The organism is Polynucleobacter sp. AP-Reno-20A-A9 (assembly GCF_018882085.1).
Lineage (GTDB): Bacteria > Pseudomonadota > Gammaproteobacteria > Burkholderiales > Burkholderiaceae > Polynucleobacter.
Genome location: NZ_JACVPB010000005.1, coordinates 57672 through 114092 on the forward strand (window position 1 = coordinate 57672; position 56421 = coordinate 114092).

Below are 56421 nucleotides of genomic sequence, written 5' to 3' on the forward strand. Positions count from 1 at the left end.
CGATTGTTGCCTGGAGTATGAATGGCGAAATGTTGCGCCCGGAAAATGGCTTCCCATTACGCCTAGTTGTTCCTGGAGTACAGGGTGTCAGCTGGGTGAAGTGGTTGCGTCGCTTAGAGGTTGGCGATATGCCTTGGAATGCTAAGGATGAGGCAGTTCACTATATTGAGCTCATGCCAGATGGCATGCATCGTCAGTACGCATCCATCCAAGAATGCAAATCGGTTATTACTACACCCTCTGGCGGCCAGCAATTGTTGGATAAAGGTTTCTACAACGTCAGCGGTATGGCTTGGTCTGGTCGAGGCAAGATTAAGCGCGTGGATGTTTCTTTTGATGGCGGCAATAACTGGCGTATGGCGCGCTTAGAGACGCCAGTTCTTACAAAATCAATTACTCGTTTCAATATTGATTGGGTGTGGGATGGTTCGCCCGCAATCTTGCAATCAAGGGCAGTGGACGATACCGGTTACATTCAGCCCTCTATCAAGGTGTTGCGTGATGTCAGGGGTAATCGCTCGATTTATCACAACAATGCAATTCAGTCTTGGAAATTGGATTCAAATGGTGAGGTGAGCAATGTTCAAGTCGGTTAATTTTATTGCTCGCTTGAGTGTATTAAGTCTCGCTGTATTGACTGCTCAGGTTTCATTTGCACAAAGTACTCAGGGCTCTACTAAGTTTCCTGGCATCGGCCGCAACGCCACACCGGCAGAGGTAATGGCTTGGGATATTGATGTGCGTCCAGACTTTAAAGGCTTGCCAAAAGGATCTGGCTCGGTTCAGCAGGGTCAGGTAATTTGGGAAGCTAAGTGCGCAAGTTGTCATGGCGTCTTCGGTGAGTCTAATGAGATCTTTACTCCGATCGCAGGTGGAACCACTGTAGATGATGTGAAGGCCGGCAGAGTTGCCTCGTTGGCCGATCGTAAGCAGCCTCAACGCACTACCTTGATGAAGGTGCCAACGGTTTCTACTTTGTGGGACTACATCTATCGTGCAATGCCTTGGAATGCCCCAAGATCCTTAACGCCGGATGATACTTATGCATTAGTTGCATTTATTTTGAGCTTAGGAGAAATTGTTCCGGATGATTTTGTGCTGAGCAATGCCAATATTGCGGATGTGCAGAAGAGGATGCCGAATCGCAATGGTATGACGCGAAATCATGGTTTCTGGAGTGTTAATGGCAAGCCAGATGTTAATGGCTCATCTTGTATGACTAATTGCGTAAAGTTTGTGCAAGTTGGATCTACTCTTCCGGACTTCGCCAGAAATGCCCATGGCAATATTGCAGAGCAAAATCGTCTCTATGGCCCATATCGTGGATCAGATTCAACCAAGCCGCCGCTTGATAAGTTGCCCGGCACTTCAGGGGAAGGGCTGGCGCATGCCGCCGATACCCATGCAGCAAGCACAAAGGGCCCAGCAGCGCTGTTTAAGAATGAAAACTGCTCTGCATGCCATGCACCTAATGCCAAATTGGTTGGTCCATCGATTGCAGATATTGCAGCGAAATATAAAGGGCAAAGTGGGGCTCAAGATAAGCTCATGGCTAAGGTCAAAAATGGGGGCTCAGGAGTGTGGGGGGCAATCCCAATGCCGCCGCAGTCACAGTTATCCGATGAGGACAGGGCAACTCTAGTACGCTGGGTGCTTACTGGACAATAGGTTTACAGAGGGTTTTTTGAAATACCGCTATATTTGATGCTAAGAGTGGATTATTAAAGGAGTTTTTATGAATCAGCAGCGACGCAGTTTATTGAAATATTCAGCCGTTTTCGGCTTAATGGCTTCTGCGGGTCTTATTAGCGTAGCCCAAGCCCAAGAGTGGAATAAAGCCGCTTTTGAGGGTAAGAGTCTAGATGACGTGTTCAAAATCTTGGGTGCAGGTAGTCCAGATAAGTCTGGCGCCGTTACTTTGAACGCTCCAGATATCGCAGAAAATGGTGCGGTGGTTCCAGTTGGAATTGTCACAACCCTTAAGGCGGAGCAAATGGCAATCTTGGTTGAGAAAAACCCAAGCGCTTTAGCAGCACAGTTCTATATTCCTTCTGGTACCGAGCCTTTTGTTACTACTCGTATCAAGATGGGTCAAACCTCCAATGTATATGCTTTGGTAAAAGCTGATGGCAAGTGGAGTATGGCTGTTAAGGAAGTAAAAGTGACTTTAGGTGGATGCGGCGGTTAATCAACCCCAATCCAAATAAAAACCATTAATTAATTACTAGATTACAAGAGGAATACATGTCTGATCCAATGCGCGTAAGAGCGGCCGAAAACGGCGGAATTGTGGATGTAAAAATTTTGATGAAGCACGATATGGAATCTGGTCAGCGTAAAGATGCTGCTGGCAAAACCATTCCTGCGTGGCACATTACTACTATTAATGTCAAAGCTAATGGCAAAGATGTATTAAATGGTCAGTTTGGTCCAGCAGTTTCCAAGGATCCATTCTTGAACTTCAAATACAAGGGCGCCAAAGGTGACAAGATTGTTGTGAGCTGGGTGGATAGCAAAGGTGACAAGCGCACCGACGAAGCAACTGCTTCTTAATTTGCTGGTTGAATCATTAATCTTTACTATCTCATGGGTTTTGAAAGGGTTGCAAATGCAGCGTAAATTTACTTTAGGGCTAGCCTCAGGAATGATGGCTGCTTTATTAACAGTCTCATCCTCTGTATCGGCGCAAAATAGTGCTACAGACGATATTGCAAAATATCGCGAGATGATTGCTGACGGCAACCCTTCAGAGCTTTATGAGGCGGCTGGTGAGGAATTGTGGAAAAAGCCTGCTGGACCCAAGAGCGCTACTTTAGAAAAGTGCGATTTAGGTTTAGGACCAGGCGTAGTGAAGGGCGCAGCAGCTCAGTTGCCGCGTTACTTCAAAGACACCAATAAGGTTCAAGATCTTGAGTCCCGTTTAATGACTTGTATGCAGAAGCTACAGGGTCGTGATCCGCAAGAGATGATTGATGCCCCGTTTCAAAAAGGCCCCAAGAAAGACATGGAGGCCATTGTTGCTTACGTAGTTACTTTGTCTAAGGGCGACAAAATTAAAGTCAGCACAGCACATCCAAAAGAAAAAGAGATGTATGAGCTTGGTAAGCGCGCATTCTTTTTCCAAGGTGGCCCAATGGATTTCTCATGTGCTTCATGCCATGGCGAAGATGGCAAACGAATCCGCTTGCAAGACTTGCCAAACATCACAACCCAAAAGGGTGCTGCCTTGGGTTGGGGTTACTGGCCGGCATATCGAGTATCGAGCGGACAGTTTTGGACCATGCAGCAACGTTTGAATGATTGCTATCGTCAGCAACGTTTCCCATTCCCGATTTATGCCTCTGATTTAACTATAGCGGTATCAATGTACATGGCTAAGAACGCCAATGGCGGCACAGTTGAAACCCCTGGCTTAAAGCGTTAATGGATAAGAGATAGAGACTATGAACATGAAGAATATTAAATCCCTCTTAGCTATTGGCAGCTTCGCCTTGGTTACAGTAGTGATGCATGGCAATGCAACAGCACAGCAAGCTAATGATCCTAAATTCAATAAGATGATGAAGGATGGCTTTAAGGCCGATGGTATTGCTGGATTAGATCGTATTGCGCAGGATGAAACTCAAAAGTTTTGTTCAGACCCTGTGTTTGCTAATAGCAAGCAGGGTGCGAAAATGCGTGAAAAGATTCAGAAAATGAATATGGACAGTATTAAACAGCCGTCTGATGGCAAGTACATCGGCGATTGGAAGAAGGGTGAGGCGATTGCGCAGAGCGGTCGTGGCGCTACTTGGACTGATAAGGCTGATACCGTCATTGGTGGTGGCTGCTACAACTGTCACCAAATAGATCCTAAAGAAATCTCCTATGGAAATATCGGCCCATCTCTAACAGGCTATGCAAAGATGCGTGGCTATTCTCAAGAGGTAGTGACCTATACATGGAATCGTATTAATAATTCCAAGGCTTACAACGCATGCAGTAATATGCCGCGTTTTGCGCACTTCAAGCTCTTAAATGAGCAGCAGATTCAGGATGTGATGGCATTGCTGCTTGATCCTGCTTCACCAGTAAATCAATAAAGAAGCAAAAAAACAGGCCGATAGGCCTGTTTTCATAAGGGGAGTGTTATGTCTTTAAGTCGTCGCGATTTTTTGCAGGCCTTAGCGATTGCCTCTGCAGGTGGAATGAGCTTGCAGTCCAATTTTGTGAATGCGCAAAGTACTGCGCAAAAATTTTATGACTTACCAAAGTTTGGTAATGTCCACTTTCTGCATTTCACGGATTGTCATGCGCAGCTATTGCCCATTTATTTCCGTGAGCCTAATGTTAACCTCGGCATTGGAGCGCAAGAAGGTAAGACCCCACACTTGGTTGGTGAATACTTCTTGAAAGCAAATGGCATTGCACCAGGCACGCGCGATGCTCACGCCTTTACCTATTTAGACTATGTAGCTGCTGCGCAAAACTACGGCAAGATGGGCGGGTTTGCCCATATGGCTACGTTGATTAAGCAAATGAAAGCAAGTCGTCCTGGCGCTCTATTGCTTGATGGCGGTGATACTTGGCAAGGCTCTGGAACAGCGCTTTGGACCAACGGTCAAGACATGGTAGATGCTGCTCTAGCATTGGGTGTGGATGTGATGACGCCTCATTGGGAAATGACTTTGGGTGAAAAGCGCGTCATGGAAATTGTGAATGGCGATTTCAAGGGCAAAGTTTCCTTCATAGCGCAAAATATTAAGACTGCTGACTTTGGCGACATGGTCTTTAATCCTTATGTCATGAAAGTTCAGAATGGCATTCAGGTGGCCATCATTGGTCAAGCCTTCCCGTATACGCCAATTGCTAATCCCCGTTACTTCACTCCTGATTGGACCTATGGTATTCAGGAAGAGAATATGCAAAAGACCATTGATGAGGTGAGATCAAAAGGTGCAAAGGTAGTGGTACTCCTTTCCCATAACGGCATGGATGTGGATTTGAAGATGGCCTCTCGTGTCCGCGGTCTAGATGCAATTTTGGGCGGGCATACTCATGATGGCGTTCCTATTCCGGTGAAGGTAAAGAATGCTGGTGGAGTAACGCTGGTTACTAATGCTGGATCTAATAGTAAGTTCTTGGGTGTGCTGGATTTTGATGTAAAGGGTGGTAAGCCGGTAGATTTCCGCTACAAGCTATTCCCAATTTTCTCTAATATGATTCCAGCAGATCCAACGATGAATAAGTTGATCGCTAAAGTCAGGGCTCCGTATGAAGCCAAGCTCAATGAGAAGTTAGCAACCACAGAGGGTCTCTTGTATCGCCGTGGTAACTTTAACGGTAGCTTTGATCAACTCATCTTGGATGGATTGATGGCCCAGAAGAATGCGGAGATTGCTTTCTCACCAGGCTTCCGTTGGGGTACCAGTCTATTGCCAGGTCAAGCGATCACACGCGAGAATCTTTTAGATCAAACCGCAATTACTTATCCATACACCACTGTTACCAATATGAGTGGTGAAACAATCAAAACGATTCTTGAGGACGTTGCTGACAACTTGTTTAATCCGGATCCCTATTACCAGCAGGGTGGGGATATGGTGCGTGTAGGTGGAATGCAATACACCATCGATCCAGCGCAATCCGCTGGTAAACGTATTACCGATATGCGTTTGAATGGCAAGTCGATTGATGCAAATAAAACCTACAAGGTCGCTGGTTGGGCTCCGGTCAGCGAAGAGGCAAAAAATGCAGGCGGTGAAGCAATCTGGGATGTCATGGAACGTCACTTGCGCGATGTCAAAGTCGTCAAAGCGGTAAAGCTCAATGAGCCAATCATTAAAGGTGCTTCAAATAACCCTGGCATGGCTCCAATTTAATTAGCTATATATCACTACACGAGATCTAAGTATGAAAAAACTATTTTCTATCATCACCTCTTTAGCTCTGACATTGGGATTTTGCTCAATTGCTTCAGCCCAATCTACTGGCAATACTAAAGTGGTTTATCACATTGATGACGCTGAAACACAAGGCCTAAAAGGGCTGCGTAATATCCGTAATCATTTGGATACTGCTCCCAATACCATCATTATTGTTGTGACCCATGCCAATGGAGTGGATATGCTGATGGAAGGCGCTAAGGATAAGAAAAACAATGTGGAATATGCACCATTAGTTGGGGCTCTAAAGTCTCGTGGTGTGAAGTTTGAGGTGTGTGAAATCACTTTAAAAAATCGTAATCTGAAAAAAGATCAGTTCACCTTGGATGCGGATTTCACCCCATCGGGTGTAGTTCGTGTAGCAGATTTGCAGTACAAAGATGGCTTTGCTTACATCAAGCCTTAAGCAACCCAGCATGAGTTACCCTAAAAGACTAGTGGGGATCCTTTTGGGATCCCTTATTTTTTTTAGTCTAGCTTTTGGTCAAAGCAAGCCCGCTGATACTGTTCGGATAAAACCCATTCAGGTGGCGCCGCACACTTATTTTGTCCAGGGCCTTCCTGAGATGGGAAGTAGCACCAATCAGAACTTCATATCCAACGCTGGTTTTGTTGTGACTCCAGGAGGGGTGGTGGTAGTTGATGCATTGGGTTCACCTATTCTTGCGCAAAAGTTAATTGCTGAAATCAAAAAGATTACCCCGCAAAAAGTGGTTGCTCTTATTGTCAGTCACTATCACGCAGATCATGTTTATGGTTTGCAAGAATTTAAAAAGATAGGTGCAACAATTTATGCACAAGGTGAGGGCAGAAACTACCTTTCCTCTGAAACGGCAAAGCAGCGTCTAATTGCCTCAAGAATCGATTTCGCCCCTTGGGTAAATGCAAATACCAAACTCATTTCTGCCGATGTGTGGATTGATCAGAAATTGAAATTGACGATTGGCGGCATTGATTTCTTTATCAGTAGAGTAGGGCCTGCCCATGCTCCTGAGGATCTGATGGTGTATGTACCTTCGGAGAAAGTGCTTTTTGCGGGAGACCTGGTGTTTAGAGGTCGCATTCCCTTTGTGGGAAATGCAGACAGCAAAGGATGGCTGACGGCTTTGGATGAGATAGAAAAATTGAATCCGAGTCTTGTCATACCGGGTCATGGTGGCTACTCTGTGAAGCCGGTCGAAGACATTGCCTTCACCAGAAATTACTTGAAATATCTGCGTGAATCCATGTCCAAGGCAGCTATCAATATGGATTCTTTCGAGGATGCGTATAAGCAGGCTGATTGGTCGGAATACGAGGGAATGCCGCTATTTAGGGCTGCTAATCGTATGAATGCCTATAACGTCTACCTGTCTATCCAGGCGGAGTAGGGCAATTTCAGCCATTGGGCCTTAAAATAGAGGATTAATGCTAAATCCTTGATTTGTAATGAAAATGATTTTTCTTCGATCTGTTGCTGTGGCTGTATTAAGTGCGCTAATGAGCGCGCCGGTGCTTGCTACTCCGGATTTAGCAAATGGCAAAACCATTGATCAGCAAAAGTGTTACGCCTGCCATGCCAAAAAAACGGGCTTTGGGAATGGCGACATGATTTATACCCGTTCAGATGGCAAGGTGAAATCCCTAGCCGATTTGAAGAAGATGGTGTCACTTTGCAATGCAGAGCTTCGTCTTGATTTATTTCCGGAGGATGAGGCAGATGTAAGTGCTTTTCTAAACAAGCAGTTTTATAAATTTAAACCTTAATTTTTCAAGACACAGTCGCTATGGATGTTGTAGATATCAATTCTTTAAGTAAGTCAGTCCTCTGGGCAACGTTTGCTATTACCTTTTTCTTAGGTGCGGTCATGCAAAAGACCGGATTTTGTAGCATGGGCGCAGTTTCTGATGTCTTCATCATGTCTAGCTGGGATCGCTTAAAGCAATGGTTCTTGGCTATTGGGGTCGCCATCATTGGTTTTACCTTGATGTCTTATTTCGGCTTGATTGATCCTCTTAAGAGTATCTATACCGGTAATAAATTTTTATGGCTCTCCACTGCTGTTGGTAGCGTCTTGTTCGGCTTTGGGATGGTTTTAGCCTCAGGTTGTGGCAGCAAGACATTGATCCGTATCGGTGGCGGCAACTTAAAGTCACTGGTTGTCTTTATGGTGCTGGGTTTAACCGCCTACATGACAATGCGCGGATTCTTAGGTGTAATTCGCATTAACACCTTAGACACTGTTTTCATTGCCTTTAATACTCCTCAAGACTTGCCTAGTCTTTTAAGCGCGCCTCTTGGCATTGCACGTCCCATTCTGCATTTGGCCCTAGGTTTAATGATTGGCTCTGCTTTTATTGCTTACGCATTGGCGAGCAGGTCATTTTGGACTGCTGAAAATATCTTTGCGGGTATTGCTGTGGGAGTGGCGATCTGTGCGGTTTGGTGGGTATCAGGCAATCTAGGCTTTGTTGCTGAAGATCCAAATACTTTGGAAGAGGTATTTTTGGTAACGAACTCTGGTCGAATGGAGAGCTTATCTTTTGTTGCCCCATACGCTTATTCACTTGACTGGCTCATGATGTATAGCGACACCTCTAAAGTCTTAACAGTTGGCATTATGGCTGTCTTAGGAATGATCCTGGGTTCTGCGGCAGTCTCGATTGCAACGAAATCATTTCGTTGGGAATCCTTTCGCAATTCTGAAGACACAGCCAATCATTTAATTGGCGCCGCATTGATGGGCTTCGGTGGCATTACTGCTTTAGGTTGTACAGTAGGGCAGGGTTTGAGCGGTATTTCTACGCTAGCCCTTGGCTCATTGCTGGCTTTACCAGGATTTATTTTTGGGGCTTATTTGGGGCTGCGTTACTTGCAGGTACGTCTTGCCCCCAACCCTTGCAGTTAATTTTATAAATTGATAGATTAAATTATGCAAATTGACTGGTTCTCGTTTACACCCATTCCTTCTTTATTAGGAGGAATGATTCTTGGAGTGGCTGCAGCGCTTTACGTTTTGCTTCATGGACGCATCTTGGGAATCAGCGGCATTATTTCTGGTTTATTGCATCCAAAATTAACCGACACAGCATGGCGCCTGAGTTTGGTTTTGGGTTTGGTATCGGCCCCATTCATGGCGGCGCTGTTTTTTGGAATATTTCCTGTTGTAGAGATTGAGTCTGATTGGATTGCGATTGTGATTGCAGGCCTTCTAGTAGGCTTTGGTGCGCACTACGGATCTGGTTGTACTAGCGGTCATGGTATCTGTGGACTTTCTCGCTTATCACCTCGTTCACTTGTTGCCACACTGTCATTTATGGGCGCAGGTTTTTTGACTGTCTTTGTTCTGCGTCACTTGATCGGAGTCTAAGATGAAAAAACATTTTGGCCTTTTTAGTCAATACGCAATTGGCGTTCTTTTTGGTTGGGGTTTAATCATCTCAGGTATGAGTAATCCCCAGAAGGTATTAGGATTTTTGGATCTAACGGGCCTTTGGGATCCATCCTTAATGTTTGTGATGTTGGGTGCGGTAATGGTCGGACTTGGCGGTTTTTATGTGGTTAGCAAGAGGACCGAGGCTTTTTTTGGCGGAGTCTTGCATATCCCAACGCGGAGAGATATCACGAAGCCCCTCATTGTCGGCAGTCTCATTTTTGGAGCGGGCTGGGGAATTGCTGGCTTTTGCCCTGGTCCTGCCTTGGTTGCCTTGGGTGCCGGGCACCTGAAAGCCTTGGTATTTGTTATTGCCATGCTGGCGGGCATGGAAATCTGCGAGCGTTTCTTCTCAGCCCATAAATAGGCTTCCAGCTAAGTAGGATAGGCCTGATTTAAAATCAACCCTATTACGTCATTATTCAATGCAGAGGGTTTCATGAGTCTTCCCATTTCTTGTCATAACGATCAGTTCGGTACCATTGGTCAAATTGAGCCAAGCCACTTAGCTGAAATTGCAGCACAAGGCTATAAGAGTGTGATTAATAATCGTCCCGATGGTGAGGGCGGTCCAGATCAGCCAACCAATGCCAGCATTCAGGCTGAAGCAGAAAAGCTGGGTCTAAATTACGCATACTTACCGGTTGTACCTAGTGCAATCACTGTTGATCAAGTAAGAGAGATGGCCCATTTATTGAAGACTATGCCTGGACCAGTGCTAGCATTTTGTCGCTCTGGCGCACGATCTACAAATCTATATCAACTTTCATTGCAAGTGAAATAAGAAGTTACTGGCCCTTATGCGCATCACTATCCCTGAAGAAAGAAAGCTTGTACATGAAATGATCATGCCCATTCGTTGGGGTGATATGGATGCGTATGGTCATGTTAACAATACCGTGTACTTTCGGTATATGGAGCAAGCTCGCTGTGAGTGGATCACTTCATTGGGTTACGATGTTGCTCCTGGTCGTGAGTCTATGTTGATGATTAATGGTTTTTGTAATTTTTTTCAGCAACTCACTTATCCAGGTGAGCTAATACTCAAGACTTCGATTGGTGCTGTTGGAAGAACAAGTCTAGATCTATACACCAGCATGGCGTTGACCACTGCGCCTGATATTGAGGCTGCCATCGGCGGCGCCACTATGGTTTGGGTTGATCTCACCACCAATAAATCAGCGCCTTGGCCTGAGCATGTTTTGCAACAGTTGCGCTAGTCCGTCGTGCAACCAACCAATCCCCACATCCTAAGATCTGATCAATTTTTATCCGAGCTGGATAAGTTTGATCTTGTGATTGATGTCAGGTCACCCGCTGAATTTGCCCTTGATCATATTCCGGGTGCAGTCAATTACCCTGTTCTCAATAATGAGGAGCGCGTCACAATCGGCACGCTCTATAAGCAAGAGTCTCCCTTTGCAGCAAAAAAACTGGGTGCGGCATTGGTTTCAAAAAATATTGCTGATCATTTAGAAAATCATTTTCTGGATTTTCCGCGTGAGTGGCGCCCATTAATTTATTGCTGGCGCGGTGGTGAACGTAGCGGGGCATTTACCCACATCCTCAATCGCATTGGTTGGAAAGCCAAGCAGCTCGAAGGTGGGTATCAGGGCTTCAGAAGAACCGTGATTGACGGCCTTGATCACGCAGCAAAACAATTTACATTCCAAGTGATCTGTGGAATGACGGGTAGTGGCAAAACGAGAGTACTGCAAGAGATCGGCGCTCTAGGTGCGCAGATTTTGGATCTAGAAGGCTTAGCTGTGCACCGTGGTTCCGTATTGGGTAATGAGCCCAATATAGAGCAGCCCTCTCAAAAAGGCTTTGAGACTGTGCTCTGGAACGCATTACGTTCACTCGATCCCGCTACACCGGTATTTGTGGAGTCGGAAAGCAAGAAGGTCGGCGGCTTACATGTACCCGATGCTTTGATGGAGAAGATTCGCAATGGAAGCTGCATCGAACTGCGCTCGAGTACACAGACTCGTGTCTCCTGGTTGACCCGTGAATACCATCACTTCTTGACCGATACCGATAATTTCAAAGAGAAGCTGGCTTTGCTCACTGCGCATTATGGGAAAGTACAGATTGCCAAATGGAATGAAGCCATTGATGCGGGCAATTTTCCGGAGCTGGTGGAAGAGCTATTGGTAAAGCATTACGACCCATCGTATCAATCATCGATCGTGAGGAACTTCCCTCAATACAAGATTGAAAATTTTGTACAGCTGGAGAGTGATAGTGACGAGGCCTTTGCAAAAGCAGCAAAGGCCATCATCAGTAAGCTAGGTTCTTAGCTAAACGCCTGAATACCAGTTTGCGCGCGACCTAGAATCAAGGCGTGGATATCGTGAGTACCTTCGTAGGTATTCACTACCTCGAGGTTCAGCATGTGACGCACCACACCATACTCATCAGAGATGCCATTACCTCCGTGCATATCGCGTGCCATACGTGCGATGTCTAAGGACTTACCGCAAGAATTACGTTTCATGATGGAGGTGATTTCTGGAGCAGCAATACCTTCATCTTTCATACGGCCTAAACGCAAACAACCCTGAAGACCCAGAGTAATTTCAGTTTGCATATCGGCTAATTTCTTCTGAATCAGCTGATTAGCAGCCAATGGTTTGCCAAACTGTTTGCGGTCCATGGTGTATTGGCGGGCAGCATACCAGCACCACTCAGCGGCTCCCAGGGCGCCCCAAGCAATGCCGTAGCGAGCAGAGTTTAAGCAAGTGAAAGGACCTTTAAGTCCCTCAACTTCAGGGAATTCATTTTCTGCCGGCACAAATACTTCGTCCATGACGATTTCACCGGTGATGGAGGCGCGCAGACCCATCTTGCCGCTAATTTTTGGAGCGCTGAGACCCTTCATGCCTTTTTCTAAGATGTAACCGCGAATGATGCCTTCATCATTTTTGGCCCACACTACAAAGACATCGGCAATCGGAGAGTTGGAGATCCACATCTTCGAACCTGTTAATGAGAAGCCGCCAGGAACTTTCTTGGCGCGGGTAATCATGCCGCCTGCATCAGAGCCATAGTTTGGTTCAGTTAAACCAAAGCAGCCAATCCATTCGCCGCTGGCTAATTTAGGGAGGTACTTTTGCTTTTGTGCTTCGCTACCAAATTCATTGATCGGCACCATTACTAGAGAGGACTGCACGCTCATCATGGATCGATAGCCAGAATCTACACGTTCAATCTCGCGCGCAATTAATCCATAAGAAACATAATTTAAATTGGCGCCGCCGTACTGCTCAGGAATCGTGATACCCAGGAGACCAAGTTCGCCCATTTCGCGGAAGATAGCTGGGTCAGTTGTTTCATTGCGATAAGCATCGTGAATACGGGGCATAAGGCGCCCTTGAGCATATTCAGCAGCTGCATCACGAATCATGCGCTCTTCTTCGCTTAGCTGGGTATCGAGAAGGAGGGGGTTCGCCCAGTTAAAGCTGGCCTTACTTTTGCTCATTGCTTTGGCATCCTATATTTCATGTTGTCTTAATTTTTTTAGCTGCTTCCTGCGAATCTTTAGGAATACAGATATTCTTATTTCTATTATCCATTTTTCTAGACTTATGGGCTCTCCTAGATCTCACCACCGCTATTACGACCTGATTTTGGCTGCCTTTGTGGCGGTCTTGCTCTGTTCGAACTTTATTGGCGCCGGTAAAGCGGCCGTAGTTGATTTGCCTTACTTCGGGGCAGTCCCATTTGGTGCTGGCATTTTGTTCTTCCCCATTTCCTATTTCTTTGGCGATATTCTGACTGAGGTCTATGGCTATGCCTATGACCGGAGAGCAGTTTGGACTGGCTTTGCAGCCCTTGCATTTGCGGCAATCATGGCGCAGATAGTGATTGCCTTACCTGTGGCGTCTGGCACCTATATGGCCAATTACCAGCAGGGCTTAGAAACCGTCTTTGGAAATTCTTGGCGTATTGCCATGGCTTCCATGTTCTCCTTTTGGTGTGGCAGCCTGGTAAATAGCTACGTTTTAGCGAAGATGAAAATCCTGACCCAAGGACGTTTTCTCTGGATGCGGACGATTGGCTCGACAGCGGTAGGGGAGTTGGTGGACTCCTCTTTTTTCTATATCTTGGCGTTCTACGGTATTTGGCCTACCCATGAAGTCATTCAGGTAGCGCTGGCCCAGTACGTACTCAAGACCTCCTGGGAGGTTCTGGCAACCCCCATGACCTATTGGGCTGTGAACTTCCTCAAGCGCAAGGAAAACGAGGATTTCTACGATATTCATACGAATTTCACCCCATTTAGGGTCAAAGTCTAATTTAAGGCGTTGGCTTCCTGCCAACCAAGACTCCTAAGCCGTTAAAATAACGGTCTTTGCCCCCAATTCGGGGGTAACTATCCAATTGAATTTCAGAAAGCTAGAAAACATCCGTGCTGTCAGCATCTAATATCACCATGCAGTTTGGGGCAAAGCCCCTGTTTGAAAACATTTCCGTGAAGTTTGGCGGCGGTAATCGTTATGGCCTGATTGGCGCAAACGGTTGCGGTAAATCAACCTTCATGAAAATTTTAGGTGGCGAGCTTGAGCCAACTAGCGGCAATGTGAGTTTGGATCCCGGCGTTCGTTTGGGTAAGTTGCGTCAAGATCAGTTTGCTTATGAGGATGTGCGTGTACTCGACGTTGTGATGATGGGTCACGAAGAGATGTGGAAGGCCGCTGCTGAGCGCGATGCAATCTACGCTAACCCAGATGCTACTGATGAAGATTACATGAAGGCTGCTGAGCTTGAAGGTAAGTATGCCGAATACGGTGGCTATACCGCGGAAGCAAAAGCAGGTGAGTTGTTGTTAGGTATCGGTATTCCGATTGACCAACACAATGGACCGATGAGCAACGTCGCTTCAGGTTGGAAGTTGCGCGTGTTACTTGCGCAAGCATTGTTCTCTGATCCAGATGTATTGCTGCTCGATGAGCCAACCAATAACTTGGATATTCACTCTATTCATTGGCTTGAAGATATCCTCAACCAAATTAAGAGCACCATCGTCATTATTTCCCATGACCGTCACTTCCTTAATGAAGTCTGTACGCATATGGCTGATATGGACTATGGCACATTGAAGGTTTATCCAGGCAACTACGACTCGTACATGCTGGCTTCTGTGCAGGCGAGAACACAACAGCTTAGCAATAACGTAAAAGCTAAAGAGAAAATTGCTGAATTAGCGGCTTTCGTGGCCCGCTTCTCTGCAAACGCATCTAAGGCACGTCAAGCGACTTCACGTCAGAGGCAGTTGGAGAAAATTGAAATTGTTGAAGTAAAACCTTCATCACGTCAAAACCCATTTATTCGTTTTGATACTGAGAAGAAACTTCATAACATGGCGGTTGAGTGCAACGCACTTACTAAAGCTTATGACCGCGTTATCTTCAAGAATTTCAAATTAGGTGTTCGTGCTGGCGAAAAGATTGCCATCATTGGTCAAAACGGAGCTGGCAAGACAACACTGCTAAAAACCATCTTGAGCAAGCGCTTTGATGGCATAGCTGCTGATAGTGGTGATGTGAAGTGGGCTGAGAATGCCAACGTTGGCGTAATGCCTCAAGACAATACTGAGATGTTTGCTAAAGACGAGTTGCTCATGGATTGGATGAATTGGTGGCGCAATACTGGCGACGATGATCAAGTCATCCGTGGCACTTTAGGGCGCTTGCTGTTCTCAGGTGATGATATTGGCAAGTCTGTGAAGGTGCTTTCTGGTGGTGAGAAGGGCAGAATGATTTGGGGCAAACTCATGCTTCAAAAATATAACGTCCTGGCAATGGATGAGCCAACTAACCACATGGACATGGAATCGATTGAGAGTTTGCAAATTGCGCTCGAGAAATACGATGGCACTCTGATATTCGTTTCTCATGACCGTGAGTTTGTATCCGCATTGGCTAACCGCATCTTGGAAGTAAAGATGGATGGTACGGTGGTAGATTACTCGGGAACTTATGAAGAGTACCTACGCAGCCAGGAATTGGCTGGCTAACTAAACCTCAGTAAAAAATAAGCCCTTAAATAAGCCCCTAAGCGGGCTTATTTTCTTTAGCTTGTCTCTGAAAGCGGGTCGCAGTACCCTCTGCGCGAATACGTTTCCACACGGAATCCTTTTCTTCTTGAGAAAAGAACACCCAATTACTCACTTCACCTAAGGTGCGACCACAACCTTGGCAGATCTCATCGTACAGCGTGGTGCAAACACCGATGCAAGGCGAGTCAGAGTCTGCGTCCCCAGTGGATAGGGAGTGGGAGCCATCTTGCGCAATAGATTTGGTGTCTTCAGAATTCATGGCTGTACTTTAGACGATTTCAAAGGACTGTGCTCGGCGAGCTCATCCACATAAGCCCCTATACCTTGATGCTCGCGATCTAGGAAGTGTTGTATAGCTTTGGCAAACTGAGGGTCTGCAATAAAATGGGCGGATTGAATGGTGGTAGGCAAGAATCCGCGTGCCATCTTGTGTTCACCTTGTGCGCCACCTTCAAAGGTTTGAATGTTCTTTGAAATGCAGTATTCAATTGCTTGATAGTAGGCAGTTTCAAAGTGCAAGCAGGGCACATGTTCGATGGCACCCCAATATCTTCCATAAGCCTTTGAGTTTTTAGGGTCAACAACCAGTAACGACGCAGCAATTGGATTGCCGCTTCTCTCCGCAATGATGAGATGTAAATTCTCTGGCATACGCTGCGCCCACAACTGAAAAAATGTCTCGCTTAGATAAGGGTTGGAGCGATGTTCTAGGTAAGTATTTGCGTAACAGCGATAAAAGAACTCCCAATCAGCATTGGTTGAGGATATTCCTGGTACATGTCTAAAAGTAATCTGCTCTCGTGCTACCTGTTCTCGTTCCCGTCGAATATTCTTGCGGCGCTTCATGGTGAGTGCGGCTAAATATTGTTCGAAATTCTCAAAGCCTTGGTTATGCCAATGAAACTGTACCGAGTCGCGCAACATGAAGCCTTGCTCCTGCAAGTTTTTTATTTCTGAGGAGTAAGGAAATAAGACGTGGGCTGATGACAGATTATTTTGCATAACCAAAGTCTTCAAACCTGCGATTAATTGCTGCTTTACTATGTTGGCATCTACATTACTGGCGCTCAAAAGCCTTGAGCCCTGGACCGGGGTAAATGGAATGGCGCAGAGAGCTTTTGGAAAATACTGCATACCTTGTTGCTCATAGGCCTGGGCCCAAGACCAATCGAAGACAAATTCTCCGTAGGAGTGTTGCTTTAAATACAAGGGCATCGCGCCTATGAGCTTCTGATCTTCTCTTAGAACCAGGTGAGCCACTTGCCAGCCAGTATTGCCACCGACACAAGTCGTTTCCTCTAGGCTGCTGAGGAACTCATGACGCAGAAAAGGACCTGCATCGGCAGGAAGCAGGGCGTTCCACTCCTCTGGAGGAATATCGCTAAGGCGATCTACTATTTCTAATTGAAATGAATCGGGCTCTGCCACGATCAACGCTGAATGAGCTCTATTTTGTAACCATCAGGATCGGTAACAAATGCAATGATGGTGTCACCGCCAGCTACTGGCCCAGCCTCACGAGTGACATTACCGCCAGCAGTCTTGATGGCAGTACAAGCTGCATAGGCATCCGGAACTTCGATTGCGATATGCCCATAGGCTGTGCCCAGGTCATAGGACCGAACACCATGGTTGTAGGTAAGCTCAATCTCCGATTGGCCATCACCATTCCCTTTACCGAAGCCAACAAAAGCAAGCGAATACTTTTGCTCGGGACGCTCTGTAGTGCGCAGTAAATTCATGCCCAATACTTTGGTATAGAAATCAACGGAGCGTTGAAGGTCGCCAACGCGAAGCATAGTGTGAAGGATCATCATAGTTACATCGCCGCGTAGTTAGGGCCACCACCACCTTCTGGAGTTATCCAGACGATGTTTTGGCTTGGGTCTTTAATGTCACAAGTTTTGCAGTGCACGCAATTTTGTGAGTTGATTTGTAAACGAGGTTTGCCATCGGTCTCCACAAACTCGTATACGCCAGCAGGGCAGTAGCGTTGCTCAGGACCGGCATAGGTTTTGAGGTTGATATCTACCGGTACAGAATCATTCTTCAGTGTTAAATGAATCGGTTGATTCTCGGCGTGGTTGGTATTGGAGATAAATACAGAAGAGAGGCGATCAAACGTAATCTTGCCATCTGGCTTAGGGTAGTCAATGGGTTTATGTTGGGCGGCAGGCTCTAAGCATTCATGATCGGCATGCTTCAAATGCACGGTCCATGGCATATTGCCACCCAAAAGCTTTTGCTCAAGACCAACCATTAAAGTGCCAACATATAGGCCTTTTGACATCCATGGCTTGAAGTTGCGCGCTTGATTGAGTTCAGTATGCAGCCAACTATTTTGAAACGCTGTTGGATAGGCAGACAAAACATCTTCAGAGCGATTTTCATTGATGGCTGCCACTGCAGCTTCAGCAGCAAGCATGCCAGTCTTAATCGCTGCATGACTTCCTTTGATGCGAGATGCATTGAGGAAACCAGCATCGCAACCAATCAGGGCGCCACCAGGAAACACTGTTTTAGGAAGACTATTTAAACCGCCAGCAGTCAGTGCGCGTGCACCATACGAAATACGTTCACCACCTTCAAATGTCTCCCGAATTTTCGGATGTAATTTGTAGCGTTGGAATTCTTCAAAAGGAGAGAGGTAGGGGTTTTTATAAGAAAGCCCAACCACTAAACCAACGGCGACCTTGTTATCGCCTAGGTGATAGAGAAATGAACCGCCATAGGTATCGCTCTCTAAAGGCCAGCCAGCTGTATGAACAACCAGTCCAGGCTTGCTCTTGGAGGGCTCAACTTCCCAAAGCTCTTTTATACCAATGCCATAGCTTTGTGGGTCTGCATCCTTATCTAGCGCAAACTGAGCAATCAGTTGCTTGCCAAGATGCCCGCGCGCGCCTTCGGCAAAGAGGGTGTACTTGCCACGTAATTCCATACCAAGTTGGAACTGATCAGTCGGTTTTCCTTCTTTATCTAGGCCCATTGACCCAGTGATGACACCGCATACTGCGCCTTGCTCGTTGTAGAGAATTTCTGCAGCTGGAAAACCGGGGAAAATTTCAACTCCGAGATTCTCAGCTTGTTGCCCTAACCAACGAGTCACGTTAGCAAGACTGACAATATAGTTGCCTTCATTCTTAAAGCAGTGCGGCAGCATCCAGTTTGGAACTTGGTATGAGTTATCGCTTGTTAAGAATAGAAATTGATCTTGCGTGACTGGAGTATCGAGCGGTGCACCAAGTTCTTTCCAATCAGGAAATAATTCAGTGAGTGCCTTAGGGTCCATCACGGCGCCAGAAAGAATGTGGGCTCCGATTTCAGAGCCTTTTTCTAAAACGCAAACGCTAATTTCTTTTCCTGAGGAGTTGGCTAATTGTTTAGCCTTAATAGCAGCCGACAATCCTGCGGGACCACCCCCAACAATGACGAGGTCATAGTCCATGGAGTCTCTGGGACCAAATTGCTCTACCAACTCTGCAGAATTCATACAATTTCTCCGAAATTTCTTAAAAATGGGGCATTTAAGCCCTGTTAGTTTAGTTCTAACTGACAAAAACAGATTTAGTGCCAAGACCGCCTAGCTTAGAGCGTCTTAAGCGTTATGATTGCTTTTTTACCCTTTTTGGCAATATTAGGACAAAAGTTATGAATAAAACTTACCCATCGGCAGTCGATGCCTTGCGGGATATCTTAAAAGACGGACAAAAATTGGCTGTTGGTGGTTTTGGTCTTTGTGGCATTCCTGAGGCGTTGATTCAGGCAGTAAAGGATCTGGGTGCGCAGAACCTCACTGCAATTGCTAATAATGCTGGAGTAGACGGCTTTGGTTTAGGTCTATTGCTCAACTCACGTCAAGTGAAAAAAATGGTTGCCTCATATGTGGGCGAGAACAAAGAATTTGAGCGTCAATATTTAGCTGGTGAGTTGGAGTTGGAATTTACGCCGCAAGGAACTCTGGCTGAAAAATTGCGTGCCGGTGGTTGTGGTATTCCTGCTTTTTATACTAAAACCGGTGTTGGTACATTGGTTGCTGAAGGTAAAGAAGAAAAAGAATTCGATGGCGAGAAATACATCATGGAGCGTTCTATCGTTTCAGACATCTCTTTAGTAAAAGCTTGGAAGGCAGATAAGTCGGGTAACTTAGTCTATCGCTACACAGCACGTAACTTCAATCCAGTGGTTGCTATGGCTGGCAAGATTACCGTTGCAGAAGTAGAAGAGATTGTTGAGAACGGTCAGCTGCATCCTGATGAAATCCATACTCCTGGCATCTATGTCCATCGCTTGGTGCTACATAAAACACCAGAAAAGCGCATTGAACAGCGCACGATGACTGCAAAAGCGTAATTCCCAGAACAGCAATAGAACAGAATACTTAGGAAGATCGAAATGCCTTGGACTAGAGATGAAATGGCAGCACGTGCTGCTAAAGAATTAAAAGACGGTTACTACGTGAACTTAGGCATTGGAATGCCTACTTTGGTAGCGAACCATGTGCCAAAAGATATGGAAGTATGGCTTCAGTCTGAAAATGGCTTGCTAGGTATTGGACCGTTTCCAACTGAAAAAACGATTGATGCAGACTTAATCAATGCTGGCAAGCAAACGATTACAACTTTGCCTGGTTCATCCATTTTCTCTTCTGCTGATTCATTTGGAATGATTCGTGGTGGAAAAATCAACATCGCAATCTTGGGTGCAATGCAAGTAAGCGAACATGGTGATTTGGCCAACTGGATGATTCCAGGAAAGATGGTCAAGGGTATGGGCGGTGCAATGGATTTAGTTGCTGGCGTAAAGCATGTGGTTGTATTGATGGAGCACGTTGCCAAGAAAAAAGATGGCACTGAAGAACTCAAAATTTTGCCTAAGTGCACATTGCCTTTAACCGGCGTAGGCGTTATTAGCCAGATCATTACCGATCTTTGCGTTCTTGACATCACTCCGAAGGGTTTGAAGTTGACTGAATTGGCTCCAGGCGTTACTAAAGAAGAGGTTATTGCTAAAACAGGAGCCCCTGTTGACACAACAGGTTTCTAATCAGCGTCACCAATTAATGGAATAATGGGTTCACCATGTCGGGCTCCCATCATTTCCATTCGAAGCCATCCAAACCCCAGAAGCAATCTGGGGTCGATCCTTCCTTACATGCTCATAAAAAGGGCGATGCGCAGCATACCCATAGCAAGCAAGTTTCAAATCAAAACCTACTGTTAATTGCCTTAGTACTGACCTTAGGTTTTTCAGGGGTTGAGGGTGCTGCTGCCTATTTCGCTAATTCATTGGCGCTGATTTCTGATGCCGGTCACATGGTGACTGATGCTGCTGCTTTAGGCTTGGCACTCCTGGCTCAAATTATTTCTCGTCGCCCACCATCTCCGAAGCATTCATTTGGTTTTGGGCGTGCTGAAGCGCTAGCGGCATTCGTCAATAGTATTGCGATGCTGGCTTTAGTTTTATGGATCGTCATTGAGGCGGTTAGTCGTTTTGCTAATCCCCATAAGGTGGATGGCTTGACTGTCACGGTTGTGGCTGCAATTGGCCTTCTGATGAACATCGTCGTGGCATTTGTTCTGTCTCGCGATAAAAAAAGCGTTAATACCCGCGCAGCACTTGTCCATGTTATGGGTGATCTATTGGGATCGGTCGCTGCATTGATTGCTGGTGTCGTGATCCAACTAACTGGCTGGATGCCAATCGATGCCATCCTCTCTATTCTGGTATCGCTGCTCATTCTTAAGTCCACCATCTCCATTCTTCATGAGTCCTATCACTTCTTAATGGAGGGTGTGCCTTTACACATTGACTACTTGCAAGTAGGTAGCGATTTAAGAAATATTCAAGGTGTGCTTGCGGTACATGATTTACATGTCTGGGAGATGACCCCTAGCTTTCCAGCATTGATTGGCCATATTGAAATAGCCAACATGCAAGAGTGGCCCCAAATTATGGCCCGTATAAATGCGATGCTTTTGGATGAACATGGCATTGATCATGTGACCTTGCAGCCTGAAGAGGTGGGCGACGATCACGATCATGAACATGATCATCAAAATCATGAAATTCATAATGCCGTACAGGCAGCAAATATATTTCATGATGGGGATATCTTTTATGTAGAGTGCGCTAGCGGTGATTCAACCCATCGTATGGCATATCACGCCTGGGGAAATCCCGGCAATAAAGTATTGCTGTGCGTTCATGGCTTAACAAGACGTGGCAGTGACTTTAAGACGCTCGCGTTGGCAATGTGCAAAGACTATTACGTTGTATGTCCCGATGTAGTGGGTAGAGGTGATTCAGATCGTCTTAGCAATTCAATGCTCTATGCCGTTCCGCAGTATGTTTCAGATATGGCTGCGCTAGTAAAAAAACTTGGCGTTACTCAGGTGGACTGGTTTGGTACCTCAATGGGCGGTCTCATTGGCATGGTCTATGCTGCAATGCCTAACTCTCCGATTCGTAGAATGATTATCAATGATGTGGGCCCTAAGATTGAGCCAGAGGCAATTAAACGTCTAGGCTCATATGTTGGTCAGCCGTTTAGTTTCTCGGATCGCACTGAAGCACTTCACCGCTTAAATGAAATCTGCGCCACTTTTGGTGAGCACACTCCTGAAGAGTGGGAGGTTTATAACGGCCCTATGTTGGTTCAGAAGAATGGTAAGTGGATCATGCATTACGACCCAGATATCTCTGTGCCGTTTGCATCCGTAAATCCGATCATGGCTAAAGCAGGCGAGATGGCGATGTGGCATGCCTTTAAGCACATTCATATTCCAATGCTGATAGTGCGAGGCGGCAACTCTGACTTGCTTTCCGCTGCCACAGTCGCAGAGATGTGCAAAGTCAATCCTTATGCACGCAGTATTGAGATACCCAATGTAGGTCATGCGCCCGCGTTTGTGAAGCCAGAGCAGATTGCTTTAGCAAAAGAATTCTTTAGTTAATTACTTTTTAATTACTCCACATTGCCAATGGCAAATGCCCCAAGCAATTCATTAAAAGAGTCGGTATTCGTAGATGCCTGGTATGGTGAGCCGGCAGAATTCCACGCAGCCGGCGTATTGCAAATATTGCAGTCTCTGAATCTAGATGAGGCAACATTAACTGCTGCAAGCAATATTGCACGCACCCACGGCAAAGAGGCGCTCACCAAACTCATCGGTGAGGAGCCTGCGAAATTACTCATCGGTTATCGCGGCTTACGTCAAGCGCAGGCAAAGCTAGTTCGTGGTGATGGCGGTATAAGTGTGACCGGTCAAGAAGAAATGTTACGCAAAATGCTGTTGGCGTTTGGTGATGACTTACGGGTAGTTCTCATCTATCTCGCCTCCCGCCTGCAGACATTGCGCTGGATTACACAAGAGAAGATCGAGATGCCTGCAGCTTGGGCTCAAGAGATTTTGAACATCGATGCCTCATTGGCTAATCGTTTAGGTATTTGGCAAATGAAGTGGGAGATGGAGGACTTGGCTTTTCGAGCGCTCTCGCCGCAGACTTATCGTGAAATTGCCAAGATGTTGGATGCCAAACGTATTGAGCGCCAATCATTCATTGATCAAATCGTATTGCAACTGCAAGAAGAATTAAAGGCGGCGCAGATTGAGGGTGAAGTGCTTGGCAGGCCAAAGCATATTTACAGCATCTGGAAAAAGATGGAAGGCAAGTCGCTAGACTTTGCCAATCTTTATGATGTCAGAGCATTTCGGGTACTCGTTGCCGACGTGAAATCTTGCTACGCGGTATTGGGAATCGTCCATAACGTCTGGCAGCCTGTGCCTAGAGAGTTTGATGATTACATCGCACGCCCTAAGCCGAACGGATATCAATCCCTCCATACGGTGGTGATGAATGAGGAAGGCATTTCGTTTGAGATTCAAGTGCGTACAGAAGCAATGCATCAGCAAGCTGAATATGGTTTGGCTGCCCATTGGCGTTACAAAGAGGGCGCTTATGTAGGCATGGCCACGCCGCCGAATCCTGCAAAACCAAACAAGCCTAGCATCAATCAGCAGCAGGGCACTCATAGCGCAGAGGTTGCTTATGAAAGGCAAATCGCTTGGGCTCGTCAGCTGATCTCCTGGAAAGAGGATGCTTGGGAGCAGCTTAAGCACCATGAGATTGATGACCATATTTATGTCCTCACGCCTTTGGGGAAAGTGATTTCCCTGGAGAAGGGCTCAACGCCCATTGACTTTGCATATGCGGTACACACCAATCTTGGGCATCGCTGTAGGGGCGCTCGCGTTGATGGCGCAATGGTTCCGCTTGAGACGGCGCTGAAGAATGGTCAAACGATTGAGATCATTGCCGTAAAACACGGTGGGCCATCACGTGATTGGATTAGTCCCGATAAGCACTACGTGCGCTCTCAAAGGGCACGTCAACGAGTGCGCGCTTGGTTTAATGCGCTTGATGATGAAGAGGCCGGGCAATCTGGAAAGGTGGCGGAGGGTAAAGCTGAAGCGACCCCCGAATTAAAGACGCCATCAACCCCACCTGAAATCGTTTTGCGCAATAGCAGTCATAAAGCAGGGCGGAGTGGCGATGTTTTAGTGGTTGGGGTGGATTCATTATTGACTCAGCTGGCGCGTTGCTGTCGACCTGTTCCACCAGATCCTATCGCGGGATTTGTGACGCAAGGTAGGGGTATTTCGATTCATCGCCGCTCATGCAAAACCTTCAGGGGGTTGCTCGAGAGGGCGCCCGAGCGGGTGATCCAAACGGCTTGGACTGCTTCTGCTGCAGATCCAGTGGTCAATCCAGAGCAAAAACGCGTGTTTCCAGCTGATTTAGTGGTGACTGGCCTGGATCGCCCAGAGTTAATGAGGGAACTCTTTGAAATTCTGACGAGGCAGGGAGTGCATGTGATTGATTTGCGTAAATCTGCCAAAAAAGGTCTTGCCCAGATCCTTTTAACGATTGAGGTTAAGGACTCTGAAGTACTGCGAGTTGTGCAAAATAGCTTAGAGGAGGTCAAAGGGGTCACCCAAGTGCGCCGCCGGTGATAAACTCTATGGCTGTATAGGCTCGTAGCTCAGCTGGTTAGAGCACCACCTTGACATGGTGGGGGTCGTTGGTTCGAGTCCAATCGAGCCTACCAACGAATAAGACCCGAAAGGAGTGCCGAAGCATTCAGTCGGACTTCAAAGAGGCGCGGATGCCCTAAAGCTACCGCGCTTTCTTTTTGGGAAAGATGTTAGTAATGAAGTTCAGTAAAGAAGATGGGGTCATCATGCTTGTAGTTACTCTGCCCGATGGATCAAAACGTGAGTTTGAGGCACCAGTTCGTGTAGCGGATGTTGCGCAAAGCATCGGCAGCGGTCTTGCGAAAGCTGCTTTAGGCGGCATCGTAGATGGCAAGATGGTTGATACCAGTTTTGTGATTGATAAAGACAGTCAATTGGCGATCATCACTGACAAGAGCCCAGAAGCGCTCGAGATCGTGCGTCACTCTACAGCGCACTTATTGGCATACGCTGTTAAAGAATTATTTCCTGAGGCGCAAGTCACCATTGGCCCTGTGATTGAGAATGGTTTTTACTATGACTTCTCCTATCATCGCCCATTTACTCCGGATGACTTAGTCGCTCTCGAAAAGAAAATGTCTGAGCTCGCTAAAAAAGATGAGCCAGTAACACGTACCGTAATGCCACGCGATGAGGCTGTTGAGTTTTTCAAGAAGCAAGGCGAAAACTACAAAGCGGAATTAATTGCCAGCATTCCACAGGGCGAGGATGTTTCTTTGTATGCCGAAGGTAAGTTCACTGACCTTTGCCGTGGCCCGCACGTGCCATCTACCGGCAAGCTCAAGGTATTTAAGCTGATGAAGCTTGCTGGTGCTTACTGGCGAGGCGATAGCAAGAATGAGATGCTGCAACGTATATACGGCACTGCATGGTTGCGTAAAGAAGATCAAGATGCTTACTTGCATATGCTCGAAGAATCAGAGAAGCGTGATCACCGCCGTCTCGGTAAGCAACTTGATTTATTCCATTTCCAGGAAGAAGCGCCAGGGTTAATTTTCTGGCATCCAAAAGGTTGGTCTATTTGGCAAGAGGTTGAGCAATACATGCGTCGCGTGTATCAGCAAGAAGGTTACCAAGAGGTTAAAGCGCCACAGATTTTGGATCGCGGTCTTTGGGAAAAATCTGGTCACTGGGAAAACTACAAAGAAAATATGTTCACGACCGAGTCGGAGAATCGTGCTTATGCATTAAAGCCGATGAACTGTCCTGGCCACGTACAAATTTATAACTCTGGCTTACATAGCTATCGTGAATTGCCATTGCGTTTTGGTGAGTTCGGTCAGTGTCACCGTAATGAACCATCCGGTGCGTTACATGGTTTGATGCGTGTGCGGGGTTTCACACAAGATGATGGCCATATCTTCTGTACAGAAGATCAAATTCAATCCGAAGTCGCTGCTTTTGATAAAGCAGTTCGCGCCGTGTATCAGGATTTTGGCTTTACCGAAGTGGCTGTAAAGCTGGCTTTACGTCCCGCTAAGCGTGTAGGCGATGATGCCATTTGGGATAAAGCAGAAGAGGCCCTTCGTGGCGCCCTCAAGGCCTCAGGCCAAGAGTGGGAAGAGCTGCCAGGCGAAGGTGCTTTTTATGGCCCCAAGATCGAATATCACCTCAAGGACTCCATTGGGCGTACTTGGCAGTGCGGCACGATTCAAGTGGATTTCTCAATGCCAGCCCGTTTAGGTGCTGAATATGTTGCCGAAGACAATACTCGCAAGACCCCAGTCATGCTTCATAGAGCAATTGTTGGCTCCTTAGAGCGTTTTATCGGCATTTTGATCGAAAATCATGCTGGAAACATGCCTGTTTGGTTGGCTCCGACCCAGGCCGTAGTGCTCAATATCTCCGGAAATTCAGCTGCATATGCACAAAAAGTACAGCAATTGCTGAAAAAACAAGGGTTTAGAGTCGAATCCGATTTGCGGAACGAGAAAATTACGTATAAAATACGCGAGCACGCATTACAAAAGACTCCATTTTTGCTAGTTGTAGGTGATAAAGAGTCTGAAAGTAATACGGTGGCCGTTCGTGCCCGTGGCGGAGTGGATTTAGGTGTAATGCCTCTTGATGCCTTCGTTGCCCGACTCCAGCAGGATATATCCCAGAAAGTCGGACCCGAGCCTAGCTAGGGTTAGAACGGTTTTTATTGTTTTTTTAAAGGAATCAAGAAGATCGCTACTGAAAAATTGCAGCGCATTAACCGGGAAATTACTGCTCCTGAAGTGCGTTTGATTGGAATTGATGGAGAGCCCATCGGTGTAGTTAAGTTGAGTGAAGCCTTGGCTTTAGCGGAAGAGAAAGAAACCGATTTGGTTGAAATTGCTCCGACGGCTGTGCCACCTGTAGTCCGCATCATGGACTTCGGCAAATTCAAATACCAAGAAGCCAAGCGGATGCATGAAGCTAAGCTGAAGCAAAAAGTCATTCAGGTGAAGGAAGTGAAATTCCGTCCTGGTACTGATGATGGTGACTATGGTGTAAAGCTACGCAATCTAATCCGCTTTTTGGAAGATGGCGATAAGACAAAGATTACGCTGCGGTTTCGGGGTCGTGAAATGGCCCACCAAGAAATCGGAGTCAGAGTGTTGGAGCGTTTGAAGTTGGACCTCGTTGAGTACGGTCAAGTTGAACAGTTTCCAAAGATGGAAGGCCGCCAGATGGTGATGGTTTTGGCCCCCATTCGTAAGGCTAAGTAACTAGGTTCTACCTGGTTCTTGTGTAGTGAGGTGTCGTAAGACGCCGGTAGTTTGAAGTGCTTCTGGGTACAGGAAGAGTAACCGTCGGTTACCACCTATGTTGCACAAGTAATTGAAGGGGTGCTTTATGCCCAAGATGAAGAGCAAGAGTAGCGCTAAAAAGCGCTTCACGGTTCGCGCAGGCGGAACGATTAAACGAGGACAGGCTTTCAAACGCCACATCCTTACCAAGAAGACCACAAAGAATAAGCGTCACTTACGTGGTACTACCGAAGTTGCGAAAGCTGACGTTAAGTCAATTCGCTCCATGCTTCCATACGCTTAACCTCAGACTAGATTAGGAGAAATAAATGCCAAGAGTCAAACGTGGGGTTACAGCAAGAGCCCGTCATAAGAAAATCACCGATGCTGCTACAGGTTACCGTGGCCGTCGTAAGAACGTATTCCGTATTGCTAAGCAAGCGGTTATGCGTGCTGGTCAATATGCATATCGTGACCGTCGCAATAAGAAACGTGTATTCCGTGCTTTGTGGATTGCTCGTATCAACGCGGCAGTTCGTCAGCATGACATGACCTATAGCGTATTCATGAATGGTATGAAGAAAGCTGCGATCGAACTCGACCGCAAAGTGCTTTCTGATATGGCCATTGCTGACAAAGCAGCTTTTGCTGCTTTGGTTACTCGGATCAAATCCGTAGTAAACGCTGCAGCTTAATTTTAGTTTTCTAAACTAAGCTGCAATGGTTTCTCTCGACCACATTGTCGAGGATGCTAAACGTGATTTCCTCGGAGCTGCCGATGCGGCAGCTCTAGAGGACGCGAAAGCCAAGTATCTCGGTAAGTCAGGTGTTCTCACTGAGCGTTTAAAAGCGCTTGGTGCAATGTCGCCTGAAGAGCGCAAGAGTGCTGGCGCCCAAATTAATCAAATCAAAACCCAAGTAGAAGTTGCATTACAAGAGCGTCGCCAAGCTTTGGCTGATGCCGTGTTGGTGCAGCGTCTTGCGGCGGAGTCCATCGATGTTTCCTTGCCTGGCCGTGGCCAAGCGGTAGGTAGCTTGCATCCTGTCATGCGCACCTGGGAGCGTGTTGAAGAGATCTTCCGCTCGATTGGTTTTGATGTAGCAGATGGCCCTGAAATTGAAACCGATTGGTTTAATTTCACCGCCTTAAATAGCCCCGAGAATCATCCTGCACGTTCAATGCAGGACACCTTTTATATCGATGGCAAAGATTCCAATGAGAAGCCTTTGTTATTGCGCACGCATACCAGCCCTATTCAGGTCCGTTATGCGAGTGAACATGTTAAGAAATACGCTCATGCAGATGTAATGCCACCAATCAAAGTGATTGCGCCTGGTAGAACCTATCGTGTAGATAGTGATGCAACGCACTCACCAATGTTCCATCAGGTTGAAGGCTTGTGGATTGCAGAGAGCGTCTCATTTGCAGATCTCAAAGGTGTCTATACCGACTTCTTGAGAACCTTCTTTGAAACGAATGCATTGCAAGTTCGTTTCCGCCCTTCTTATTTCCCATTCACAGAACCTTCTGCTGAGATAGATATGGCCTTCGGTAGCGGCAAGCTTGCCGGCCGCTGGCTGGAGATCTCCGGAGCGGGGCAGGTTCATCCGAATGTATTGCGCAATATGGGTATTGATCCAGAGCGTTATACAGGTTTCGCATTTGGATCTGGTCTAGAGCGCTTAACGATGTTGCGTTACGGAGTGGATGACCTGCGTCTCTTCTTTGAAAACGATCTGCGTTTTTTGGCGCAGTTCCCTGCATAACCAAATCATTTACTAGATACCGCTATGCAATTTTCTGAATCTTGGCTTCGTCAGTATGTAAACCCATCACTCGATAGTGATGCGCTTGGTCATGCAATGACAATGGCCGGTTTGGAGGTTGAAGAGCGGCATTCCGTAGCGCCGGCATTCACGAAGATTGTGATTGCACAAATCTTATCTGCTGAGCAACATCCTGATGCAGATCGCTTGCGTGTTTGTAAGGTGGACGCTGGTACAGGTCAAGAATTACAAATTGTTTGTGGCGCACCCAATGCGCGTGCCGGCATCAAGATTCCATGCGCTATGGTTGGTGCTGAATTACCTCCTGCTGAAGCCGGTGGCAAGCCTTTCATGATCAAGGTTGGCAAACTGCGTGGTGTAGAAAGCCAAGGCATGCTGTGCTCTGGTCGAGAGCTTGGCCTTGGTGACGATCACGAGGGCATCTTAGAGTTGCCAGCCGATGCGCCGGTTGGAAAAGATATTCGTGAATACTTAGATCTCGATGATCAAATTTTTGTCATCAAGTTAACGCCAAATAAAGCTGATTGCCTTTCATTGATGGGGATGGCAAGAGAGGTTTCCGCTATTACTGGCGCTGCACTTTGTGCGCCGAAGTGGACGCCACCAGCAGTAACCATTGAAGATAAACGCAAAGTCACTGTAGACAGTAAAGAGCTTTGTGGCCGTTTTGCGGGACGTGTGATTCGTGGTGTAAATCCACAAGCTAAAACACCAGAATGGATCGTGCAACGTTTATCGCGTGCAGGACAAAGAAGTATTTCTGCATTGGTGGACCTTTCTAACTATGTGATGTTAGAAATGGGGCAGCCTACCCACGTGTTTGATATCGATAAATTGAATGGCGATATCGCCATTCGTTGGGCTAAAGCAGGTGAAACCCTCGAATTATTAAATGGTCAGACTGTGACTTTGCAGGGCCCTGACTCTGCCGGTAAGTTGCAAGATGCAGGTGTGGTTGCAGATCAATCTGGTCCAGTAGCTTTAGCTGGGATCATGGGCGGCAATCATTGCGCTGTATCTGATGACACCAAGAATATCTATGTTGAAGCAGCGTATTGGCTGCCTTCGGCCATCCAAGGTCGTGCCCGTCGCTTCAATTTCAGTACTGATGCTGCGCATCGTTTTGAGCGTGGCGTAGATCCGCTAAACACCATTAATTGTATAGAGTATCTGAGCGCTTTGATCGTTGAAGTATGTGGCGGTCAAGTTGGTCCAGTAGACGATCAAGTATTGAATGTGCCTGAGCGTAAGCCGGTCAAAATGCGTTTGGCTAGGGCGGAAAAAGTCATTGGTATTCCGCTCACCGAAGAAGTTGTTGCTGATGTATTCAAGCGCCTCGGTTTTGAATTTAAACAAGAAGGTGATGTCTTCGTCATAACTCCTCCGAGTTATCGTTTCGATATTGAAATTGAAGAAGATTTGATTGAAGAAGTCGCGCGCATGTACGGCTTTGAAAACATTCCCGATCAACCTCCGGTAGCCTCATTGAAGATGAGTGCTAAAGCAGAAGCAAAACGCGGCGTTCATTTATTGCGTCAGCGTTTGGCTCTCCAGGGTTATCAAGAAGCTGTGAACTTTGGTTTCACGGATCTCGAAAGTGAAAAGCTTTTAACTGGCGCTACTGAAAAAGACATCATTGCAGTACTTAACCCTATTGCCAGCCAATATGGTGTGATGCGCAGCACGCTATGGGGTGGTTTGTTAAATAACCTTAAAGCCAATTTGAATCGTGGAGCAGGGCGGGTACGATTGTTTGAGACTGGCCGTGTATTTAAGCGTGATGCCAATGTTCAGGAGGAGGCCGGCAAGGTAGCTGGTTTTCATCAACCGCAAAAAATGGGCGGCATTGCTTATGGTTCATTTGTTCCAGAGCAATGGGCTAACGCAACCCGTGCGGTAGATTTCTTCGACGTAAAGGGTGATCTTGAGCGTGTATTAGATCCCTTGCATTTTGTAACTGAAGCTGCGCAACATCCAGCTTTGCATCCTGGTCGCAGTGCGAAGATATTCTTGACTGTAGCCAAGAATCGCATTGAAGTGGGGCTCATTGGTGAGCTTCACCCCGGCTTGCAACAGGCTTACGAGTTACCGCAGGCACCTGTTTTATTTGAATTGGACTTGAATCCTATTCGTGAGCTTGGCTTACCTGTGCCTGAGGAGTTGAGTAAATTCCCCGCAGTGCAACGTGATTTAGCCTTGGTGGTTAAGCAAGGCGTTTCCGCACAGTCCTTGTTAGACGCAATGGCTGCTAGCAAGCAAAATTTTGTGCGTAACATTGAGCTCTTTGATGAATTCAAACCTAAAGCCGGTTCAAGCAGTATGGCGGATGATGAGAAGAGTTTGGCTTTCCGAGTAACCCTGTTAAACCCTAATGAAACTTTACAGGATCCCCAAATTGATGCAGTAATGACTGCTTTATTGGGCGCGGTTGAGAAAAAGTGCGCAGCCCGGTTGCGCTAGGTTTAGTATTAGATATAAATCAAATAATTAATTAGTTACCAAAGAGACAAACAATGACTGAATTGATTTCTAATGACACCGTTACTAAGAATGAGCTATCTGAAGCTCTTTTTGATCAAGTCGGACTAAATAAGCGCGAAGCAAAAGATATGATCGATGCATTCTTCGATCGTGTTGGCCAGTCTCTTGAAGCGGGTGTAGAAGTCAAGATCTCCGGCTTTGGTAATTTTCAGTTGCGTAATAAATCGGCTCGTCCTGGCCGAAATCCAAAGACAGGTCAAATGATTCCGATTGCAGCTAGACGCGTAGTTACTTTTCACGCAAGTCAAAAGCTTAAAGATGTAGTGGAGTCACATGCTCGAGAAAACCGAGTTTGATGCTAGCTCAGTACTGCTGAGCTCTCAACTTCCTCCGATACCTGCAAAGCGGTACTTCACAATTGGTGAGGTTGCTGATCTTTGCGGCGTACGTTCACACGTTCTTCGTTATTGGGAGCAGGAGTTTTCTCAGTTAAGCCCTCAGAAGCGCCGTGGTAACCGGCGCTACTATCAGCATCACGAAGTCGTCTTAATCAGAAAGATTCGCTCTCTTCTCTATGAAGAGGGGTTTACCATCAGCGGCGCCAGAAACCGTCTTGATGAAGCTCGTGGCGACCTACGCCTACGTGAAGAATTGCAAGCTGTTCTGCAGATTCTCTCTAAATAGTTACTGATACAATTTTCATTTCGTCGGGGCGTAGCGCAGCCTGGTAGCGTACATGCATGGGGTGCATGTGGTCGGAGGTTCAAATCCTCTCGCCCCGACCATTCAAACTAATCCCACCATCTCAAAAGCACTAGCTCCATGACAAGCAATACAAAACCTGTTGAATACTTTGGTCTCAAGATTCCTTTTTTGGCCCATTTAGGCGTAGTTCCTGAGTATGCGAAAGAAGGTAAGTCACGAATTAGCTTAGACTTTAAGCCTGAGTATGAGAATAGCTTTGGTATTGCCCATGGCGGCGTCATCATGACGCTACTGGATTTTGCGATGGGGGCAGCAGCCAGAAGCATCTCTGATGTTCCTTTGGGGGCTATGACCATTGATATGTCGGTCAGTTTTCTGCGCCCAAGTACCGGCAAAATCGTGGTGGAAGGTACTATCCTGAAGCCAGGAAAGACGATTAATTACTGCGAAGCTATTGTTATGAATGAAGCGGGGGAGATAACAGCCAAATCAAGTGGTACCTTTATGCTCAGAAAATCAAAATCAGTTTAAGTAAATATAATATTTATAAAGATTATGTCTTTTATTAAGCTGAACTGATATATCCCTAATAAATATAGTTTATTATTTCAAATAATATATATTGCCTGATTGATTAATAATTATATATAATCATAGTCTAATATGGCTTATATAAGTCATATAAAACAACCTATTATTTGGAGAGTGAAAAGAATATGTCTTCTTATAAAGAACTTTTAGCCCAACGCGAGCAGTTGGATAAACAGATTAAAGAGGCAATTGCCCATGAGAAGGCTGATGGCATTGCCAAGGCAAAAGTCATCATTGAGCAATATGGATTAACTGCATCAGACTTATTTAGCCGTAAAGCCGGTGTAAAGAGTTCTGGCGGTAAAGTGGCTCCTAAGTACCGCAATCCATCCACAGGTGAAACCTGGACTGGTCGCGGTAAGGCGCCAAAGTGGATTGAGGGCAGAGATCGCAGTAGCTATTTGATCTAAGTATCTGTTTTACATCAGCTTTTGTATAAAAGGCCGCTTAAAGCGGCCTTTATCTTTATATCCTTTCTTATCCCTTACTCATCTTTAAGCACACTTTCTAGCTAGTGCTTCGACAAATAGGGGTTCTAGTAGCTCATGTCGACTGCCATGAGGCCAGTTTCCCTCGGTTTCTGGATTAGTTGCAGGGTAGCCAATAATGAGTGGATTTAAGTCAATTAAGCCGTTTTCAAGCTCCTGTTTGATGCTTTCGCTCAAGGGATGTTTGCCGCCAGAATTCTCATCGGCCAGTGCAACTACGCCAGGATGCAGCTTGATAAAACCTTCATCTACTAGAATAGGTATGCGCTGTGTATCCTTGTTTTTACTCAAATAATGGATTAGATGGACCTGTTCTACAGGTGGAATAAGGGCGTCTAAAAAGATCAAATCCGGGGCAATGGAGACGGCCTTCATTAAGCCTTCTAGGCTATCTACCGACATTTCCATGTCTACTTTAAGTTGCCAATCCGCAATAGAGTCTAATAATTCTTGGCCATTCTCAGATCTTCTAAATATCCCCATAGCTACACAGTTTTGAGTGGTCTTTTGCCGCATCGCTCTTTTTCTACGCTGTAATTGCTGCTCTAAAGAGCTCGCTAATATACGTCTGTGGCCGCCACGGGTTTTCCAGGCAATGAGCTCACCCAATTCCACCATTTTCTGCACGGTGCCCAAAGAAACCTGTAAAACCTTGGCGCTTTGACGGGTGCTGAGATATTCCGTTTCTGGGGTAATTGATTTCATATTTCCCTTAATTTCATTTAATTGTTTGAAGATTTAGAGAATAAAAATCAAAATCATTTGAATCTGTCGGTAAACCTTTAAAGCAGGGTAGGAAAGTTCTTATTAATTCTCTTTTGTAGGGAGATACCCCAAAATCCCGTGAAATCAGGGAAAGCCCTTTATGTATCAATGGTCATTCGTGTTAAATTACTGGCGTAGTACCAGTATTCGCACAGATCAATTCGCCAAACGGTAGAGCCGTGTAACGAATGGTTTTAACCACAGTTTTTATTCGGGAAGCCCGATGAAAGGTGAGCATCATGATGCAGGATCAAAGAGATAACTCCTATCTCTTCGGCGGAAACGCACCCTACGTAGAGGAACTCTACGAATCCTACTTGCACGATCCGGCTTCTGTAGCTGATCATTGGCGAGATTATTTCGATAACGTGAAACAGGTTCCTGCTGTTGACGGTTCATCTCGAACCGACATAGCCCATGCACCAATTGTTGCTTCATTTGCTGAGCGCGCTAAGCAAGGCCCCATCAGAACAATTTCTGATTCGGCTGACTCGGAGATGGGTCGCAAACGCGTTGCTGTTCAGCAGCTAATTGCCGCGTATCGTAACGTGGGCAATCGCTGGGCAAACTTAGATCCATTGAAGCGGACAGAGCGCCAGGATATTCCTGAGTTAGATCCCGCTTTCTATGGCTTTACTGATGGCGATATGGATATCGTCTTCAATACTAGTAATACATTCTTCGGTAGAAACGAAATGTCCTTGCGCGACTTGCTGCAGGCATTGCGCGAAACCTATTGCGGCACTATTGGTGTCGAGTTTATGTTTATTGCCGACCAGAAGATTAAGAAGTGGTGGCAAGAAAAATTAGAGTCCATTCGCTCAACCCCACAATTTAATGTGGATGAGATGCGTCATATCTTAGATCGCGTGACTGCTGCTGAAGGCTTGGAGCGTTACCTTCAGGCTAAGTATGTTGGTCAAAAGCGCTTCTCGCTTGAGGGCGGTGAAAGCTTCATTGCTTGTATGGATGAGTTGATTCGCGACTCTGGTAACAAAGGAATCCAAGAGATTGTGATTGGCATGGCCCACCGCGGTCGTCTCAACGTGTTGGTAAACACTTTGGGCAAAATGCCAAAAGACCTGTTTGCTGAGTTTGAGCACAAGGGTCCAGAAACATTGCCTGCGGGTGACGTTAAATACCACCAAGGTTTCTCAAGCGATATTTCTACGCCTGGCGGTCCAGTTCACTTGTCATTGGCATTTAACCCATCCCACTTAGAAATTGTCAACCCAGTAGTGGAAGGTTCTGCGCGTGCTCGTATGGAGCGTCGTGGTGATATGTTGGGCGAACAAGTCATGCCAGTGTTAGTTCACGGTGATGCTGCAATTGCAGGTCAGGGTGTGATGCAAGAAACATTGGCAATGTCAGAGGTTCGTGGTTATTCCACGGGCGGCACAATGCACATCGTCATTAATAACCAAATTGGTTTCACAACCTCAGACCCACGAGATCTGCGTTCAAGCTTGTATTGCACCGACATCATGAAGATTGTGGATGCCCCGGTATTGCACGTAAATGGTGATGACCCTGAAGCTGTAGTGTTGGCAACCAAGTTGGCTGTTGAGTTCCGCATGAAGTTCCATAAGGACGTTGCAGTTGACATTATTTGCTTCCGTAAATTGGGTCATAACGAGCAAGATACGCCTGCAATGACTCAGCCTTTGATGTACAAAATCATTGCTGCGCATCCTGGCGCACGTAAGCTCTATGCCGATAAATTAGAGGCTCAAGGCGTATTGCCTGCAGGCACTGGTGACCTTATGGTCAAGGAGTATCGTGCTGCCATGGATGAAGGTAGGCAGACTTCCGATCCTGTATTGAGTAACTTCAAAGGCAAGTTCGCGGTAGATTGGTCTCCATTCTTGAACAAGAAGTGGACTGATGAAGCGGATACAGCGATTCCACTAACCGAGTGGAAGCGCTTGGCTGAGAAGATTTCTACCATTCCCGAAGGCTTCAAGGCGCATCCATTGGTTGCTAAGGTCTACAACGATCGTGCTGCCATGGGTCGTGGCGAGGTCAATGTTGACTGGGGCATGGGAGAGCATATGGCTTTCGCTTCCTTGGTTGCGAGTGGCTACCCAGTTCGTTTATCTGGTGAAGATAGCGGGCGCGGTACCTTTACCCATCGTCACGCGGTATTGCATGAGCAAAACCGTGAGAAGTGGGATACCGGCACCTATGTTGCTCTCCAGCATGTGACTAAAGATCAAGCACCATTTGTGGTGATTGACTCCATTCTTTCTGAAGAGGCTGTACTCGGATTTGAATACGGCTATGCCGCTGCGGAACCAAATACCTTAACGATTTGGGAAGCCCAGTTCGGCGACTTCGCTAACGGTGCTCAAGTGGTTATTGACCAGTTCATCGCCTCTGGTGAAGTGAAGTGGGGTCGTGCAAACGGTTTGGTCATGATGTTGCCGCATGGTTATGAAGGCCAAGGCCCAGAGCATTCCTCTGCACGTCTTGAGCGCTTTATGCAGTTGTGTGCTGACACGAATATGCAAGTGATTCAGCCGACTACTGCGGCGCAAATCTTCCACGTGTTGCGTCGTCAAATGATTCGTCAGTTCCGCAAGCCGCTGATCTTGATGACTCCTAAATCATTGTTGCGCAATAAAGAAGCTGCATCACCTTTGTCTGAGTTCACTAAAGGCGGTTTCCAAACCATCATTGGCGAGCGTGATGAGTCTATTGATGCTAAGCAAGTAACTCGTTTGGTCATGTGTTCTGGCAAGGTCTATTACGACTTGGTTAAACAACGCGCTGAGAAAAAGATTGCCGATGTCGCGATCATTCGCTTAGAGCAGTTATATCCATTCCCGCACAAAGCATTGACTACTGAGATGAAGAAGTATCCGAAATTGGAAGATGTAGTGTGGTGTCAGGATGAGCCACAAAACCAGGGCGCCTGGTTCTTTGTTCAGCACAACATCTTGGAAAATATGTCTGATGGCATGAAGTTGGGCTATGCGGGCCGTCCTGCATCAGCATCACCAGCTTGTGGTTATGCCCATCTCCACCAAGAACAGCAGAAGTCATTACTGAATGCGGCGTTTGCCAAACTCAAAGGTTACGTGATCACGAAATAATCGTTTTCACAACTCAACATACACACATACATATAAACAGGATTAATCATGGCTATTTTCGAAGTTAAAGTCCCACAACTCTCCGAGTCAGTTGCTGAAGCAACTTTGTTGCAATGGAAAAAGAAGGTTGGTGACGCCGTAGGTCAAGACGAGATCTTGATCGAAATCGAAACAGATAAAGTTGTTCTAGAAGTTCCAGCTCCTTCCGCTGGTGTTTTGACAGAAATCGTTGTTGCTGACGGTGGCACTGTAGTTGCTGAGCAGTTGATCGCGAAAATTGATAGCACAGCTGTTGCCTCTGCCGCTCCTGCTGCAGCTGCTCCAGCTCCTGCCGCTGCAGCTGCTCCTGCGAAAGCAGCAGCTCCTGCTGCTAAAGCTGGCGTCGCCGCCGCTCCTTCGGCTGCAAAAATCCTTGCAGAAAAGAATATCGACGCTGGTCAAGTGGCAGGTTCCGGACGTGATGGTCGTATCACTAAAGGCGATGCATTGAATGCATCTGCAGGTGGTACTAAATCTGCTGCTTTGCCAAGCGCACCAGTTCCAATGGGCGATCGCCCAGAAGAGCGCGTGCCAATGAGCCGCTTGCGTGCTCGTATTGCTGAGCGTTTGCTAGAGTCACAAGCAAACAACGCTATCTTGACTACATTCAACGAAGTCAACATGGCTCCGATAATCGCAATGCGTAATAAGTATAAAGATCAGTTTGAAAAAGTACATGGCGTGAAGTTGGGCTTTATGTCCTTCTTTGTTAAAGCGGCTACTCATGCATTAAAGAAATTCCCACTCTTGAATGCTTCTGTTGATGGCAATGACATTGTTTACCACGGTTACTTTGATATTGGTATCGCAGTGAGCTCGCCACGTGGCTTGGTAGTTCCTATTTTGCGTGACGTTGACCAAATGAATTTGGCTGACATCGAGAAGAAAATTGCTGAGTTCGGCGCTAAAGCTCGCGATGGTAAGTTGTCGATTGAAGAATTGACTGGTGGCACATTCTCCATCTCTAACGGTGGTGTATTTGGCTCTATGTTGTCTACTCCGATCATTAATCCGCCGCAATCCGCTATTTTGGGTATCCATGCAACTAAAGATCGTGCTGTTGTTGAAAATGGTCAAGTTGTTGTGCGCCCAATTAATTACCTTGCTTTGTCATACGATCACCGCATCATTGACGGTCGCGAGGCTGTGCTTGGTTTAGTTGCTATGAAGGATGCCTTAGAAGATCCTTCACGCCTTCTCCTTGATTTGTAAGAAGGGAAGATCATGAGCCAAGCTTTTGACGTAGTGGTAATTGGTGCTGGCCCTGGTGGCTACATCGCCGCAATTCGTGCAGCGCAACTCGGTTTCAAGGTTGCCTGTGCTGAATCTAGTTCCTATGATGATCCTAAGGGTGAGACACGTTTGGGCGGCACCTGCCTAAACGTCGGTTGTATTCCCTCTAAGGCTTTGTTGGCATCTTCGGAAGAATTCGAAAAGATAAGCCATCACGCTGCGGATCATGGCATTAAAGTTGGCGCCGTCAGCATCGACTCTAAAAAGATGATCGCTCGTAAGGATGACATCGTTACCAAAATGACGGGTGGCATTCAGTACCTGTTCCGTAAAAACAAAATTACTTTGTTAAAAGGCCACGCTTCTTTTGAAGGCAAAGGCGCTGATGGTTATCAAGTCAAGATTGATGGCAAAGATAAAGAAACGGTTACCGCTAAGAATGTGATCATTGCAACTGGATCTAAAGCTCGCCACCTCCCAGGCATTACAGTTGATAACGTCTTAATCTGCGATAACGAAGGTGCTCTCAAGTTTGACTCCGCCCCTAAGAAATTGGGTGTCATCGGTGCCGGCGTGATTGGCTTAGAGTTGGGTTCTGTATGGCGTCGTCTCGGTGCTGAAGTCACGGTGCTTGAGGCAATGCCTTCATTCTTGGGTGCTTGCGATATCGGCATTGCTAAAGAAGCCCAAAAACTGTTTGCCAAGCAAGGCTTGAGTATCAATACTGGCGTGAAGATTGGCGATGTTAAAGCTGACAAGAAGGGTGTAGTGGTTAATTACACCGATAGCGCTGGTAAAGCCGCTAAGTTGGAATGCGAGCGCTTAATTGTTTCCGTTGGTCGTGTACCAAACACAGATAAATTAGGCCTGGACAAGATTGGCCTCAAAGTGGATGAGCGTGGCTTCATCCCAATTGATGACCACACTTGTGCTACTGCAGCGCCCGGCGTTTATGCTGTTGGTGACGTAGTGCGTGGTCCAATGTTGGCCCACAAAGCAGAAGATGAAGGTGTCTTGGTTGCCGAGGTGATTGCCGGACAAAAACCCCATATTGATTACAACTGTATTCCTTGGGTTATTTACACTGATCCTGAAATTGCATGGGTAGGTAAAACTGAACAAGCACTCAAAGAGGCGGGCGTTGCTTACAAAGCAGGTCAGTTCCCATTTGCTGCTAACGGCCGTGCATTAGGCATGGGTCGTGCTGATGGTTTCATCAAGGTGTTGGCTGATGCTAAGACTGATGAGATTCTTGGCGTACACATCATCGGTGCCAATGCTTCTGACTTAATCGCCGAAGCAGCGGTTGCGATGGAATTTAAAGCAGCAGCAGAAGATATTGCTCGTATCTGTCATGCACATCCAAGTTTGTCTGAAGTGATGCGCGAAGCAGCATTGGCGACAGACTCACGTGCATTAAATATGTAATTGAAAGCCATTGAGTTTTACCAGCAAGAGTTAAAGACGCGCGGGTATCAGAGCGATCCCGCGCAGCTTTGTGCTGTAGAACGTCTTCAGAAATGTGAAGACGAATGGATTGCTTACAAAGAAATCCGTAGCAATACCTTAAAGAAAAAGATTTTTAAACCAACTCTCCCTCGCGGCATTTACTTGTGGGGTGGGGTGGGTCGTGGCAAGTCTTTTTTAATGGACTGCTTTTATGCGGCCTCACCATTAGAAAAGAAAATCCGCATTCATTTTCATGAGTTCATGCGTGAAGTGCATCGTGAATTGCATGAGCTGTCAGGGATGGCGGACCCGCTTGATGAGCTTGCTAAGCGTATTTCAAGCCGTTATCGCCTCATTTGTTTTGACGAGTTTCATATTAATGACATCGCCGATGCAATGATTCTCTATCGCTTACTCAGCGCACTCTTTGCCGATCGCGTGCAGTTCGTGATGACCTCTAACTATCGACCAGACCAACTCTATCCCAATGGCTTGCATCGCGATAGATTGCTTCCGGCTATAAAGCTGTTGGAAGAGAAGCTCGATATTTTGAACGTAGATGCGGGCAATGATTACCGTCGTGTCCAAATGGCGCAAGTAGAGGCTTATCTCACGCCAGTGAATGCTGAAACACAAGTCATCCTCGGGCAAATGTTTCAAACCTTGATTGGCAATCAAAAGGAGGCGCGTAATCCAATCCTCAATATTGAGTCTCGTGAATTGCGACCACTTCACATGGCTGATGGTGTCGTTTGGTTTGACTTCAAAACTTTGTGTTGCGGCCCACGCTCACAAAATGATTATCTGGAAATCTCTAATCAGTTTCATACGGTAATTTTGTCTGGGGTACCTTATATGCCCCCAAAAATGACCAATGAAGCCCGCCGCTTTATTTGGCTTATTGATGTTTTATATGACCACAAGATTAAGTTAATCATGTCTGCTGAGGTCCCAGCCCCAGATTTGTACACTGAAGGTCAAATTACGGCCGAATTCTCACGAACCGTCTCCCGTTTGATTGAGATGCAGTCTCGCGACTACCTAGATGCGCCGCGCCGGGTAATTGATACCAGCTTGACCTAAAATAGGGTCATGAGTAGCTTTTCACCCCTAAATGCCGACTTGCATTGCCATTCAGTGATTTCTGATGGCACCTTGACGCCCGAACAATTAGCGGAGCGTGCCAAAGCCAATGGAGTGGACTTGTGGGCCCTGACTGATCATGATGAGTTAGGTGGTCAGAAGCGTGCCCGTGAAGCAGCTAGTGCTTTAAAGATGGATTACCTTGCTGGCGTAGAAATTTCCGTTACTTGGATGGGTGAGACTATTCATATTGTTGGCCTTGGAATTGATGCTGAGCATGCTGGCATCATCGAAGGACTTCGTCTTACGCGTGATGGTCGAGGTAATCGCGCCAAGCTCATGGCCGAACAATTACTCAAGGCGGGCATTCCTGGCGCTTATGAAGGTGCACTGCATTTCGCAGGTAATCATGACTTGATTTCAAGAACGCACTTTGCGCGTTTCTTGGTAGAGCAGGGTGTCTGTCGCAATACTGAGCATGTATTTAAAAATTATTTAATTGAAGGCAAGCCAGGCTATGTGCCTCATCAGTGGGCCAAGCTAGATAACGCCGTTAGCTGGATTAAGGCGGCAGGTGGTGTGGCTGTAATCGCGCACCCCGGTCGCTACAGTAGGCTCAATGCCATGCAAATGGATGAGCTCTATAAACACTTTAAGGATATAGGCGGCCTGGCGATTGAGGTGATTACTGGTAGTCATAGCCCCGACCAATACAAAACATTCGCAAAGATTGCACAGCAATATGGATTTTTAGCTTCGCGCGGTTCAGATTTTCATGATCCAAACGAAAGTCATATTGATTTAGGCACTTTGCCGCACTTACCAGACCATCTGACGCCAGTATGGTCTGCCTTTCATTAAATGACTGACCCATTAATTCCTTAATTACTTAACCACTTAGAAAAAGAATACAGATGTTTGCTGAACGCGTTCTCTCTGGCATGCGCCCAACCGGTAGCTTGCACTTGGGTCACTACCATGGTGTTTTAAAGAACTGGGTGCGCTTGCAGTCCGAGTACCCATGCTTCTTTTTTGTGGCTGATTGGCATGCCTTAACTACCCATTACGAGACTCCAGATGTGATTGAACAGTCTGTATGGGATATGGTGATTGATTGGTTAGCAACGGGTGTTGATCCAAACCAAGCAACTTTATTTATTCAGAGCAAAGTGCCTGAGCATGCTGAACTTTTTCTATTGCTCTCTATGGGAACCCCATTGGGTTGGCTTGAGCGGGTACCGACCTACAAAGATCAAATTGAGAAACTGAAAGAAAAAGATCTCCAAACTTATGGTTTCCTGGGCTATCCATTGCTGCAGGCGGCTGACATATTGATGTATCGCGCACAGTTGGTACCGGTGGGTGAAGACCAGGTCCCACACGTAGAGATGACCCGCGAAGTAGCGCGTCGCTTTAACTATCTTTACGGACGTGAACCAGGCTTTGAAGAAAAAGCTTTAGAAGCAGTTAAAAAATTAGGCAGCAAGCGCGCAAAGATGTATGCGGAATTACGTGTTGCCTTTCAAGAGCGTGGTGATGATGAGGCATTAGAGCAAGCAAAGGCTTTATTGCAAGAAGCTCAAAGTCTATCCATGGCCGACCGAGAAAGACTCTTTGGTTTCCTTGAGGGGGCTCGCAAAATTATTCTGCCTGAACCGCAAGCATTGCTGACAACAGCATCACGCATGCCTGGTATTGATGGTCAGAAGATGTCCAAGTCTTATGGCAACACCATTAGCATTCGCGAAAATCCGGAAGATGTGATTAAAAAGATTCGCACGATGCCAACAGATCCTGCGCGTGTTCGTAGAACAGACATTGGCGATCCTGCGCGTTGCCCAGTTTGGCAATTGCATACCGTTTACTCCAATGAAGAAACAAAACAATGGGTAGATAAAGGCTGTAAATCAGCTGGTATTGGCTGCCTCGAATGCAAGCAACCCGTGATTGATTCGATTCTTGCAGAGCAGCAGCCGATGTTCGAGCGTGCGCAGAAGTATCTGGATGACCCTAGCTTGCTCCGTTCCATCATTGCCGATGGTTGCGACAAGGCACGTAAGGTTGCTCAGGAAACCATGCGTGAGGTTCGCGAAGCAATGGGCCTTGCTTACGATTGAGCTCTAATCTTGCCTAGTTCGCATGATGCTATTCTGCATGCCTCTCCTTGGGTAAGGAGATTTGCACCTCTGATTCCAAAGGGTGGGGTGGTGTTGGATTTGGCTTGCGGCTCAGGAAGACACTCTGAGTTACTGGCCGGCTTGGGTCATGAGGTGCTAGCAGTTGACCAGGATGTCACGGCAGTAAGGTCTCTTGCCAATCCCTTGGTCACCCCAAAATGCCTGAATCTTGAAGAGGCAGATTGGCCCCTGAAGGGCTCTGAGTTCAGCGCGATTGTAGTGACCAACTACCTCTATCGTCCACACCTCGAGCAATTAGCCAAAATGCTACAAATAGGTGGTGTTTTGATCTACGAAACATTCGCCCTGGGAAATGAGGATTTTGGTAAGCCATCCAACCCCAATTTCCTGCTAAATCCAGGGGAATTGCTCGCTTTTGCCTCTTGTTATGGGCTTAAGGTAGCTGCTTATGAGGATATTTACGTAGATCAACCCAAACCAGCTATGGTTCAGCGCCTGTGCGCGGTAAAAGGTGAGCTAAAACAGCGCATTCCGTTACAATTTCAGGGTTAAGACAGCTAAAAATCGGTGCATATTCGGTGACAAATACAGCTCATTCCAAAGGTAGCAAAAAGCCCATTGCTGGCAGTATGCCGGCTATCGTGACTCCCATGTTCGAAGATGGCAGCTTGGATTACGCTAGCTTGCGTTCCTTGCTGGATTGGCATGTATCTGAAGGTACTGACGGCATTGTCATTGTTGGCACTAGCGGTGAGTCCCCAACAGTTTCTGTTGAAGAACATTGTGAGCTCATTCGCGTGACAGTGGAGCAGATTGCGGGACGTATTCCAGTGATTGCTGGGACTGGTGGCAACTCTACGATTGAAGCGATTGAATTAACTCAATTTGCAAAACAGGTTGGCGCCGATGCCAGCTTGCAGGTAGTGCCGTATTACAACAAGCCAACACAAGATGGCATGTTTGCGCACTTTAAAAAGATTGCTGAGTCTGTGGATTTGCCGGTGATTTTGTATAACGTTCCCGGTAGAACGGTTGCTGACTTGGCTGGCGAGACTGTGGTCCGTTTAGCAGGCGTGCCAGGCATTATTGGTATTAAAGAGGCCACAGGCAGTTTGGAGCGCGGCACCTTATTGATTAATGATCTCAAGCGTGCTGGCCATCAAGACTTTTCAGTATTTTCTGGCGACGATCTCACGGCTGCCATGTTGATGTTGATGGGTGGCAAAGGTAATATTTCCGTCACCGCTAATATTGCGCCACGTTTGATGCATGAGCTCTGCGTAGCTGCCATGTCTGATGACGTGAAGAGAGCCCGTGAAATCCAATATCAATTGATCGCAGTTCATAAAGCCATGTTTACAGAGGCTAACCCAATCCCAGTGAAGTGGGCATTACACGAAATGGGCAAGATTACTGCTGGCATTCGTTTGCCATTAACACCTTTAAGCAATTCCTTGCGTGAGCCTTTAAAGGCAGCGTTAAAACAGGCCAATCTATTATGATGAATTTGCTCCAACTATCCCGTCGATATTTATCGATTTTGGCCTTAATCGTTATCGGCTCCGCTGTATTGACTGCTTGTAAGTCAGTTACTAGTAGTGATACGGTTGATTACAAGAGCGCAGGCGCTGTGCGCGGCCCTAATTTGACATACCCTCCCGACTTGATCACGGCACAGGCTGATCGTCGCTACATCGTTCAGGATGGCGCAGCGACGATGTCTGAATACAATGCTGCCGTTAAGAAATCATCACAGATGCGCAGTAATGTCATGACAGGTATTCCTGGTATGCGTATTGCTCGTGATGGTGAGCGTCGTTGGTTGGTAGTTGAAAAACCAGCTCCTGAGCTCTATCCACAGGTAAAAGATTTTTGGCAAGAGAACGGTTTCTTGCTAGTGATAGATTCTCCTTCCACCGGCATCATGGAAACCGACTGGGCAGAAAATCGCGCGAAGATTGCGCAAGATTGGATTCGCTCTACGATTGGTGGCGCATTAGATACGATCTATGACACTGGTGAGCGTGATAAATATAAAACACGTTTAGAAGTTTCTAAGCCCGGTGAGACAGAGATTTACATTACTCAACGCGGTGCGATTGAGAAATGTACGACCGATACCACTGGCGCTTGTTTGTCAACCATCTGGACACCTCGTCCTAATGACCCAGAATTAGAAGCGGTATTTTTGGCGCGCTTGATGGAGCGTTTAGGCATGAGTCAAGAGCAAGCAAAAGCAATGGTCGCTGCGCCTCTTGGTCCTAAGACACCTAAAGCGAAGTTTGTGCAAGAAGGCGCAAACCAAGCTCATATCGAGCTCAGCGCAGGCTTTGATCGTTCTTGGCGTGATGTGGGCTTAGCCCTAGATCGTTCTAATTTCACGGTTGAAGATCGCAATCGCTCCAGTGGCGTTTACTACGTCCGCTATGTGAATCCTAAAGACTTAGGAGACACCAAAGGCTTCTTCTCTAATCTCTTTAGCAGTAAAGATGACTCGGGAATGAAAGCTAAAAAATATCAGGTGCTTGTGAAGAGTACTGGTGAGAATTCTGCAAATGTCTATGTACAGAATGCAGATGGCAAACCAGAAAATACGCCTGCTGGTTACCAATTGCTGACTTTGCTAACGGAGCAGCTAACTAAGTAGTAGTTTTTTAAAGTCAATAAAAAAGCCGCTTTTCAGCGGCTTTTTTTCTTCATGAAGAAGATTACTTCTTAGCATCAGCAGCAGGAGCAGCTGGAGCAGCAGCAGGAGCTTCAGCAGCAGGAGCAGCTGGAGCAGCAGCAGGAGCTTCAGCAGGTTTTGCTTCTTCTTTTTTTCCGCAAGCGGCCAAGGCGATTGCTAACATAGCAGCGAATACGAGTGACTTCTTCATTTGTAATTTCCTTTAAAAAATTAATAACAATTACCGGTAATTGTTCTTTGGATGTACCAAGGGATTGCCCCTAAGTAGTTTCCAGGAATTATTATATCCATCTCCGTATTCAGTGTTCAAAAACCACCCATCCTGCCAAATAAGCCTCATAAAGACTGGATTGATCAAGATGTTTAAGTCTGCCCGCGCTGAGTTCTTTTCGAGCTGAGAGTGTCTGCCAGGCCAAGAGAATATCGGGGGCTTGTCCCAGAGTCATGGATTCCCCATTGCAATACACCTGCTTACCAAGACTCAAAATGCGGGTTTGCGGATGGGGGAGAAGCCTGCTAGACCCAAGTTTCCTAAGGAATTCTTGGGGCCTTAGGGGTTTATCTGGAGCATCAAAAAGAGCTTGTTGTTTGGGTTCTGATAGGTAGGCGGTAATGCCAGGTAGAAATCCATCAATTTGGTCTAATTTCAGCTCCTTGAGTTTTGTTTCTAGTTGCTTGATAAGCTCTTCCGGTAATTGCTCCGCAGTATGAGTCGCACCTTGTTTGGGGTCTGCAAACTTATTCTCTAGCGCGGGAATCTCTTCCAAGGATTCTGCTAAGCGCCATAAACCTTCTTGTAGCAACTCTTTAAAGCTGGGCGAGCGAAATCCAACTGACCATGTTTGGCAACCCGCATCCAGCGCAATGCCATCATGGGCAACATGTGGCGGTAAATACAGCATATCGCCAGGCTCAAGAGTCCATTCTTGTTCGGGTTTAAAGTTACGTAGAATTTTTAGCGGCAGATTGGGGTTCAGGCTCAGATCTTTTTGCTCTGAAATTTTCCACTGTCTTCTGCCAGACATTTGTATCAAGAAGACGTCATAAGAATCAAAGTGAGGGCCAACGCCGCCCCCAACACCGGCAATGCTAACCATTAGGTCATCTAATCGCGCATCGGGAATAAAGCGGAACCACGACAGGATTTTTGAGGCTGCTGGGTGATGTGCTTCCATTCCTTGAAGTAGTAAGGTCCAGTTAGGCTTGTCGTTAGATGGAATTGCCTTTTTAGAAAGCGGTCCGCTATCAAAACTCCAGGGATTGGATTTAACCAGGCGGGCTTCTACCTCATCTTGCAGGGCGAATTTCAGCAACTCTTTGGTGGGAATGGGGCTATCTAGGGGTTCTCCATGCTGAGCCGAAAGGGCGAATGCCGGAATCGCCCCACGGATGAGCAGGGGCCTTTTATGCCAATATCGCGCCATGAACTGGTCCGGGCTAATCCCCCCAAACAAGGCCCAGGGCTCACCTAAAGGAAGCTTTGCAGGGGCCTGGGGTGGCTCATAGGGTTTGCTCAAGTAAAATGAGGTCATAAAGTAAAAAGCTGTTTAGAAACTGATTAAAAACGAATGTTCGACAAATTCCGCATGAAGATTGAAAAAAATACCATCGTATCCCTTCGCTATAAGTTAACCGATGCGCAAAATAATGTCATCGAGGAACCTGATTCTCCGATGGTATACCTGCACGGTGGTTATGAAGGTACTTTTCCTAAAATCGAGACTCTACTTGATGGCCAAGATATTGGTTATGAGGCCACGATTCAGCTCGAACCCAATGAAGCTTTTGGTGAATACGATCCTGAGCTCTTAAAGATCGAGCCCCGTGCGCGTTTTCCTGAGCCCTTAGAAGTTGGGATGCAGTTTGAAGGCGTGCCGGATGCGGAAGAGGATGCGGTTGTAGGTGATCCTGAGGATGATGAGCCTTTAATCTACACCGTTACCGATGTTGCAGATAGTCAGGTCGTGTTAGATGGCAATCATCCGCTAGCAGGCATGGCATTGCGTTTTTGGGTTCAAGTTGAAGATGTTCGCGCGGCTACTGAGGATGAAATTGAAAATCGCCATCCAGAAGGCGGCGAAAGTTTTTCATTTGGGATGCCTAATGATGATGGCGATGATGATGAAGATGAAGAATTTCCAGGTGGCGCAGTAGGTGGTGACAGTACTGGCCCACGTACTCTGCATTAATTCAAAACCAAACTGGTGCAAAAAAGGAATAGCATGCTATTCCTTTTTCTTTGCATCATTTCTTCTGCGTGATTTCTAAGCGCTAACCCCGCAGCACTACTCCCTCAGCCACTCTTTGATGGCATCTAGGTCGCGTTTAGTATCGCTAGAGCCTTCAGCATCAGCGCCTGCAGGCGTATTGCATAACTTGGCTAGAGCCTTTTCTAGTGCTGCAATCTTGGCTTCCTGTTCGATTGTGGCATCGATTAAACCTTTCAGCGCCATCGATACAGGATCATCTACATTTGGTGTAACACCATAAGCAGAAAAGTATTCCTTAGTTTTGCTTTCAGCGCTTTGCGGCAAGTCTGGATGCAATATACGTGCAGGAATACCCACTGCGGTAGCTCCCGCAGGAATTTCTTTTAACACTACGGCATTGGATCCAACACGTGCTCCGTCGCCCACCGTGAATCCACCGAGAACTTTTGCGCCAGCGCTGATCACAACACCTTTACCCAAAGTGGGATGACGTTTGACGCCTTTATAGAGTGAGGTGCCCCCTAAAGTAACGCCTTGGTAAATCGTGCAGTCATCACCAATTTCAGTGGTCTCACCAATCACGATGCCAAGCCCATGATCCAGAAATACTCGGCGACCAATCTTTGCGCCAGGATGAATTTCAATGCCCGTGAAAAAGCGCGCAAACATGGACAGCACACGAGCGATCCATTTCAGACCAAGGTTCCACAGAAAATGGGAGATGCGATGCAACCAAACTGCATGCAGACCTTGGTAGCAAGTAATGACCTCGAGACGATTTCGGGCTGCTGGATCTCTGGCAATAATGGAGTCGACTTGGTCGAAGAAGGGATTTGACATATTCTGATTTTAACGGGATGCGCTTATTTTCTCAGGAGCATCTGTTTTGCAATGCCGCGGAGCAGATCAATCTCTTCCTTATGAAGGCGGCTACGGGCAAATAGAGCTTGAATACGTGGCATCAGCTTCTTAGGGTTGGCTGGGTCTAAATAGCCAATGGCCTCCAGACCTTCACGCCAATGCTCCACCATGGCTGCCACGGCTGCGGGATCGGCAAATTCAGCCATTTTTTCTCGGCTAGCCAAGGCATTACGCCCCCCTAAATCCAGGGTGAGCGTTTCTCTGAGGGCATAGGCGCAGACCATGATTGCTTGGGCCAGATTAAGAGATGGGTAGTCTGGATTGGCGTCCAACCAGACTCTATGGGTGCATAAGGCCAAATGATCGTTATCCAGGCCGGTTCTTTCTGGACCAAAGAGTAGGGCAACTTGGCCTCCTCTTGATGCCGTATCGGCTATCAGGGCTTTAGCACTCTGCCAGTCTAAGGCCGGTGGGCCAAACTCTCGATCGCGGCTAGTTAAGCCCAAAACAAGGGAGCAGCCCTCTACTGCAGAGGCTAAAGAGCTACTTTCTGAAGAGCATTCAAGGATATCGGCTGCACCGCTGGCTAGAGCGATTGCATCAGCATTTTTTGCTACGCCTTTGATCTTAGGGTTGATGAGGCGCAGGTCGCTAAAGCCCATGGTTTTAAGGGCGCGAGCAGCAGAACCCACGTTTCCTGGGTGACTGGTTTCGACTAAAACCCAGCGTAGTAATTCAGATTTGTCGATATTCATCAATGCCAATGGGAATGTTTATAGGAGGTAATGGACGCTAATCGTTTAGAATCAGTCTGTTAGCTTCGTATTGTCATGCAATTTACCTTTTTGCAGGCATTACAAGGAGCTTGTTCTTATTTAATTTGTCCATCAATACTATGCATCCCATGTTAAATGTGGCCGTCAAGGCCGCCCGTCGCGCAGGAACAGTCATTAATCGTGCTTCTTTGAATTTGGAGCGCTTGCAGGTTGACCGTAAGCAACACAACGATTTCGTCACCGAGGTGGACAAAGCCGCAGAAGCGGCCATCATTGAAACGCTGAGCGAAGCTTATCCAACTCATGGATTTTTGGCTGAAGAAACAGGCGCGCACAATGCGGACGCAGAAAACGTTTGGATCATTGATCCACTGGATGGCACAACCAATTTCATTCATGGCTTTCCGCAGTATGCGGTTTCGATTGCGCTGGCAGTGAATGGCGTCACTCAACAAGCTGTCGTTTATGACCCAACACGTGATGAGTTGTTTACCGCTACTCGTGGTGCGGGCGCGTATTTGGACCGCCGGCGTTTGCGCGTAGCTACGCAAGATCGTTTAGCAAATGCTTTACTCGGTACTGGTTTTCCGTATCGCGAAGACCAAGACTTAGAAAAGTATTTGAAAATCTTTGCTGAGATGTCACGTCAATGCGCTGGCTTACGTCGCCCAGGCGCTGCATCATTGGATTTGGCTTATGTGGCAGCTGGTCGTTACGATGGATTTTTTGAGAGCGATCTCAAGCCATGGGATATGGCTGCCGGTGCTTTGTTAATCACTGAAGCGGGCGGATTGATCGGCAACTATCGTGGCGAAGAAGGCTTTCTGAAGAGTGGTGAAGTCATGGCGGCTAATCCACGCATCTTTGCGCAGATGGTTCAGTCACTCTCTAAATACTCAGCTTCTTAATAGACATCTCTCGATCTGAGAGACCCGTAGCGCTTAGTGCTTAATGAGGTCCAGATAGCGCACTCCCGCGCCATCGATGAGCAGAGCGCTTGCCCTAGGGTGAAGGCTCTCAGGATGATCGAGATCCCAATCAGATAAAACCCAGCGCTGCCAAGCCTGGGTATCTAAAGATTCCTCATGATGCGCTGGTAAGTGGGTATGCCCATGAATTAATCTGTCTACAGATTGATCTTTCAATACAGCAGCACAAGCTGCTCGTGTGACATCCATTTTGAGTTGACTGGAGGCGGAGCGTTGCTGCGTTTGATATTGGCTATGGCTATTGCTACGAAGATGCTGAGCAACACCTCTGCGCCAATTGAGTGGCAGAGTTAAAAACAGTTTTTGAATCCAAGGTTTTCTAACAAAGCTACGAAATACCTGGTAGCCAAGGTCTGCGGTACATAAAGCGTCGCCATGGGCTAAGGCCCATTTTTGTCCAGCGATCTCAACAATAGTTGGATCAGACAAGAGCGTCATGCCAGTCTTTTTAATAAAACTTTTGCCGATTAAAAAATCTCGATTGCCATGCAAGTAATATGTTTTTACTTTGGTGGAAAGATTGGCGATAGCACGCTGAACTTCCTGTTGAAAAGGTGAGGATGCGGATGCATCGTCACCAACCCAATATTCAAATAAGTCACCCAAAATAAATACAGCCTCGACTTTAGGGGCTTCTTTTTCACAGAAGTCGAAAAAGCGTTGCGCCGTCAAGGGCATTGACGGCGTCAGGTGTAGATCCGATATGAGCAGTGCGCTCGCGTGTTGCGGGATCATTCCTCGAGAACAGTAGCCTTCTCGATAACAACATCTTCAGCTGGAACGTCTTGATGAAAGCCAGAGCTTCCAGTCTTTACTTTGCGAATGGTGTCAACAACATCCATGCCGTCAGTGACTTTGCCGAAAACCGCGTAGCCCCAGCCTTGAGCATTCTGAGCGGTGTGGTTCAAGAAATCATTGTCATTCACGTTAATGAAGAATTGAGCCGTAGCAGAATGTGGGTCGCTAGTACGGGCCATAGCTACGGTGTAGCGATCATTCTTGAGGCCGTTATTGGCTTCGTTTTCAATTTCTGCACCAGTTGGCTTTTGCTTCATGCCAGCAGTCATGCCGCCGCCTTGAACCATAAAGTTATCAATGACGCGATGAAAAATCGTGCCATCATAATGACCGCTTTTTACGTATTGCAAAAAGTTGGCAACACTTTTAGGTGCCTTAGCTGCATCAAGAGTGAGGGTGATATCGCCCTTATTGGTTTTTAAGAGTACTTTCGCCATTATTTGGTCTACTTTCTGGAAGGTTGGTGGATGGGTTGTTACTTGGCAGAGAATCTGCAGAATTGAGGGTGCGATTAACAGGGCGCTTTGCAGAGGGCTTCAACACATCCAGTAGCGCTTTAGCACGATTGGAGTACTGACGCTGATTCAACGTTGCATTTTTCGCAGCATCTTCATACGCTTGGGCACCGAGGCGAATATAGATCTCACCCAAATTGGCTGAGGCAATGGCATAGGTGGGACGCAGCTTTAAAGCTAGCTCTAAATAATCTCTTGCTTCAATCCACTGGCCTTGATTGGCGGCAATCGCTGCAAGGTTGTTGTAAGGCTCGGGCAATTCAGGAAACTGCTGGGTAATTTCAATCAAAGTCTTTTTAGCTTGGTCAAATTGGCGCATCTCAATTTGTAAACGCGCTTTTACAAAACGTAATTGCACATTACGTGGAGTTTTCTTGAGATCCACATTGATTTGAGTAACTGCGTCTTGATATTTGCGTGCCTTGATGAGTTTTTCCACATCGGATGGCACTGCATTTTTAGTGATGGGGTCCGGCTCAATAATGAGGAAGGACAGGAATGGCACACCCACGGTCTCAGATAGCTCTGGGTTTAGTGGGTCATAACCCATATCAGCCGATAGTCTAGGTGGATCGGTTGGGCTGTAACCACCTAAATAGGGTTGTGGAGCTGATTGGCCTGACTTCATTTCCTGGGCATTTAATGCCGCAATTTCAGCATCTGCACGCTGCTGGGCAGGCGTGCTGCAGCCTGTCATCAGCACCAGGGATGCCAAAGTAGCAAAAGCTGGGGCTAAGACCTTATTTAAGGTAGGGCGTGGCGCTGGGACGTTGTGGGACATAGAGGAAGGGGTGTGAAACGGGCTCATTCGATATACTCAGCGCTCAGTCTAACAAATTGGCGCTACTTGCCCCACCTTTATAGCCCTATGCTGCAAATCTATAACACCCTTAGCCGTTCCAAGCAGGTCTTTAAGCCCATAGTGCCGGGCAAGGTCAAGATGTACGTCTGCGGAATGACGGTTTACGATTTTTGCCATATTGGCCATGCTAGGGTCATGATCGTCTTTGATATGGTCGTTCGCTGGCTCAGGGCTAGTGGCTATGAAGTGCTGTATGTACGGAATATCACCGATATTGATGACAAGATCATCAACCGCGCCATTGAGAATGGTGAGCCAATTTCTGCATTAACCAATCGCTTTATTGATGCGATGCATGCCGACTCCGATGAGCTCGGTTTAATGCACCCCGATCAAGAGCCGCGCGCTACTGATTTCATCCAACAAATGCAGGGCATGATTGGCAAGCTTATTGAAAAAGAATTGGCTTATCAAGCGAATGATGGTGACGTCAACTTTGCGGTGCGCTTATTGCCACGTTATGGCCAGTTATCCGGCAAGACTTTAGATGAGCTCAATGCTGGCGAGCGCGTTGCAATAGGCGATGGCAAACGCGATCCACTTGATTTTGTTTTATGGAAGAGCGCTAAACCTGAAGAGCCTGCTGATACTCGCTGGAAATCACCATGGGGTGAAGGTCGTCCAGGTTGGCATATTGAATGTTCTGCAATGTCCTGTGATTTATTAGGCGAGCACTTTGACATACATGGCGGTGGCGCCGACTTGCAGTTTCCGCATCACGAAAACGAAATTGCCCAAAGTGAAGGTGCTTTATATGGCAAGGATCGCAAAGAGGATGATGCCCCCTTTGTGAATTACTGGATGCATAACGGCCATATTCGTGTGAACGAAGAGAAGATGTCCAAGTCATTGGGTAACTTCTTTTTAATACGGGATGTCTTAAAAAGCTTTGATCCAGAAGTACTGCGTTTCTTTATGTTGAAGGCGCATTACCGTAGTCCGATTAATTACAGCGATGCCCAGCTTGAAGAGGCTCGTTCTGGCTTGGGTCGTCTATATACCGCCTTAGCTCAGGCTCCTAAAACGCAAGCAATCAAGTTAGATCCGAATAACCCATGGGCTAAACGCTTCGCGGATGCCATGAATGATGATTTCAATACGCCCGAAGCAATTGCAGTCTTGTTTGACTTAGCTAGCGAAGTCAATCGTACGCAGGGTGACGAAAAGCAATTGCTCGCAAATACATTGAAGGCTCTTGGAGCTTCTTTGAATTTCTTGCAACGCGATCCAACTGCATTTTTGCAGGCGGGATCTAAGGGCCACGATGGCTTAAGTCCCGAGCAAATTGAAGAACAGATTGCGGCACGTATTGCTGCTAAACAGGCAAAAGATTTTGCTAAAGCAGACTTGATTCGCAAGACATTGCTAGAACAAGGTATTGTTTTGGAAGATAAACCCGGCGGCTTAACAGAATGGCGTAGGGCTTAATGACCGTAGTTAATGCTAAACCAGCATCAGATTCAATCTTGCAAGAAATCGCCCCTGAATATTGGGAGCAGGCTTGTAAAGAATTAATGAAGCACGACCGTATTTTGAAAAAACTGATTCCTAAAATTGGATCTGGATTTTTAGTGACACGCGGTGACTCATTTAATACTTTGGCAAGAGCGATTGTTGGGCAGCAGATTTCAGTAGCTGCCGCTCAAACTGTCTGGAATAGAGTAGTTGTCGCTAGTAAAAAGAAAGTAACCCCTAAAAACATCCTAGCGCTCTCCATAGAGGAATTGCGCGCCGCTGGATTATCTGGCCGCAAGGTGGAGTACATCCGCGATTTAGCTGATCACTTCGATTCTGGGCGCCTCCATGCCAATCAGTGGAAAGACATGGATGATGAGAGCGTAATTAAAGAATTGAGCGCCATTCGGGGAATTGGCCGCTGGACCGCTGAAATGTTCCTCATTTTTAATATGGTTCGTCCTAATATCCTCCCCCTAGACGATGTTGGTCTAATTAAGGCTATTTCCCTCAATTACTTCAGTGGTGAGCCTGTCAGCCGCCATGAGGCTAGGGAGGTGGCGGCTAATTGGGCCCCGTGGCGTACGGTTGCCACTTGGTATATGTGGAGAAGTATCGACCCCGCCCCAGTTGAATATTAAAATCAGACTATGAAAACGACTTTCCTGGATTTTGAGCAGCAAATCGCCGAATTAGAGTCAAAGATTGAAGAGCTGCGTTTTGTGCAAGATGAGTCATCGGTAGACATTTCCGATGAGATTAAAACGCTTGCTGAAAAAAGCCAGCAATTAACAAAAGATGTGTATGCCAATCTCACTCCTTGGCAGGTCTCACAAGTAGCGCGTCATCCGCAGCGCCCTTACACGCTAGATTATGTTGGCGCCTTATTTACCGACTTTCATGAGTTGCATGGTGATCGTACTTTTGCAGATGATCAATCGATCATCGCTGGATTAGCCCGTTTTGAAAATCAACCCTGCATGGTGATTGGTCATCAAAAGGGTCGCGACACCAAAGAGCGCGCTCTCCGAAACTTTGGTATGAGCCGTCCAGAAGGTTATCGTAAAGCGATGCGCCTGATGCGCCTTGCAGAAAAGTTTGGTATTCCAGTCTTTACCTTTGTGGATACCCCAGGCGCATTCCCAGGGATTGATGCGGAAGAGCGCAATCAGTCTGAAGCGATTGGCCGCAATTTGTATGTGCAAGCAGAGCTAGAAGTTCCAATCATCGCCACGATTATTGGTGAAGGCGGCTCTGGTGGTGCGCTAGCAATTGCCATGGGAGACGTAGTCTTAATGTTGCAGAACTCTACCTACTCGGTGATTTCGCCTGAAGGCTGTGCATCCATTCTGTGGAAGACGGCCGATAAGGCTCCTGAGGCGGCTGAGCAGTTGGGTCTAACGGCTCAACGCCTAAAGGCCTTGGGTCTGATTGATAAGATCGTTGCCGAGCCTATTGGTGGTGCGCATCGCGATTACGACAATATGATGAGTAATATGCGCAAAGCACTTACTGAATCTTTAAAGACTTTTGATGGCATTAAAGTAGATGCATTGCTTGAACGTCGTCATGAGCGCTTAATGAGCTATGGCAAGTTCAAGGAAATCACAGCTAAGTCCTAAGCCGGGAAAACGAATTGCGGTTGCCCTCAGTGGCGGCCTCGATTCGGTTGTGTTGCTTGATACGGTTTGTAAAGCACAAGCTAAAGCAACAACGCAAAACAAAACCAAAGACCAAACCAAAGACCAAACCAAAGACCAAATCTACGCATTTCACATTCATCATGGTTTACAAAAACCAGCGGATGATTGGCTGATCTTTTGCGAGAAGCTTGCAAAGCAATACAAGATCCATTTTGATTTTCGTCTTCTGCATCTAGACGACCAAAAAGAAAAAGGCAATATCGAAGCAAGGGCAAGAGCGGGGCGTTATGAAGCTCTCGCTGACCTCTGTGAAGAGTATGGCATTGAAGACTTGCTGCTCGCGCACCACCAGAACGATCAAGCTGAAACGGTCCTGCTCCAGCTAATTAGGGGCTCTGGAGTAGCGGGCTTATCAGGTATGCCGAAAGCAAGGGGACTCACTACTAATCAAAGTCTCACTCTTTGGCGACCACTCTTAAATCAAAGTAGACATGAGTTAGAGGCTTATGCCAAAGAGCATAAGCTCAAATGGATTGAAGACCCCAGTAATCAAGATCGCAAATATAGACGCAATGCGATTCGCAGAGACATCATTCCAAAATTAGAAAAGATTCAGCCGGA

General features: G+C 46.7%; 60 protein-coding genes and 2 tRNA genes (2 of these 62 running past the window's edge). 49 read left to right on the forward strand and 13 right to left on the reverse strand.

From position 1 onward, the window contains the following. From soxC to mnmH, 16 genes are all read left to right on the forward strand, one after another. On the forward strand, positions 1–596 hold the 3' portion of the coding sequence (soxC, locus tag ICN39_RS06030) for a sulfite dehydrogenase (RefSeq protein WP_216233161.1). 805 nt of this gene lie to the left of the window's left edge; the window shows 596 of its 1401 coding nt (coding positions 806–1401); its start codon lies off the left edge, out of view; the stop codon is at positions 594–596. Then, the gene (locus tag ICN39_RS06035; protein WP_216233162.1) at positions 580–1668 is read left to right on the forward strand and encodes a c-type cytochrome; all 1089 of its coding nucleotides are present in this window, start codon (positions 580–582) and stop codon (positions 1666–1668) included. Before soxC ends, ICN39_RS06035 begins: the two co-directional genes overlap by 17 nt. A 67-nt stretch (positions 1669–1735) precedes the next feature. Then, positions 1736–2188: a thiosulfate oxidation carrier protein SoxY gene (gene soxY, locus ICN39_RS06040; protein ID WP_216233163.1), complete on the forward strand. Its 453-nt coding sequence runs from the start codon at positions 1736–1738 to the stop codon at positions 2186–2188. Between the two features lie 56 nt (positions 2189–2244). Further along, entirely contained in the window at positions 2245–2553 is a 309-nt protein-coding gene (gene soxZ, locus ICN39_RS06045) for a thiosulfate oxidation carrier complex protein SoxZ (protein WP_215363351.1), read from the forward strand. 55 nt (positions 2554–2608) lie between these two features. Further along, positions 2609–3424 (forward strand): sulfur oxidation c-type cytochrome SoxA, encoded by an 816-nt coding sequence (soxA, locus tag ICN39_RS06050; protein ID WP_216233164.1) that lies wholly within the window; start codon positions 2609–2611, stop codon positions 3422–3424. 19 nt (positions 3425–3443) lie between these two features. Further along, on the forward strand, positions 3444–4082 hold the full coding sequence (soxX, locus tag ICN39_RS06055) for a sulfur oxidation c-type cytochrome SoxX (RefSeq protein WP_216233165.1): 639 nt from the start codon (positions 3444–3446) through the stop codon (positions 4080–4082). 48 nt (positions 4083–4130) lie between these two features. Continuing rightward, entirely contained in the window at positions 4131–5861 is a 1731-nt protein-coding gene (gene soxB, locus ICN39_RS06060; RefSeq protein ID WP_216233166.1) for a thiosulfohydrolase SoxB, read from the forward strand. Between the two features lie 31 nt (positions 5862–5892). Continuing rightward, positions 5893–6330, forward strand: coding sequence for a DsrE family protein (locus tag ICN39_RS06065; RefSeq protein ID WP_216233167.1), 438 nt, complete (start codon positions 5893–5895; stop codon positions 6328–6330). After that, complete coding sequence (locus ICN39_RS06070; RefSeq protein WP_255532325.1) at positions 6305–7294, forward strand: MBL fold metallo-hydrolase; 990 nt, start codon at positions 6305–6307, stop codon at positions 7292–7294. The genes ICN39_RS06065 and ICN39_RS06070 overlap by 26 nt, the downstream gene beginning before the upstream one ends. Positions 7295–7352: 58 nt before the next feature. Then, the gene (locus ICN39_RS06075) at positions 7353–7670 is read left to right on the forward strand and encodes a hypothetical protein (RefSeq protein ID WP_255532326.1); all 318 of its coding nucleotides are present in this window, start codon (positions 7353–7355) and stop codon (positions 7668–7670) included. Positions 7671–7690: 20 nt separating this feature from the next. Continuing rightward, positions 7691–8812, forward strand: coding sequence for a YeeE/YedE family protein (locus ICN39_RS06080; RefSeq protein WP_216233168.1), 1122 nt, complete (start codon positions 7691–7693; stop codon positions 8810–8812). 24 nt (positions 8813–8836) lie between these two features. Further along, positions 8837–9274 carry a YeeE/YedE family protein gene (locus ICN39_RS06085; RefSeq protein ID WP_216233169.1) on the forward strand — a complete coding sequence of 146 codons (438 nt, stop codon included), beginning with the start codon at positions 8837–8839 and terminating at the stop codon, positions 9272–9274. A 1-nt stretch (position 9275) separates the two neighbouring features. Further along, positions 9276–9704 (forward strand): DUF6691 family protein, encoded by a 429-nt coding sequence (locus ICN39_RS06090; RefSeq protein ID WP_216233170.1) that lies wholly within the window; start codon positions 9276–9278, stop codon positions 9702–9704. 72 nt (positions 9705–9776) lie between these two features. Further along, on the forward strand, positions 9777–10121 hold the full coding sequence (locus ICN39_RS06095) for a TIGR01244 family sulfur transferase (protein WP_216233171.1): 345 nt from the start codon (positions 9777–9779) through the stop codon (positions 10119–10121). A 16-nt stretch (positions 10122–10137) separates the two neighbouring features. After that, entirely contained in the window at positions 10138–10557 is a 420-nt protein-coding gene (locus ICN39_RS06100; protein ID WP_216233172.1) for a thioesterase family protein, read from the forward strand. 6 nt (positions 10558–10563) lie between these two features. Further along, positions 10564–11637: a tRNA 2-selenouridine(34) synthase MnmH gene (gene mnmH, locus ICN39_RS06105; protein WP_216233173.1), complete on the forward strand. Its 1074-nt coding sequence runs from the start codon at positions 10564–10566 to the stop codon at positions 11635–11637. Here mnmH and ICN39_RS06110 read toward each other — a convergent pair. After that, on the reverse strand, positions 11634–12818 hold the full coding sequence (locus ICN39_RS06110) for an acyl-CoA dehydrogenase (RefSeq protein ID WP_216233174.1): 1185 nt from the start codon (positions 12816–12818) through the stop codon (positions 11634–11636). The two genes, mnmH and ICN39_RS06110, sit on opposite strands and share 4 nt — an antisense overlap. 106 nt (positions 12819–12924) lie before the next feature. On the opposite strand from ICN39_RS06110, the gene ICN39_RS06115 reads away from it, so the two are divergent. Continuing rightward, positions 12925–13635, forward strand: coding sequence for a queuosine precursor transporter (locus ICN39_RS06115; protein ID WP_216233175.1), 711 nt, complete (start codon positions 12925–12927; stop codon positions 13633–13635). 113 nt (positions 13636–13748) lie between these two features. Further along, positions 13749–15356 (forward strand): ABC-F family ATPase, encoded by a 1608-nt coding sequence (locus tag ICN39_RS06120; protein WP_216233176.1) that lies wholly within the window; start codon positions 13749–13751, stop codon positions 15354–15356. Between the two features lie 37 nt (positions 15357–15393). Here the strand turns inward: ICN39_RS06120 and ICN39_RS06125 are convergent, their stop codons facing one another. The 4 genes from ICN39_RS06125 to ICN39_RS06140 are packed head-to-tail and all read right to left on the reverse strand — an operon-like array spanning position 15394 to position 18888. Further along, positions 15394–15657, reverse strand: a complete 264-nt coding sequence (locus ICN39_RS06125; protein WP_216233177.1) for a DUF1289 domain-containing protein — start codon at positions 15655–15657, stop codon at positions 15394–15396. Further along, the gene (locus ICN39_RS06130) at positions 15654–16829 is read right to left on the reverse strand and encodes a GNAT family N-acetyltransferase (RefSeq protein WP_370623698.1); all 1176 of its coding nucleotides are present in this window, start codon (positions 16827–16829) and stop codon (positions 15654–15656) included. The genes ICN39_RS06125 and ICN39_RS06130 overlap by 4 nt, the downstream gene beginning before the upstream one ends. Beyond that, positions 16829–17215, reverse strand: coding sequence for a lactoylglutathione lyase (gene gloA / locus ICN39_RS06135; RefSeq protein ID WP_216233179.1), 387 nt, complete (start codon positions 17213–17215; stop codon positions 16829–16831). The genes ICN39_RS06130 and gloA overlap by 1 nt, the downstream gene beginning before the upstream one ends. A gap of 2 nt (positions 17216–17217) precedes the next feature. Continuing rightward, a complete protein-coding gene (locus ICN39_RS06140; protein WP_216233180.1) occupies positions 17218–18888 on the reverse strand; it encodes an electron transfer flavoprotein-ubiquinone oxidoreductase in 1671 nt (556 codons plus the stop codon). A gap of 158 nt (positions 18889–19046) precedes the next feature. Between ICN39_RS06140 and ICN39_RS06145 the strand changes: the two genes are divergently transcribed. From ICN39_RS06145 to ICN39_RS06220, 16 genes are all read left to right on the forward strand, one after another. Continuing rightward, the gene (locus tag ICN39_RS06145; protein WP_216233181.1) at positions 19047–19748 is read left to right on the forward strand and encodes a CoA transferase subunit A; all 702 of its coding nucleotides are present in this window, start codon (positions 19047–19049) and stop codon (positions 19746–19748) included. A gap of 42 nt (positions 19749–19790) precedes the next feature. After that, the gene (locus ICN39_RS06150; protein WP_216233182.1) at positions 19791–20441 is read left to right on the forward strand and encodes a CoA transferase subunit B; all 651 of its coding nucleotides are present in this window, start codon (positions 19791–19793) and stop codon (positions 20439–20441) included. A gap of 35 nt (positions 20442–20476) precedes the next feature. Further along, a complete protein-coding gene (locus tag ICN39_RS11260; protein ID WP_216233183.1) occupies positions 20477–22351 on the forward strand; it encodes an alpha/beta fold hydrolase in 1875 nt (624 codons plus the stop codon). Between the two features lie 27 nt (positions 22352–22378). After that, on the forward strand, positions 22379–24412 hold the full coding sequence (locus ICN39_RS06160; RefSeq protein ID WP_216233184.1) for a bifunctional (p)ppGpp synthetase/guanosine-3',5'-bis(diphosphate) 3'-pyrophosphohydrolase: 2034 nt from the start codon (positions 22379–22381) through the stop codon (positions 24410–24412). 18 nt (positions 24413–24430) lie between these two features. Further along, positions 24431–24507: transfer RNA gene (locus ICN39_RS06165), tRNA-Val, on the forward strand. A 132-nt stretch (positions 24508–24639) separates the two neighbouring features. Beyond that, positions 24640–26562: a threonine--tRNA ligase gene (gene thrS / locus ICN39_RS06170; protein ID WP_216233284.1), complete on the forward strand. Its 1923-nt coding sequence runs from the start codon at positions 24640–24642 to the stop codon at positions 26560–26562. Positions 26563–26604: 42 nt separating this feature from the next. Beyond that, positions 26605–27129, forward strand: a complete 525-nt coding sequence (gene infC, locus ICN39_RS06175) for a translation initiation factor IF-3 (RefSeq protein WP_215322295.1) — start codon at positions 26605–26607, stop codon at positions 27127–27129. Between the two features lie 127 nt (positions 27130–27256). After that, a complete protein-coding gene (rpmI, locus tag ICN39_RS06180; RefSeq protein ID WP_046330084.1) occupies positions 27257–27454 on the forward strand; it encodes a 50S ribosomal protein L35 in 198 nt (65 codons plus the stop codon). Positions 27455–27479: 25 nt separating this feature from the next. Further along, positions 27480–27845, forward strand: coding sequence for a 50S ribosomal protein L20 (gene rplT / locus ICN39_RS06185; RefSeq protein WP_011902675.1), 366 nt, complete (start codon positions 27480–27482; stop codon positions 27843–27845). A 25-nt stretch (positions 27846–27870) separates the two neighbouring features. Beyond that, positions 27871–28917, forward strand: coding sequence for a phenylalanine--tRNA ligase subunit alpha (pheS, locus tag ICN39_RS06190; RefSeq protein WP_216233185.1), 1047 nt, complete (start codon positions 27871–27873; stop codon positions 28915–28917). Between the two features lie 24 nt (positions 28918–28941). Further along, on the forward strand, positions 28942–31398 hold the full coding sequence (gene pheT, locus ICN39_RS06195) for a phenylalanine--tRNA ligase subunit beta (protein WP_216233186.1): 2457 nt from the start codon (positions 28942–28944) through the stop codon (positions 31396–31398). A 53-nt stretch (positions 31399–31451) separates the two neighbouring features. Next, positions 31452–31775, forward strand: coding sequence for an integration host factor subunit alpha (locus ICN39_RS06200; protein ID WP_072582283.1), 324 nt, complete (start codon positions 31452–31454; stop codon positions 31773–31775). After that, a complete protein-coding gene (locus ICN39_RS06205; protein WP_216233187.1) occupies positions 31753–32103 on the forward strand; it encodes a MerR family transcriptional regulator in 351 nt (116 codons plus the stop codon). The genes ICN39_RS06200 and ICN39_RS06205 overlap by 23 nt, the downstream gene beginning before the upstream one ends. Before the next feature lie 24 nt (positions 32104–32127). Next, positions 32128–32204, forward strand: a tRNA-Pro gene (locus ICN39_RS06210). Between the two features lie 37 nt (positions 32205–32241). Then, positions 32242–32655 (forward strand): PaaI family thioesterase, encoded by a 414-nt coding sequence (locus tag ICN39_RS06215; RefSeq protein WP_216233188.1) that lies wholly within the window; start codon positions 32242–32244, stop codon positions 32653–32655. Between the two features lie 185 nt (positions 32656–32840). Then, positions 32841–33125, forward strand: coding sequence for an H-NS family nucleoid-associated regulatory protein (locus ICN39_RS06220; RefSeq protein WP_216233189.1), 285 nt, complete (start codon positions 32841–32843; stop codon positions 33123–33125). Between the two features lie 84 nt (positions 33126–33209). Here the strand turns inward: ICN39_RS06220 and ICN39_RS06225 are convergent, their stop codons facing one another. Next, positions 33210–33908, reverse strand: a complete 699-nt coding sequence (locus tag ICN39_RS06225) for an excisionase family DNA-binding protein (protein ID WP_216233190.1) — start codon at positions 33906–33908, stop codon at positions 33210–33212. Positions 33909–34207: 299 nt separating this feature from the next. On the opposite strand from ICN39_RS06225, the gene ICN39_RS06230 reads away from it, so the two are divergent. The 9 genes from ICN39_RS06230 to bamC all read left to right on the forward strand — a co-directional run bounded on the left by ICN39_RS06230 (position 34208) and on the right by bamC (position 45652). Further along, positions 34208–37063, forward strand: coding sequence for a 2-oxoglutarate dehydrogenase E1 component (locus tag ICN39_RS06230; protein WP_216233191.1), 2856 nt, complete (start codon positions 34208–34210; stop codon positions 37061–37063). Positions 37064–37111: 48 nt separating this feature from the next. Beyond that, complete coding sequence (odhB, locus tag ICN39_RS06235) at positions 37112–38314, forward strand: 2-oxoglutarate dehydrogenase complex dihydrolipoyllysine-residue succinyltransferase (protein ID WP_216233192.1); 1203 nt, start codon at positions 37112–37114, stop codon at positions 38312–38314. A gap of 12 nt (positions 38315–38326) precedes the next feature. Beyond that, positions 38327–39763, forward strand: a complete 1437-nt coding sequence (gene lpdA / locus ICN39_RS06240; RefSeq protein WP_216233193.1) for a dihydrolipoyl dehydrogenase — start codon at positions 38327–38329, stop codon at positions 39761–39763. Further along, positions 39764–40867, forward strand: coding sequence for a cell division protein ZapE (gene zapE, locus ICN39_RS06245; protein WP_216233194.1), 1104 nt, complete (start codon positions 39764–39766; stop codon positions 40865–40867). A 9-nt stretch (positions 40868–40876) separates the two neighbouring features. Then, positions 40877–41728 (forward strand): 3',5'-nucleoside bisphosphate phosphatase, encoded by an 852-nt coding sequence (locus tag ICN39_RS06250; RefSeq protein ID WP_216233195.1) that lies wholly within the window; start codon positions 40877–40879, stop codon positions 41726–41728. Between the two features lie 53 nt (positions 41729–41781). Beyond that, on the forward strand, positions 41782–42984 hold the full coding sequence (locus ICN39_RS06255) for a tryptophan--tRNA ligase (RefSeq protein WP_216233196.1): 1203 nt from the start codon (positions 41782–41784) through the stop codon (positions 42982–42984). Between the two features lie 9 nt (positions 42985–42993). Beyond that, entirely contained in the window at positions 42994–43557 is a 564-nt protein-coding gene (locus ICN39_RS06260; protein ID WP_216233197.1) for a bifunctional 2-polyprenyl-6-hydroxyphenol methylase/3-demethylubiquinol 3-O-methyltransferase UbiG, read from the forward strand. 77 nt (positions 43558–43634) lie between these two features. Further along, positions 43635–44507: a 4-hydroxy-tetrahydrodipicolinate synthase gene (gene dapA / locus ICN39_RS06265; RefSeq protein ID WP_216233285.1), complete on the forward strand. Its 873-nt coding sequence runs from the start codon at positions 43635–43637 to the stop codon at positions 44505–44507. Further along, a complete protein-coding gene (bamC, locus tag ICN39_RS06270) occupies positions 44504–45652 on the forward strand; it encodes an outer membrane protein assembly factor BamC (protein WP_216233198.1) in 1149 nt (382 codons plus the stop codon). Before dapA ends, bamC begins: the two co-directional genes overlap by 4 nt. A 61-nt stretch (positions 45653–45713) precedes the next feature. Here the strand turns inward: bamC and ICN39_RS06275 are convergent, their stop codons facing one another. Both ICN39_RS06275 and ICN39_RS06280 read right to left on the reverse strand, forming a co-directional pair. Then, positions 45714–45881 (reverse strand): hypothetical protein, encoded by a 168-nt coding sequence (locus ICN39_RS06275; protein ID WP_216233199.1) that lies wholly within the window; start codon positions 45879–45881, stop codon positions 45714–45716. Positions 45882–45990: 109 nt separating this feature from the next. After that, complete coding sequence (locus ICN39_RS06280; protein ID WP_216233200.1) at positions 45991–47223, reverse strand: cupin domain-containing protein; 1233 nt, start codon at positions 47221–47223, stop codon at positions 45991–45993. Positions 47224–47277: 54 nt separating this feature from the next. Between ICN39_RS06280 and ICN39_RS06285 the strand changes: the two genes are divergently transcribed. Continuing rightward, positions 47278–47880, forward strand: coding sequence for a peptidylprolyl isomerase (locus tag ICN39_RS06285; RefSeq protein WP_216233286.1), 603 nt, complete (start codon positions 47278–47280; stop codon positions 47878–47880). A gap of 96 nt (positions 47881–47976) precedes the next feature. Here the strand turns inward: ICN39_RS06285 and cysE are convergent, their stop codons facing one another. After that, the gene (gene cysE / locus ICN39_RS06290) at positions 47977–48741 is read right to left on the reverse strand and encodes a serine O-acetyltransferase (RefSeq protein WP_216233201.1); all 765 of its coding nucleotides are present in this window, start codon (positions 48739–48741) and stop codon (positions 47977–47979) included. Between the two features lie 23 nt (positions 48742–48764). Then, on the reverse strand, positions 48765–49517 hold the full coding sequence (locus tag ICN39_RS06295) for an RNA methyltransferase (protein WP_216233202.1): 753 nt from the start codon (positions 49515–49517) through the stop codon (positions 48765–48767). Positions 49518–49657: 140 nt separating this feature from the next. Between ICN39_RS06295 and ICN39_RS06300 the strand changes: the two genes are divergently transcribed. Further along, positions 49658–50446 (forward strand): inositol monophosphatase family protein, encoded by a 789-nt coding sequence (locus ICN39_RS06300; protein WP_216233203.1) that lies wholly within the window; start codon positions 49658–49660, stop codon positions 50444–50446. Positions 50447–50479: 33 nt separating this feature from the next. Here the strand turns inward: ICN39_RS06300 and ICN39_RS06305 are convergent, their stop codons facing one another. From ICN39_RS06305 to ICN39_RS06315, 3 genes are read right to left on the reverse strand one after another with little or no spacing between them, the layout of a single operon-like run. After that, on the reverse strand, positions 50480–51262 hold the full coding sequence (locus ICN39_RS06305; protein ID WP_216233204.1) for a UDP-2,3-diacylglucosamine diphosphatase: 783 nt from the start codon (positions 51260–51262) through the stop codon (positions 50480–50482). Next, positions 51259–51762 (reverse strand): peptidylprolyl isomerase, encoded by a 504-nt coding sequence (locus tag ICN39_RS06310; protein WP_216233205.1) that lies wholly within the window; start codon positions 51760–51762, stop codon positions 51259–51261. Before ICN39_RS06310 ends, ICN39_RS06305 begins: the two co-directional genes overlap by 4 nt. After that, positions 51734–52621, reverse strand: coding sequence for a tetratricopeptide repeat protein (locus ICN39_RS06315; protein ID WP_255532327.1), 888 nt, complete (start codon positions 52619–52621; stop codon positions 51734–51736). Before ICN39_RS06315 ends, ICN39_RS06310 begins: the two co-directional genes overlap by 29 nt. Positions 52622–52708: 87 nt before the next feature. Between ICN39_RS06315 and cysS the strand changes: the two genes are divergently transcribed. The 4 genes in view from cysS to tilS are tightly spaced (at most 9 nt apart) and all read left to right on the forward strand, a layout consistent with a single transcriptional unit that may run on beyond the window. Further along, entirely contained in the window at positions 52709–54130 is a 1422-nt protein-coding gene (cysS, locus tag ICN39_RS06320) for a cysteine--tRNA ligase (protein ID WP_216233207.1), read from the forward strand. Next, the gene (locus ICN39_RS06325; RefSeq protein WP_216233208.1) at positions 54130–54798 is read left to right on the forward strand and encodes a DNA-3-methyladenine glycosylase; all 669 of its coding nucleotides are present in this window, start codon (positions 54130–54132) and stop codon (positions 54796–54798) included. Before cysS ends, ICN39_RS06325 begins: the two co-directional genes overlap by 1 nt. Positions 54799–54807: 9 nt before the next feature. Then, positions 54808–55779 (forward strand): acetyl-CoA carboxylase carboxyltransferase subunit alpha, encoded by a 972-nt coding sequence (locus tag ICN39_RS06330; protein ID WP_216233209.1) that lies wholly within the window; start codon positions 54808–54810, stop codon positions 55777–55779. Continuing rightward, positions 55745–56421, forward strand: the start of a protein-coding gene (gene tilS, locus ICN39_RS06335) for a tRNA lysidine(34) synthetase TilS (protein WP_216233210.1). 712 nt of this gene lie beyond the right edge of the window; 677 of the gene's 1389 nt are visible here — the first part of the coding sequence; it begins with the start codon at positions 55745–55747; the stop codon falls past the right edge of the window. Before ICN39_RS06330 ends, tilS begins: the two co-directional genes overlap by 35 nt.

Excerpts from the sequence above, each read along its gene's own strand:
- ICN39_RS06035 (WP_216233162.1), top strand. The coding sequence starts at position 580 with ATGTTCAAGTCGGTTAATTTTATTGCTCGCTTGAGTGTATTAAGTCTC.
- soxY (WP_216233163.1), top strand. The coding sequence starts at position 1,736 with ATGAATCAGCAGCGACGCAGTTTATTGAAATATTCAGCCGTTTTCGGC.
- soxZ (WP_215363351.1), top strand. The coding sequence starts at position 2,245 with ATGTCTGATCCAATGCGCGTAAGAGCGGCCGAAAACGGCGGAATTGTG.
- soxA (WP_216233164.1), top strand. The coding sequence starts at position 2,609 with ATGCAGCGTAAATTTACTTTAGGGCTAGCCTCAGGAATGATGGCTGCT.
- soxX (WP_216233165.1), top strand. The coding sequence starts at position 3,444 with ATGAACATGAAGAATATTAAATCCCTCTTAGCTATTGGCAGCTTCGCC.
- soxB (WP_216233166.1), top strand. The coding sequence starts at position 4,131 with ATGTCTTTAAGTCGTCGCGATTTTTTGCAGGCCTTAGCGATTGCCTCT.
- ICN39_RS06065 (WP_216233167.1), top strand. The coding sequence starts at position 5,893 with ATGAAAAAACTATTTTCTATCATCACCTCTTTAGCTCTGACATTGGGA.
- ICN39_RS06070 (WP_255532325.1), top strand. The coding sequence starts at position 6,305 with ATGGCTTTGCTTACATCAAGCCTTAAGCAACCCAGCATGAGTTACCCT.
- ICN39_RS06075 (WP_255532326.1), top strand. The coding sequence starts at position 7,353 with ATGAAAATGATTTTTCTTCGATCTGTTGCTGTGGCTGTATTAAGTGCG.
- ICN39_RS06080 (WP_216233168.1), top strand. The coding sequence starts at position 7,691 with ATGGATGTTGTAGATATCAATTCTTTAAGTAAGTCAGTCCTCTGGGCA.
- ICN39_RS06085 (WP_216233169.1), top strand. The coding sequence starts at position 8,837 with ATGCAAATTGACTGGTTCTCGTTTACACCCATTCCTTCTTTATTAGGA.
- ICN39_RS06090 (WP_216233170.1), top strand. The coding sequence starts at position 9,276 with ATGAAAAAACATTTTGGCCTTTTTAGTCAATACGCAATTGGCGTTCTT.
- ICN39_RS06095 (WP_216233171.1), top strand. The coding sequence starts at position 9,777 with ATGAGTCTTCCCATTTCTTGTCATAACGATCAGTTCGGTACCATTGGT.
- ICN39_RS06100 (WP_216233172.1), top strand. The coding sequence starts at position 10,138 with ATGCGCATCACTATCCCTGAAGAAAGAAAGCTTGTACATGAAATGATC.
- ICN39_RS06110 (WP_216233174.1), bottom strand. The coding sequence starts at position 12,818 with ATGAGCAAAAGTAAGGCCAGCTTTAACTGGGCGAACCCCCTCCTTCTC.
- ICN39_RS06115 (WP_216233175.1), top strand. The coding sequence starts at position 12,925 with ATGGGCTCTCCTAGATCTCACCACCGCTATTACGACCTGATTTTGGCT.
- ICN39_RS06125 (WP_216233177.1), bottom strand. The coding sequence starts at position 15,657 with ATGAATTCTGAAGACACCAAATCTATTGCGCAAGATGGCTCCCACTCC.
- gloA (WP_216233179.1), bottom strand. The coding sequence starts at position 17,215 with ATGATGATCCTTCACACTATGCTTCGCGTTGGCGACCTTCAACGCTCC.
- ICN39_RS06140 (WP_216233180.1), bottom strand. The coding sequence starts at position 18,888 with ATGAATTCTGCAGAGTTGGTAGAGCAATTTGGTCCCAGAGACTCCATG.
- ICN39_RS06145 (WP_216233181.1), top strand. The coding sequence starts at position 19,047 with ATGAATAAAACTTACCCATCGGCAGTCGATGCCTTGCGGGATATCTTA.
- ICN39_RS06150 (WP_216233182.1), top strand. The coding sequence starts at position 19,791 with ATGCCTTGGACTAGAGATGAAATGGCAGCACGTGCTGCTAAAGAATTA.
- ICN39_RS11260 (WP_216233183.1), top strand. The coding sequence starts at position 20,477 with ATGTCGGGCTCCCATCATTTCCATTCGAAGCCATCCAAACCCCAGAAG.
- ICN39_RS06160 (WP_216233184.1), top strand. The coding sequence starts at position 22,379 with ATGGCAAATGCCCCAAGCAATTCATTAAAAGAGTCGGTATTCGTAGAT.
- thrS (WP_216233284.1), top strand. The coding sequence starts at position 24,640 with ATGCTTGTAGTTACTCTGCCCGATGGATCAAAACGTGAGTTTGAGGCA.
- rpmI (WP_046330084.1), top strand. The coding sequence starts at position 27,257 with ATGCCCAAGATGAAGAGCAAGAGTAGCGCTAAAAAGCGCTTCACGGTT.
- rplT (WP_011902675.1), top strand. The coding sequence starts at position 27,480 with ATGCCAAGAGTCAAACGTGGGGTTACAGCAAGAGCCCGTCATAAGAAA.
- pheS (WP_216233185.1), top strand. The coding sequence starts at position 27,871 with ATGGTTTCTCTCGACCACATTGTCGAGGATGCTAAACGTGATTTCCTC.
- pheT (WP_216233186.1), top strand. The coding sequence starts at position 28,942 with ATGCAATTTTCTGAATCTTGGCTTCGTCAGTATGTAAACCCATCACTC.
- ICN39_RS06200 (WP_072582283.1), top strand. The coding sequence starts at position 31,452 with ATGACTGAATTGATTTCTAATGACACCGTTACTAAGAATGAGCTATCT.
- ICN39_RS06205 (WP_216233187.1), top strand. The coding sequence starts at position 31,753 with ATGCTCGAGAAAACCGAGTTTGATGCTAGCTCAGTACTGCTGAGCTCT.
- ICN39_RS06215 (WP_216233188.1), top strand. The coding sequence starts at position 32,242 with ATGACAAGCAATACAAAACCTGTTGAATACTTTGGTCTCAAGATTCCT.
- ICN39_RS06220 (WP_216233189.1), top strand. The coding sequence starts at position 32,841 with ATGTCTTCTTATAAAGAACTTTTAGCCCAACGCGAGCAGTTGGATAAA.
- ICN39_RS06225 (WP_216233190.1), bottom strand. The coding sequence starts at position 33,908 with ATGAAATCAATTACCCCAGAAACGGAATATCTCAGCACCCGTCAAAGC.
- ICN39_RS06230 (WP_216233191.1), top strand. The coding sequence starts at position 34,208 with ATGATGCAGGATCAAAGAGATAACTCCTATCTCTTCGGCGGAAACGCA.
- odhB (WP_216233192.1), top strand. The coding sequence starts at position 37,112 with ATGGCTATTTTCGAAGTTAAAGTCCCACAACTCTCCGAGTCAGTTGCT.
- lpdA (WP_216233193.1), top strand. The coding sequence starts at position 38,327 with ATGAGCCAAGCTTTTGACGTAGTGGTAATTGGTGCTGGCCCTGGTGGC.
- ICN39_RS06250 (WP_216233195.1), top strand. The coding sequence starts at position 40,877 with ATGAGTAGCTTTTCACCCCTAAATGCCGACTTGCATTGCCATTCAGTG.
- ICN39_RS06255 (WP_216233196.1), top strand. The coding sequence starts at position 41,782 with ATGTTTGCTGAACGCGTTCTCTCTGGCATGCGCCCAACCGGTAGCTTG.
- dapA (WP_216233285.1), top strand. The coding sequence starts at position 43,635 with ATGCCGGCTATCGTGACTCCCATGTTCGAAGATGGCAGCTTGGATTAC.
- bamC (WP_216233198.1), top strand. The coding sequence starts at position 44,504 with ATGATGAATTTGCTCCAACTATCCCGTCGATATTTATCGATTTTGGCC.
- ICN39_RS06275 (WP_216233199.1), bottom strand. The coding sequence starts at position 45,881 with ATGAAGAAGTCACTCGTATTCGCTGCTATGTTAGCAATCGCCTTGGCC.
- ICN39_RS06280 (WP_216233200.1), bottom strand. The coding sequence starts at position 47,223 with ATGACCTCATTTTACTTGAGCAAACCCTATGAGCCACCCCAGGCCCCT.
- ICN39_RS06285 (WP_216233286.1), top strand. The coding sequence starts at position 47,278 with ATGAAGATTGAAAAAAATACCATCGTATCCCTTCGCTATAAGTTAACC.
- cysE (WP_216233201.1), bottom strand. The coding sequence starts at position 48,741 with ATGTCAAATCCCTTCTTCGACCAAGTCGACTCCATTATTGCCAGAGAT.
- ICN39_RS06295 (WP_216233202.1), bottom strand. The coding sequence starts at position 49,517 with ATGAATATCGACAAATCTGAATTACTACGCTGGGTTTTAGTCGAAACC.
- ICN39_RS06300 (WP_216233203.1), top strand. The coding sequence starts at position 49,658 with ATGCATCCCATGTTAAATGTGGCCGTCAAGGCCGCCCGTCGCGCAGGA.
- ICN39_RS06305 (WP_216233204.1), bottom strand. The coding sequence starts at position 51,262 with ATGATCCCGCAACACGCGAGCGCACTGCTCATATCGGATCTACACCTG.
- ICN39_RS06310 (WP_216233205.1), bottom strand. The coding sequence starts at position 51,762 with ATGGCGAAAGTACTCTTAAAAACCAATAAGGGCGATATCACCCTCACT.
- ICN39_RS06315 (WP_255532327.1), bottom strand. The coding sequence starts at position 52,621 with ATGTCCCACAACGTCCCAGCGCCACGCCCTACCTTAAATAAGGTCTTA.
- cysS (WP_216233207.1), top strand. The coding sequence starts at position 52,709 with ATGCTGCAAATCTATAACACCCTTAGCCGTTCCAAGCAGGTCTTTAAG.
- ICN39_RS06325 (WP_216233208.1), top strand. The coding sequence starts at position 54,130 with ATGACCGTAGTTAATGCTAAACCAGCATCAGATTCAATCTTGCAAGAA.
- ICN39_RS06330 (WP_216233209.1), top strand. The coding sequence starts at position 54,808 with ATGAAAACGACTTTCCTGGATTTTGAGCAGCAAATCGCCGAATTAGAG.